The sequence below is a fragment of the Nocardiopsis synnemataformans genome (assembly GCF_965343085.1).
GTDB lineage: Bacteria > Actinomycetota > Actinomycetes > Streptosporangiales > Streptosporangiaceae > Nocardiopsis > Nocardiopsis alborubida.
Map to the genome: position 1 here is coordinate 1 of NZ_CBDRFA010000043.1, position 57,671 is coordinate 57,671.

The following is a 57,671-nucleotide window of genomic DNA, read 5'->3' on the forward strand; positions in this document are numbered from 1 at the left end:
ACGTCACCGCGGGCGTCGCCTCCTGGGCGCGTGCCGCCGCCGGGTGGGACGCCGCCCAGGGCCTGCGGCTCGCGCGCTTCGGCGACAACATGCGCTTCGTCGCCGTCACCGAGGGCGACAAGACCGAGGCCGAACTGCGCTTCGGGACGCAGGTCAACACCTGGGGCGTCAACGAACTCGCCGAGGCCGTGCACGCGGTCCCCTCATCGCAGGTCGACGCCCTGGTCGAGGAGTACGAGCAGACCTACGACGTGGTCCCCGAGCTCAGGTCCGGCGGCGAGCGCCACGACTCCCTGCGGTACGGGGCGGCGATCGAACTGGGCCTGAGGGGCTTCCTGGAGGCCGGGGGGTTCGGCGCCTTCACCACGAACTTCGAGGACCTGGGTGCGCTGCGCCAGCTGCCGGGGCTCGCCGTCCAGCGCCTGATGGCCGACGGCTACGGTTTCGGGGCCGAGGGGGACTGGAAGACCGCCCTGCTGGTGCGTGTGGCCAACGTGATGGGCGCGGGGCTGCCCGGCGGAGCCAGCCTGATGGAGGACTATACCTACCACCTGGTTCCGGGCCAGGAGAAGATTCTGGGCGCCCACATGCTGGAGGTGAGCCCCTCCCTCACCTCGCGCAGGGCGTCGCTGGAGATCCACCCGCTGGGGATCGGCGGCAGGGAGGACCCGGTGCGCCTGGTCTTCACCGCCGACCCGGGGCCCGCGGTCGTGGTCGCCCTGAGCGACATGCGCGACCGCTTCCGCATGGTCGCCAACAAGGTGACCAACGTGCCCTTGGACGAGCCCATGCCCCACCTGCCGGTGGGCCGGGCGCTCTGGGAACCCGCTCCCGACTTCGCCACCTCCGCCGCCGCATGGCTGACGGCCGGAGCCGCGCACCACACGGTCATGGCCACCACCGTCGGGATCGAGGTGTTCCGCGACTTCGCGGAGATGGCGGGCGTGGAGTTCCTGGCCATCGACGAGGGCACGACGCTGGAGGAGTTCCAGCGCCATGTCCGCTGGAACGCCGCCTACCACCGGCTGGCCCAGGGGATCTGACGACGGATCGGCCGTGCCCCGCCGTCCGGTTCCGGCAGGAAGGGAACCGGACGGCGGGGCACGTCGTGCTGCACACCTCGTCCGGGCGGTGCCGGGGACCGCGTCCACGGGGCAGCGGCGGTTCGAGCCCGCCGCCCCGTGCCGGGGAGGTCCGGAGCTACCCGCTCCATCTGGGGGTTCCGCGCGCGGGGCGCGTCACCGGGCGGTCAGCGTGACCGTCACCGGTTCGCAGTCCTCGCACCGGGCCGTGACCGTGATCGTTCCGGGGCCGGTCGGCCGGACCACGGCCAGGGCGCGTCCGCCGAACGTCAGGTGCTTGCCGTCGGTGAACCCCTCCTCGGTGACGGGGTTGGCGCTGCCCAGGGCCTGGAGCACACCCGGGCCGTCCACGGTGACCGAGACCGTGCGTTCGAGGTCGGCGCGGGTGACGCCGTCGGCGTCGGTGAGCTCAAGGGCGACGAAGGCCAGGTCCCTGGTGTCGGCGTCCACCCTGGTCCGCGGGGCACGGGCCCTCAGGTGGAGGTTCTCTCCGGCCGTGACCAGGTGGGAGCGTCCGCTCTCCCGGCCCTCGCGGTAGGAGACGGCGGTGAGCTCTCCCGGCTGGTAGGTCAGCTCGAAGTCGGCCCGGTACTTTCGCGTCTCGCCGACCCGGGCGCGGCCGACCACGGTGCCGTCCAGCAGGAGTTCGACCTCCTCGGCGTCGCTGTAGACCTCCACGTGCACGGGTCCGCCCTCGCTTCCCGGCCAGGTCCAGCTGTCGGTCACGTCGCTCCACGCCCACGGTGTGGTGACCCTGACGGCCTTGCCGTGGTTCTGGGGGTTCTGTACCGCGACGTAGGGGTCCGAGCGCAGACCGAAGACGATCTCCCGGTAGAAGGACACCGGGCGCCGCCGACCGGTGATGTCGATGTCACCGCACCACGCGGTCAGCGCGGGGTAGCCGGGGGAGAAGGAGCCACCGGAGGAGGTGTCGCCCTCCTCCTCATACCTGATCAGTCCGATCCCGGTCTCACCGAGGTAGTCCCACCCCGTCCAGGTGAAGTCGCCGAGCACGTGGCTGTGGGCCTCGACGAGCTCCCAGTTGGCGTCGATCCGAGGTGGCCACGTCTCGGTCCCGACGATGATGCGGTCGGGGAAGAGCTCGCGATCCATGGCGTAGCGGGCGTCCCCGTAGTTCATGCCCGCCACGTCCAGGACGGCGTAGGACTCCTCCGTGCGCTCCGTGGCCTGCTCGGAGGCCTGGATGTGTCCCATCATCTGCCCGAACCCGGCCATCATGGTGTTCACACCGCCTCCGGCTGCCTGGTCCTGCCCCTCGGCGCGGGCCTGGCGCTGCTGTTGCATTCCGGGCAGGACGACGTCCAGCAGGGAGACGAAGTTGTTGACGCCGTTGGTGACGAACCGGGTCGGGTCCAACGACCGGACCTTCTCCGCCAGGCGTCGGCCCCAGGCCGCGCCGACGCCGCTGCCGGTCTCGGGGATCTCGTTGCCGATGGAGTAGAAGACGACGCTGGGGTGGTTGAAGTCCTTGGCCACCAGGGCTTCGATGTCGCGCTCCCACCACTGGGCGAAGTCGGAGGCGTAGTCGAAGTCGGACTTGCCCGAGGTCCACATGTCGAACGTCTCGTCCATGACGAGCATCCCCAGCCGGTCGCAGGCGTCGAGCAGGGCGCTGCTGGCGGGGTTGTGGGAGCTGCGGACGGCGTTGAACCCGGCTTCCTTGAGCAGGGCGACCCGGCGCTCCTCGGCCGCCCCGATCGCGGCCGCCCCCAGGGGGCCGTTATCGGAGTGGATGCACGCCCCGCGGAGTTTGACCGGCTCCCCGTTGATCCGCAGGCCGTTGTCGGGGTCGAGTTGCAGGGTGCGGACGCCGAAGACCACGGTCTCCTCGTCGACGGTCTCCCCGTCCTGGTCCAGGCGGATCCGGACCGTGTACAGGTGCGGGGACTCCACCCTCCACCGCTCGGGGCGGGGAACGACCAGGCGGCGTCGGACCACCCCCTCCTCGGAGGGCAGCAGCGTGATCGGTGAGGTGGAGGTGGCCACGTCGCGGCCTTGGCCGTCGGAGACCACAGCGGTGAGCCGGGCCGTGGTCGTGGTCGGTCCGGTGTTGGCCACACGCGCGGCGACCTCGACCACGGCGCGCTCGTCATCGACGTCGGGGGTGCTCACCCGGACGCCGTCGTGGGCGATGTGGAGGGGGTTCTTCACCACCAGGCGCACGTCGCGGTGGATGCCGGCCCCCGAGTACCAGCGGCTGTCGAGGTGGGCGCGGCAGGCCACGCGCACCTCGTTGTCGGCGCCGAAGTCCAGGTAGGGGTCGATGCGCACGGTGAACCTGGAGTAGCCGAAGGCGTGCTGTCCGGCCAGGTGGCCGTTCACGTACACCATGGCGTCGCGGTAGACGCCGTCGAACTCCAGCAGGACCCTCCTGCCGCGGTCCCCTTCGGGGACGGTGAACGTCTTGCGGTACTCGAACGCCCCTCCCGGGTGGTAGGCGGTCGTGTCCCCGCGCGGGGTGTCGGGGCGCCGTGGCGCGGCGATAAGGGCGTCGTGGGGAAGGGTGACCTCCTGCCACTGGCTGCCGTCGGTACCTCCCAGCTCCTGGAACGCCGTGACCTTGGGGCGGAAGCTCCAGCCGCGGTTGAAGTCCTCGTTGGTCATCCCGTTCGTCCTTCCAGGGGAAGGCCCTCGCCGGTCGTGTGCGTCATCGCATTTCCTTCCTGGCCCGCTAGTAACGCGCGTTACTAAATGACATCATACTAAGTAACGCGCGTCAATGAGGAAGAAGGAGCGTCGGAATGCGCATGTCGGGCTTTCACGTGCCCAAGCGGTCAACCGTGTGCCGGGAGCGCCACACGAAAGTGCCGTCTCCGCCTGGGGCACCGCGCGCCCTGCTCACCGGCCCCGAGAACGCGTGCTTCGGACCGGCACACGCCGGTAGGGTCGCAGGGCACAGCGAACAGGTCCGGCACCGCTGTGTTCCCGGCCGTCGCCGCCTTGGGGGAACACGGTTCGTCGAGGAACACCGCGGACCGGACCGGGCCGCGCGTCCTGTGGGGGTGGACCGGTGAGAAGGGGTATGCGCGCGTCGGCGGTCGACGTGCTGACCCGCGGCCTGGACATCCGTGACGAAGCCGTGCCCGGCGAACACGGTCCCGTGCCCGTCCGCCGCTATGACAGGGCCGATGGCCCAACTGTGGCCGCGCTGGTGTGGGTCCACGGGGGCGCCTTCTCGCACGGGGGCCTCGACCAGCTCGAATCCCACGCGGTCGCCGCCGCGCTCGCCCAGCGCGGTGTAGGGGTCGTCGCGGTGGACTACCGGCGCGTTCCCGCGTGGAACTGGTTCCGGGACGCGCCCCCGGGGCCTCTGCCCGGGGTGCGCTACCCGCTGCCCCTGGACGACGTCGCCTCCGTCTACGAGACCGTGCGCCGTGCCCGCCCCGACGCCTGGCTCGGCGGAGCGAGCGCGGGCGCCTGCCTGAGCGCGGCCGCGGCCCTGCGCCTCGCCGCGCGGGACGCCACCGTGCCCGCCGGCCTGGTCCTGGCCTACGGCACCTTCCACGCCGCCCTGCCGCCGATCCCCGAGCACGTGCGCGCGCGGGTGCGGGGGCGGCACGGCCTCGCCCAGATCCGGGCGGCGACGGTGCGACGCATGAACCACAACTACGCGGGGTCGGCCGAGGCGATGGGCGAGCCGTTCGCCTTCCCCGGCGGCCACGACCTGCGCGGTCTGCCCGACACACTCGTGGTCGACGCCGACCGTGACACCCTGCGCGCCTCGGGGGAGGCCTTCGCGCGCGAGCTCGCCGCCGCGGGAGTGCCCGTGGATCACCACGTCGTGGCCGAATCGAGGCACGGTTTCCTCGACCGGCCGGAGGCCCCGTACTTCACCGAGGGCATCGCCCTCATCGCCGACAGGCTCACGGCCCCCCGGAAGGACGACAGCCCCTGATGCTTCCGGCCGTTGCCGCCGCGTCCTGCTGACCGCTGTGACCGGTGACTGGGGCGGAAATCGAGTGGCGTGTACTCGTCGTGCTCGGACGCTGGTGGCGGGAGGGCACGGTTGCTCTCACGGCTGGGGCGTACGATCCGGACGTCAGAACCAAGAAGGCTGGACCGAGGACCGAGCGGACCACGCGCAACCGGCATCAGCGACACCGTCAGTGCAACGTTGCTGACGGTCCGGAGCCCATTGGCCGCAGCAGCGCCGCGTACGGCGAGGCCCACTTTCCTTGCTGTGACCCGGCCTGGCAGGACGGGGCCGACTCGCGGGGACGTCTGAGCGCCTTCCGCTCGGGCATTCCGGGGTGACAGGTGTGCCAGGGCTGCTCGGTTGGTCTTGGCTGTTTTACCCGCCGCACGACGCAGCGCTCCATCAAGGCCTCTGCCCGCTAGGTGGAAGACAGGCGCGCCTTTGGTGGGGTGGAGGTGGGGTTGAAAGAGGGGCGCCCGTGGGCGTCCTCCGGTGACCGTTCCCGTTGTCTGGTGGCCGGGACTCGTGCCCTGGCCGCGTTTTTCGTGTTGTTGAGCGACCTTCCCTGACTCCCAGCGGCCTGGCGCGGCTTGACTGGTCGTCATTCGCGCTGATCGGTGCGTATGAGTTGTTGATGCGTGAGTTCCGTACGGCAGCGAGGAGCGTACGCGCTGCGTCCGCAGACGACGGACAGACAACGCAACCGATATTCGAAGCGAAGCCCGAGGAGGCTCAAGTCTCCGTCGCGTCGGACGCTTCGAAGCTCACCGATCTCCAGGTCGTGCACAACACGGAGGCTGGGCCTACCGCAGAGCCTGCCCTGTCACCGTTCCAGGCCAGGGCATGGCGGTGGGCTTCGGAACAGCAACAGGAAAAAGGTGAGTTGCCGAGCGGTCGTGAGATCGCGGCGCGCTTCTGCCGCAAGGAGCGTTGGGGCCGTCTGGTGAAGCAGCGAGGGCAACGCCAGGGCACCAACACCGACCTTTCAAAAAAGAGCCTGTGGGGCATGGGGTGAGGTCCTTGCCCGTGGATGCTTGACGTACTTCGGAGTAGGACAACCTGCACACACATCAACGTTTCCACCACATGCTGTACCAAGCTGTTTACCGCATGAAAATACCTTGCCGACTTGGACCATATGTGTTGGCGAGAAGAGTTTGCCTCGTCGACGGGCGCACTTCGGTGGCGAAGCAAACGGTGGCTGCTTGCTGGCGGCTGCCGTCGACCGGCACACGCATGGCGTTGAGGAAGCTGTGTTCTCAGTTGATGAGTGTGGGGGTTCGAGTCGGAGGCCGGACTCGTCAGGTACGTACATGCCGCTGACCTTGTCCGCGGACCTGGCGCTGGACGGGCGGTGACCTGGAATGGATTCTTCCCGCTGGTCCCGCTGGACAACCATCGCCGCCGTGCTGATGCTGGCCGTGATCGCGGCCGTGGTGAGCTACAGCCACATGTACGAACTCGCGTTGCGCCACGGCGAGCCGGAGTGGCGGGCGGCCCTGTTCCCATTGTCGGTGGACGGGATGATCGTCGCCTCCTCCATGACCCTGCTAAGCGACGCCCGCAACGGCCGCAAGGGCGGTCTGCTGCCCTGGGCACTGTTGATCATCGGATCGGGCGCCTCCCTGGCGGCCAACGTCGCGGTGGCCGACCCCACGATGTGGTCGAGGATCATCCACGCCTGGCCGTCGTTCGCACTGATCGGTGCCTATGAGTTGCTCATGCGCGAGTTCCGTACGGCTGCGAGGAGCGTACGCAGTGCGGACGCGGTGCGTACGCACACCGGGGACGGTACGGGAGAAGTAGACCGTGGAGTGGAGAGTGACCAGCGGCTCGGGCTGTACGTCGTCCCCGAACAGGAGGCGGGTCAGCATGAGGTGTTGGAGCCCACGGCTGGAGTGGACGGCAGGGTTCCGCCTCGGGTTCAGTCGCGGGCATGGCGGTGGGCTCTGGAACACCGTAAGGAGCACGGGTCCCTACCCACGGGTGAGGAGATCGCGGCGGCCTTCGACCGTAAACCTCGGTGGGGAAGGTTGGTCAGCCAGTGGGGCCGCGAGGGGAAGTTCGATTCGGTGATATCCGACAGAGCGGAGCCCGACCAGGTGCCTGCGGCACGTTGAGGTCTTATCGGCGGATTCTTTCCCTGCAGGCGGAAAGAAGCGAGGGGGCGGTTATGCCCTTCGGGCTTTGACGTCCTGCGGAACAGTGCTACAACGGCCTCGTCGTGCATGGTCACGAGTTTCCATGCCCTTCGGGCTTTGACGTCCTGCGGAACCCTTCCCGGATTTCACGGCCTCTGACCTGCGCCGACGCATCCCTTCTGCACGCGACTGGCTCCCACTATCCCCAAGAGTGCGTGACCCACGCAACATTCTGTCTCCGTGGGGCGGTGACCAGCATAAACGCCTTGCGCGCAAAGCGGGGTTTTCGGACCCGAACCAGATTCGGTGTACACGTCCCCGCTCACACGATCCAAAAGTCCTCCCGTTCCTCCAATCTACGATTGCCCAACACCATCACCTTGTCCAGATCCGGAACCCGCAGCGGGTACACCCGCACCTGGTCCTCATCGGGTTCGATCGCCTGCAGCAGCGCCTTGCGCAGCTCTTCAAACACGTGCGGCGAAGGCATCACGGCCTCGAACACGCTGTACTGCACCCGGGGCCCGTAGGCAGCCAACAACTCCGACACGCTCTGGCGGCGACCGTCGTCGGCCACGTCGTAGCACACCAGGTAGAACCGGCGCCGGTGCGGGTGCTCACCCATCACTCACCGCCAGACCAACGACGTGTAGGTGTCCTCACGTCCCGCGAGCACCCCCGCCAGAAGGCGTGCCTGCGCGGTCAACGCCATTCGGTAGGACACCCTGCGCCCCAACCCCGGATGGCGGACCAGCGTCAGCATCCGCTTCTCATACGCGGCCAGAAACACCTTCAACGTCTCCGGGGCCATCCGACACCCCTTCTCATCCTCCACCGGATGGTCGAACCCCTCCGGCGCCACCTTGCCTTTCAGTACCAGGGCGGTGACCACGCTGTCCACGACCACCGGCCGGAACTCCTCCATCAGATCCAACGCCAGACTGGCCCGCCCCTGGGCCAGGGAGTGCAGGAAACCGCCCTCGGGGTCGAGCCCGGCGATGTGGCAGGCCACCACGGCGTCGTTGAGCAACAACGTGTAGCCGAAGGAGAGCATCGCATTGACCGGATCCGGGGGCGGACGCCGCCGACGGTGGGCAAAACCCCACGCAGGACCGAGCATGCGCCCCCAACAGGCGAAGTAATCCCGGCTGGCCGCACCTTCGTAGCCCATCAACTCCGCGATTCCGCCCGCCTCGCCTGCCCGGACACGGGCCTGGGCCAAGCGCTCGGCCACCACGGACGCCTCTCCTCCCGCGTCCTGGGGAGCGGACGTCGAACGCGAGGCCCGCAGCAGGGCGGTGCGCTGGTTGGCGATCTTGCCCGCGACGAACACGCGCGCGAAGGCCAATGCCCGGGCGCCGTCCAAAGCGGTCTCGTACTGCGCCGCGCGCACGTGCACATCGGAGCCCAGCGCCCGGGACAGACGTCCCTGGAAGCGTCCGATGTCGTCCAGCAGCACCAGTTCCACCCCCTGGCGCAGCGCCCGGTGCAGGAACGGGGTGCTGAACCCCACCCGACCCACCCCCACGACCTGGCGGACCCGCTTGAGGTTGACCGACAGCAGCACCTCCTCACCGTGCTCGATCCGCACCCGGTCGCCCCGGCTGCGCACCAGCGCTCCGGGAGTGGTGACGTAGACGGTGGTCTCCAGCGGGCTGGCCCGCTCCTCAGCCGCCACCCCGTCGCGGGAGCCGACCGTGCGCTCGAGGAAGTCCACTCCCTCATCGAAGGAGACGACGTGGGACTTGTCGGTGTTCAGGTCCAGGCCCCACTCGGCCAGGGTCTCTGCCGCTGTGGCCAGAGCTTGTTCGGCTTCGGTGCGCGTGTGGGCGGGGATGGTGAAGTCGTCGGCGTAGCGCAGCACTTGGTGGCCGCGGCTGAGCATGGCCTTGTCGAAGGCGTCCAGGTACAGGTTGGTCAGCGCTGGTGACAGGGCGCTGCCCTGGTGCAGTCCCCGGCCCTGTCTGCGGCCTGAGCGTACCCGGGAGGCCGCAGGCCCGGTGGCCTCCCGGGAGATCAGGTGCTGCACCAGCAGGCACAGCTCGGCGTCGGGTACCAGCTCCTTGACGCGGGTGATGGCGGGCCAGCGGGGAATGCGCTCGAAGCAGTCGGTGATGTCAGCGCGCCACCCACCGGGCGCCCGCTTTACGGGCCTGGGTGAGGGCGCGTATCGCGTCGTTGACGCCGAGGCCGGAGCGGTAGGTGAAGCTCCACGGTGAGAGCACCGGGTCCAGGTACGGCTCGACGACTTCCAGCACGGCCCGTTCCACGATCCGGTCGCGCACGGCCGGGATCGCTAGCAGCCGGGTGCCGCCGGAGGACTTGGGTACCTCGATGGCCACCACAGGGCCGGGTGTGTACTCACCCGCCAGCAGTTGTTCGCTCAGCTCCACCAGGTTGCGCAGGGCGCCGCGTTCGAATTCCTGGACCTGGTCGGATTTGACGCCGTCCTCCAGGTCGTTGTCTCGGACCTCGTTCCATGCCGAGAAGAGGCGTTCGTTGTCCGCGACCTGGCGGAGCAGATTTCCCATCGCATTCACTCCCGAGAGCTTTGCAGAGTTTTCTTTCTACTCTGATGCCCTTCGGGCTTTGTTCCGCGTGGAAAGTCGCATTGGCGGTAACGGTGCGGACTGGCCGTGGTTTCCATGCCCTTCGGGCTTTGACGTCCTGCGGAACGCAAGACGCCACAGGACGTGCTACTCATGGCGCTGTTTCCATGCCCTTCGGGCTTTGACGTCCTTCGGAACAAAGATGGCCTGAGCTCGGCTGCGCAATGGGGGTTTCCATGCCCTTCGGGCTTTGGCGTCTTTCGGAACAGTAGTTGCTATGGGCATCTACGCCCTTTTAGGTGGTTTTCCATGCCCTTCGGGTTTTGACGTCCTGTGGAACCCTTCCCGATTTTCATGGCCCCTGAACTGCGGCGATATACCCCCTCTGCGCGCGACTGCCCTCCAAAGCAACGCAACCCACGTGGCCCAGGCAACAAAGCGCGCTCCCGAGCTCATGAACAGCGCAAACCCGCTGCGCGCAACCCGGGGTTTTCGCACCAGAACCGGATTCGGTGTACACGCGTCCCCCACCGGGCCCGGTGAGCGATCACACCAGCCCCATCCTTACCCTCCCCCGGCCCCGTCCGCCACCCCTATGCCGCAAGCGGCCACAGATCCCCGTTTTCCCTGACACGCCACCACCGGCGTTGCTACCGTGACCGCAATATCCACGCGACGGCCCCCGCAACCGGCGCCCCACCCCCCTGCCTCTTCGGGAGACCGTGTGCCCACCCAGTGGACACTCACCCCCACATCCCCCCTGCCTTCCGGCACCGATCCCGCCCACCTGCACGCTCTGGCCTGCCGTCTGCTGGAGACCCCCGGCAGTGAGCACACCGCCCAGACCAAGCCCTTCACCGCCGCTCTCGACGAGGGACGGCTCCTGCTGAGCTGGCTGGACGAGCCCACCGAGCCCGACCTGGCCGCCTACCTGGCCGCTCCGGTGCGCCTGGGAGAGCACACACTCCGCCTTGCCCTCACCGAACGCCGGGCCCAGCCCTACACCCGCATGGCCGCCACTCCGCCTACACCGCGGGCCAGGGTCGAGTTCACCAGTCCCGCCTACGTCAACCGCGCCGGACGCCAGATCCCCCTTCCGGACCCCGAACTCCTCCTCGCCGGGCTCGCCCGACGCTGGGCCGCTTTCAGTCCCCAACCGCTCCCACCCGACGCGGTCACCGAGGTCCTGGAGTCGGTCCACCTGGCTCGCCACGACATTCGCACCCAACCGGTCGGTACCGGCCGACACCAGCGCACCGGGTTCGTCGGCCACGCCGTGTTCGGCCTGCCCGCCCGCGCCTCACGCGCCGCCCAACGCGCCTTCGCCGCCCTGTGGTCCTTCGCGGCCTTCGCCGGGGTGGGCGCGCAGACCACCCACGGCCTCGGGCACGTCCGCGCGCACCTGCACGAGCAGCCCGCTCGACCGAGGCCAGAGCGTAGCCAGGGCGCTGTCCGAGAGAAGCCCACGAGCCCCACCAGCACCACGCCCACCGAACAGGTCCGCCACCTCTCACAGAACGAAGCCGTATGAGCGAACCCGAACCGCGCGACCTGGTCGTCATCGCCCTCTCCGGCGTCCAGCGCTTCATCACCGAGTCCCGCACCACCGCTGACGCGGCCAACGCCAGCGACATCATGGCCTGGCTGGCCACCGAAGCCGCCGTCCAACTGGCCAGGGACGGCGCCGAACTCGTCATTCCCGCCAAACCCGACCCGTCAGCAGCACCGAACCGGATCGTGGCGCTGACCGCCACTGGGGAAGGAACCGACCTGGCCCGAGCCGCGGCCGACCGGGTGCGCTCCGAGTGGCGGACCTGGACCTCCCGGTTGTTCGGTGAACCTCGAGACGTCCCCGGCTTCCCTGAGGTCATGTGGAGTGTGGCCCCCGCCGCGGTAGGCGATTACGCCGAGCAGTGGAAGACCGCGCAGACCGCTCTGGCCGCGCGCAAGCGGTTGCGCGCCTTCGACTACCCCGAGCGCACCGGAACCCGGCCGTGCGCGGTCTCACCGCGCTGGCCCTCGGAGAAGTCCCCGCCCTCGGGCGTGCCCCGGCACGAACGCGGCAGTGAGCTGTCCGCCGCGGTGTGGCTCAAGCGCCGCTGGCACGCCACGCCCGCGCTCCGCTCCACCCACAGCAGGGGTTTCCCCTCCACCGCCTCGATCGCCTCCACCCCCTTCCGCGAACGCGTACTGGACGCGTGGACCGCTCCCGGAGTGCGCGACCTGGTCGCCGAGCTGAGCACCGCCGCCCGGGAGGTGATGGGCGAGGACCGGTTCCAGGTCCTGGAGGGCGCCGTTCCGTGCCTGGACCGCGCGGGCCGGAACGAACTCCAGCAGTGGTTCGTGCGCGGCGCTGGGTGGTGGGTCACCCCCGAGACCTGGAACGCCGACACCCTCACCCACGAGTACGGAACACCCGGCAGCCCCGTCGACGCTGCCGCGGTACGGCGAGGTCGGCACGCCGCCGAGAAGCTGGCCGAGGTGATCGGCGCCGACGCCAACCCCTACTACGCGGTACTCGCCGCCGACCTCGACGGTCTGGGGACACACCTGTCCACCGCTCCCATCACGCACCAGGGCCACCGGCGCGTATCCCAGCGTCTGGGAAAGCTCTCCCAGACCCACCGCAGCCAGGTCCAGGAGGACCACTCCGGGGTGACGGTGTACTCGGGCGGGGACGACCTGATGGCCTTCCTGCCCGCCGTGACCGCCCTGGAGGCGGCTCAGGCCTGCCGGGCGGAGGTGGACGGGAACCCGACCACGCTCAGCTGCGCGGTGGTCTTCGCCCACCAGGGCTCCCCGCTGCACACCGCCATTGCCCGGTCCCGGGAGCTGCTGGTCGCAGCCAAGGAGGTCCCCAACAAGAACGCCGTCGCCGTCGGCTACATCACCGGCTCGGGGTCCCGTTCCCACACGGTGCGTCCCTGGACCTCGGACTGGGTGGAGGACGCCCTGGGCACGCTGCGCGCGTTCAAGCCGCACACGAGGGGGACGGCCCCGGCCACCGAGGACAGCGGGCTCTCACCTCGGCTGGTCAACGACCTGTACGCCGAGCGCGCGGCCCTCGCCGACCTGGCCGCGAGTCCCCACAGGAAGACCTACGAGGCGGAGGTGACCCGGTTGGTCCTACGGCACGGCGGCACCGCACAGCAGGCGCGGAACCTGGTGAACCTGGGCAGGTCCGAGCACGGCGAGGCCTCCCACGCCCCGGTGCCGCTGGCGGCGGCGCGGGTCGCGGTCTTCCTCAGGAGGCAGGCATGGTGACACCTGGGCCGACCGGGGCACGGGAAGAGGGCACCGACGACAGCGCGCCGACGCCGGTGTGGATGGCACTGCGCCCGCGCGACGCGATCCAGGTCCGGGACGGGCGTACCTTCGCCGCCGGGGCCGGAGGAGCGGCACACACCCAGCGCCCCTGGCCCAGCACCGTCGCCGGTGCCCTGGGCGCGGCCTTCAAAGCCGCAGCGGGACCGGACACGGACCCGGCCCCGGAGCCGCGTACGGTGCGGGGTCCCCTCCTCGGCCGGTGGGACACCGGAGCGGAGCGTTGGCACCTGGCCTTTCCCGTCCCCGCCGACGTGGTGCCCTCCGACACCTCTGACCGCGTCTGGCGGCGTCTGCGACCTCAGGACACACCCGCTCTGACCGACCTGGACCGGGACGGGCTGCGGTGGCTGCACGCCCCCGACGCCGGAACCCGGGACGAGGACCTGTGGTGGAGCGCTTCCGCGATGCGCGGCTACCTGCACGGAGAGGGGATCGACTCCGAACTCCTGTCGCGCCTGAGCCCTCCCCTGGATGTCGAGCACCGCACCGGCATCGCTAGGCAGGGCCGGGCCGCCCGCCACGCCCACCTGTACGCGTCGGACTACCTGCGGCTGCGCGAGAACGCCGACGAGGAGTGGGCGTTCCTGGCACTGTGCGAACTTGACCCCGCCCTGCCCCCGCCGCCTCCGGGGCCCGTCCGCCTGGGTGGTGAAGGACGCCTGGCCGACGTCCGCGTGTGCGAGCGGCAGAACCGCCTCGCCCTCCCCGAGCACCCCGAGCACTTCCCCGACGGGAGGGTTCTGGTGTATCTGGCCACCCCCGCGATCTGGCGGCGCCGTTCCCCCGACGGAACCTGGCGCAACACCTGGCTGCCTCCTCTGCCCGAGGGCGCGCACCTCGTCTCCGCCGCGGTCAACGGCCCCGAACACGTGGCCAGCGCGCGCCCCGACCGGAACGGCGGGGTCGAGTACGCCTGGCTGCGGTGGGCGGTGCCCGCTGGGTCGGTCTACCTGCTGCGCTTCACCGGCCCGGACCCCGAGCGCGCCGCGAGGGACTGGGCGGCCCGAGCGCACGGGCGCGCCTGGGGCGAGGGCGGCGACAACCCTGACCACACCGGCCGACGGCTGGCCACAGCCGGGTTCGGACTGATCCTGACGGGAACGTGGACGTGAAAGACCTGCTGGCGTTCTTCTACGCCGAATCCCCCCTGCACGCCGGTGCCTCCGACAGCGAGGGGATCATCGACCTGCCCATCCAGCGCGAGGCGCACACCCGCTACCCGACCGTGTACGGGCAGAGCCTCAAGGGTGCTCTGCGACAGGCGGCGGAAGAGCACCCCGAGTGGTCCGACCGGGACGTGACCGAGGTGTTCGGCTCGCCTGTTGGCCAGGGCGGTCCCACCACTCCCGGGCTGTTGTCGGTGGGCGACGCCCAGCTGGTGGCGCTGCCGGTTCCGACCCTGCGCCGGACCTTCGCATGGGTGACCTCCGTGATGGCGCTGGGACGGCTGGCACGCAAATACCGGGCCTCGGACGCCCCGTCCGGGCCCGCGCTGCCCGAGGAACCGGGGGAGGCCCTCTCCACCGGCCACGGCTGGACGGGGGAGCAGGCCTTCGGCCCCCTGGTCCTGGCGGTCGACGGCACCGGGGCCAACGAGCAGAACCAACTGCTCGGGGCGTGGGCCGAGAGGATCCGCTCCGACGCCTTCGCCAACGAGGACGCGTTCGCGCCTTTCTCGAACAAGTTCGCCAAGGACCTGGTGCTCGTGACCAGTGACGCGATGGCGGCTCTGGTGGAGGAGGGCACCGAGGTCAGCGTCCGCGTCCAGCTCGGCGCGGACAAGACCGTGGAGAACGGACCCTTCCACAGCGAGTACCTGCCCGCGGAGACCGTCCTGGCCTCCACCCTGACCCTGCGTGGCCCACGGGGAGCGACCGACCCCTCCCCGGAGCACGTGCGGCTGGTGACCCTGCTGCTGCACGGGACGGGCACGGCCCTGCACCGGATCGGCGGGGACGAGACCCTCGGCAAGGGGCTGGTGTGGACACGCCTGGCAGGCCAGGGCGCTGGTACGGAGGAGGCCTGATGCATCGGATCGACCAGGGCATGGCGCGCACCGCCGCCGGTCTCCTGCCCGAGGCGACGGGGGACAACGCCAGGGAACTGCGCTCCCGGTTCCGGCACCTGCCCATCCAACTGCACGGCAGCGGCCTGGCGGCCACCTACGCCTTCCTCGCCGCCCGATCGAACTCGGCGTCCTCGGAGCGGCTGACCCAGGCCTACCGCGCCGTCGCCCAGCAGATCCGCACCCACCTGGCCGACAAGGGCCTGGTTCCCGCTGCCCTCGCCACCGAGGCGGAGCCCGGAGTCCACCGGGCGGTGCTCTCGGCCCTGGGTGACATGGACTGGGCCACCTACGCACGGGCCAGCCGCGAGGTGGGTGTCCTGTTCTCCTGGCTGCGCAGACTGGCCGACGCCGTCTACCCCAACACGAAGGCCGAAGCGGCCCCGCCGGGAGGAGGAGAGAGCCGGTGAGCGAGGAGAACACCCAGTCCCCGCGCGAACCGGGCCGCCCCGGGTTCTCACCCGCCAACATGCCGAAGGCACGCGGCCCCCAGGGGCCCAGGCCGGGACCGCCGCCCGGGCGGGCAGCCGTTCCCCGTACGGCTCCGGGCCAGATGCCCGGCGCCCGGACACGGGCCGACGGAGACCCTCCGCGGAGGGCGGAGCGGGACCGGCCCGTTCCCGGGGCCGCTCCGCGCGTGAGCATGCCCGTACCCAGTGCCGGACCGCTCGGAGGCCTCCTCCAGGCCGAGTGGGGGACCGACGCACATCCGCACCCCGCTCTGGTCGGTTCGGGCGCCAGAGGGAGCACCAACGCGCTGATCGTCCTGCGCCGGACCGCGTTCGTCCCCGAAGGGTCCGGCGGGGTGGAGCTGTCCCGGCAGGCGGGCCAGTCGCTGGTGCGGTGGGCCCAGGACCACGACCTCGGCCAGGTGCGCGAGGACGTGCTCAACGCCGCACGGCGACGTGAGCGCGCACTCGACCAGCTCCGATCCCAGGGCAAGCACGTGGTCCGCGTCCTCCTCACTCCCGAGTGGCGGCTCGCCGTCGGACTCGGGGAGAAGGGCAACGCCCACGAGCTCGGACTCACCCTCCACGGCACGTACGGATGGCCGATCATCCCCGGATCCGGTCTCAAGGGTGTGACGGCGGCCCACGTGTGGGACAAGGCCGGAAAGACGACCAGAGGCAGAGAGATCTTCCGCACCGTCTTCGGCGCCCCCTTTCCCCCCTCCCGCCAGGACCCCGACCGGGAACGCGGCGAGGGCGACACCGGCACGGAGAGCCGCGCAGAGCCGAAGGACCGAGGAGAGGACCGTGACAGAGCGGCACGGGGCGCGGTGCGCTTCCTGGACGCCTTCGCGGTCGACGGCCCGGTGACGGTGTCGGCCGACGTCCTCACCCCGCACGTGAAGCCCTACTACGACACCACCCGGGCACGGAGGCAGGGGGAGGACCCCGAGCCCCCGGCGGAGCACCACCAGCCCGTGCCCGTGCACTTCCTCACCATCACGGGCGGCATCTTCGCCGCCGACCTCGTCGGGGACACCGAGCAGATCACCGAGTTCGCCGCGAACCGCCTCCAGGAAGCGGTCGAGGACCTGGGAGTGGGAGCCAAGACCGCGGCGGGCTACGGATACATGGACGCGAACAGGGGTGAGGTATGACGGTCCACATCGTCTCGGTCGGGATCAGCCTCAGGGAATTCTTCGAGAGAGGCCACCTGGAACGGGTAGGCCGGACCGTGCCCGGGGGCGAGGAAGCCCGTGAGTACTGGAAGCAGGACAAGCTGGGACTCGCCGAGGGGGTGTATGACGCCACCGCCCGTCTCAAGGACGCCTTCGGCCCGAAGTCCGGCGTTGACGTCCCCTCACGCAACGCACTCGCCGTCTTCAAGGAGCTGGCCCAGGACGTGCAGGCCAGGAAGTGGACATCCGTGCCGGGGCTGTCCGCGGAACTGGACACCGTACGCACCTACAACCCGGCGATGGTCGCGGACGAGGACCTGACTGTCCTGCTCTCCAGTGACACCGAGGACGGACGCGCCTGCGCGGTCTGGACGGCCATCGCCCTGGCCAAGGGGGACGTAGAGCGGATCCTGTACCTGGACGGAGTCGGCCCGGACACCCGGCTCGTCCGCCCCGAACGCGGACAGATCCTCGTGCTCTGCGTCAAGGGGCTGGACGCCCAGCGGGACACGGAGTTCGCCCAGGCGATGGAGGGTCTCGGCTACCTGGCCCGACTGCTCGTCGGCAACCGAACGCATGGCATCGACCCGCTCCTCGACCAGGAAGAGCGAGTCCTCTTCCATCTGTCCGGCGGTTACCGGGCCACCGTGCCCTACCTGATCGCGACAGCCGAATGGTTGCGCAGCCTGGACCGCGACGCGCAGGCCCACGTCCTGCCCGAGAAGGCCGAGCGCACCGTGCCCATCCCGCTGCGCCGCATGCCCCCGCGACTGGTCGGCCTGGAACTGGCGGGCTTCGGTGCGCACACCGCGCCCAGGGTCCCCGAGGGCGCGCTGCTGGAGGGCTACGCCTACGAAGAGCAGGGCCAGGGCGCCAGACTCACGGCGTTCGGCCGGGGCATGCGGATCCTGTTCGAGGAACACCTGGAACACGGGCGGTGACCCGGTGACCGCCTCAACCGCGCCCGGCGACTCCGAAGCCGTCGGTTTCGCCATCGCGCCCCGCCTGCGCTATCGGGTTCGCGCGGGGGTGGGCGTCGCGCTCAACCGGCACCGGCCGGGAAACAGCGAGGCGACCGACATCGCCGCGCTGTCCGCCCCCGCTGTACTTCGGGCGTACGCACTCATCCCGAAGGTGCTGAGCCCCCCGGTGGGCATCGTGGTCACCCCGCACGACGTCGACCAGGCTATCGACGCGATCACACGCGCACTGTGCGAGTACACGCCGAGACTCCTGGCCGCTCTGTACCGACCCCTGGCCATCATCCCTGCCCTGGCGAAGGAGGAGGCACAGGAGGCGGAGCTGAGCCTCAACCACCAGTGGTTCGCCTGGTGCTGGACCAGCGAGGCGGCCTGGCGGGCACTGCACTCCCGGTCCGGGGAGAATCCCCTTCCGCTGATGGACACCGAGGCCGAGGTGCTCGTGCCTGTGGCGGCCCGACACCGCTTCCTCGCCCTGTCCGAGCCCTACCGGGGCGCGCGGGGAGAGACCGGTTTCGTTCCCTCCGACGCTGCACACGCCCTCTTCGGCGGGCAGGGCGACCACCTGATCCTCGCCCACAGCCGCCACGCACGGTGGGAGTGGTCGGAGCTGCTCGGCCGCCACGAGTCCCTGCCCGCGCTGGACGGGGCTGAACCCGGTGAGATCGAGGCCGAGACCGACCTCCTGCTGTTCGAGTACCCGGGAGACCGGAACACCGGTTCCGGATACCGGGCGACCTTTGCCCGGCTGGGGCCGCCTCTGGCGGTCAACCACCAACGCCTGGCTGGTTTGAAACACGGTCCCCGGTACACCACCGAGGACGTCGGCTTTGCCTCCGGGATCGTCGAACGGCACCTGCTCCCGCGCTACCGCGTCCTCACAACCGCGCACGCCGCCCTGGCCCTGGCCGAATATCCCCGCCTGGGGAGGATCACAGCGGCGGCGACGCTGTTCCTGGGCGTTCTCGCCCTGGCCGGAGCCCTGTCCTCGCCCTGGTTGAGGTCCGTCCCCATCACCGGCTGGTCCCCCCTGAGCTTCGCCGCGGTCCTGGCTGGGTTTGCCTACGCCACCGGGCTCGTCGGGCTCATCGTGCACGGACGTGCGTGGGCGCTGCCCTGGCTCCTGCGCGTCCCGGCGGCTGCCGCGATCGGCCTGTTCGTCGTGACCACCATGCACCCGTCCTGGTGGGGAGCAGCCTTCGAGCCCACCGCCATGGAGATCCCCGGCAGGGAACCGGGCGCCGAACCGCCGTTGGGCCCTGTCTGGGTCGCCCTCCTCCTGTCCGCCGCGGCGTTCGCCTACCTGCTCGCCAACGCACGCAACACCGGTGTCGGCATCGGAGCGGCCCTCCTGCGGGCGTTCCTGGTGTGGTGCGCCGCCTCCGCGCACGCCCTCCTGATCGCGCTACTCGGCCTCGCCTGGGTCGTGCCCGTCTTCAGCGAGAACGGCCACATCTTCCGGGGAGCCTGGAACCTCTACCCCGACGCCGCTCTGGCCGCCCTGCTCCAGGCCGGAGCCTGGTGCCTCGTCGCCGGTGTCTTCTCCCAGATCCTGTGGGACGACCGGCCCCTGACCGCTCCCCTCACACACGCGCACTGGCGCACGGAACAGAGGTGACTTCCCATGTGGACCACACTCACGATCCAGGTGGCCACCCCGGTCTTCAACTCGGCCGCGACCCCCGCGGACGCGCACCTGGACGCGCCCCCCGAGGTCCGCGTCCCCTCCCTACGGGGCGGGATGCGGTTCTGGCTGCGGGCCATGGCGGCTCGATACGTCGGTGACAATCTGTACCGGCTCCGGGAGGTCGAGGACCGGGTCCTGGGCTCCACCGCCAGCTCCTCACCCGTCAAACTGCGCATCCCGCGCCAGCCCACGCCCTCCACGGTAGAGCTCCAGACTCTTCTCGACGACTGGGAGCAGGGCAAGTGGATCGCCTACCTCCTCGGCCCGGGGCTGACCACCAAGGGAAGGCCGCTGACGAGGAACTTCATCCCCCCACAGGAGTTCCAGCTCAAGGTCCGCCTGGAAGGACGGGACCGCGACGCCCACCAGTGCGCCCTGGCCGCGCTCTGGCTCAACTGTGCCTATGGCGGCGTCGGGTCGCGCATCCGCCGCGGATTCGGAAACCTGCGCATCGTGGGAGCACAGCAGGGGCTTCCCTTCGAGTCGGGGTCCTCGCTGATGCACACCCCAGGACTTTCGCACTACGCCAAGGCTCAGCACCTGCTGTTCACCGGTCCCGCGGCAGAGGCCCGCGAGGCGCTGAGCAGGGTGTGCGCTGCGACCGGGGACGGCAAGGCCGCCGCGGAAGCGGAGGAGTTCGACTGGGGTGAGGAGCCGATCGCCTCGTTCCCGGCGCTGGGCGAGGAACACACCACAGCGGGGATCGCAGGCGGCCGGAGCCAGGCGTCCTGGCAGGCGGTCCTGGCCAGGACGGGCAGGGAGTTGCGCTACTTTCGCGCCGAACTCGACTCGGACAAGGCAGAGGACTACAGCCCGGCGATCAAGACGAAGGGGTGGGTCGACGTCATCCACGATAAGGCGAGGCGGGAGAAGCGGATGCCCATGGCCGCTATGGGCCTGCCCCTGGTGTACAAGGGCGACTACGATGTAAGGGCCACCAGGACCAAGGCGGACGGCGGTGTGGAACAGCTGCGCCGGGCCTCGCCGCTGTGGCTTCGTGCGGTGGGAGACAAGAACGAGTGGAGACTGTTCTCCTTCGCCTTCTGGAACCGTTTTCTGCCCGAGGGCGACGCCGTCAGCGTGGACCTGTGGAAGCGGGGCAGCCATGTCCGGGAGCTGGAGGCCAGCACGGACAACGCCCACGGTCTCGTGGAGAACTGGATCGATGAGATTGGGCAGGGAAGGAGCTTCGTCCGCAGGGCGTGAGCCCAGGAAACCTCCAAGCGGTAGGGGAAGGGCGCGTACGGTAGTCGGCGCCCACAACTCAGGAAGCCGGTTCGTTTGCAGAGGCGGTATGGCACCGCAGGTCAGGGGCCATGAAAACGGGGGAGGGTTCCTAAGGACGTCAAAGCCCGAAGGGCATGGAAACAAGGTTGAAGTAAACGACGTAGGCCATGCAAGCCTGCAGTTCCGAAGGACGTCAAAGCCCGAAGGGCATGGAAAATCGTAGCGACCACCAGAGCACACGCTACCGACTTCAGGTCCCGAAGGACGTCAAAGCTTGAAGGGCATGGAAACTTGACGATCAGGCTGTCCTTGACCGGCTGCTTGTCGCCGGTCTCGCGGGACGTCAAAGCCCGAAGGGCATGAAGAAGGGAGAGCTTGTCAGCTCTCCCTTGCGCGCTTGCCTTATCTAGCAGATTGGTTCTTCGCCTGCACCGGAAATGACTTCCGGGCTCTCAGCCTCGGCATTGTGGGCACAGAACAGGTGGTCGACCGCGCTTGGTGTGGATGAACGTATTCCCGCAGTCGCGGCAGGTGCGCTCTCCGGGGGATGCGGCAGGGGCCACCCCGCTTCGGGACGCCTTTCCTGTAGTTGCCTCTGCTGTTCCGTCTCCTGGGGCGATGATGTTGTGCTGCGGAGGGTTGAAGCGGGGGAGTGGATGCAGGTGCGCTCGCCCGTCGGGAAGCACCCACTCCGCCAGACGCGCGAGGTGGTCGTGGTGGGTGAACACCACCACCTGGAACCGGTCGGCCATCCCGTCCAACACCTTCAGCGCGGCCTCACTGCGCTCGTCGTCGAAGGTCATGAACACGTCGTCCACCACGAACGGCATGGTCTGCCCCGCCTCCGCGTACCGCTCCAGTGAGGCCAGCCGCAACGCCAGGTACAGCTGGTCGGCGGTGCCCTCGCTCAGCGCGGAGACCTTCTCCTCACGCCCGTTGCGGCGCACGACCCACAGGACGTTGTTGCCCTTGTCGTCCAGGTCCGGGCGCAACCCGGTGAAACGACCCAGGGTGAGGAACGCGAACAGCTCCTCGGCCCGGCGCAGGATCGGGTCCTGGTTCTGCTGCCGGTAGGCCTCCACCCGCGACAGCAGGATCTGCTCGGCGAGCGTCAGGCGTACGTACTCCTCCGTCTGCTCGGCGGCCCGCGCCACCAGCTCAGCGCGCTCCTCGGCCAACCGGGCGGCTCTGGCCGTTCCGTCGACGCGGGCGAACGCGCTGTTCGCATCGGCCAGGGCGGTGTTGGCCGCGTCGCGCTGGCCGCTCACCTCGTCCCGGTGGCGGCCCGCCTGTTCCAGGCGTTCTCGCACCTCGGCGTCTCCGAGGCCCTCAGCCTGCTGCTCCAGGGCGGTGAGGTCGCCCAGCCGGGCGAGGTGCTCCTCGGCCTCAACGATCCGCTTCCGCTGCTCGGCTACCTTGGTCGCGCGGTCGACCGCGGCCCGCAGCCCGGCGCTGTCGGTGACCCCGTACTCCTTCCACAGTGCGGCCAGGTCCTCCGCGACCTTGCGTTCGGCGGCCTGCGCGGTACCGAGCGCGGACCCGGCCGAGGCGATGCTCTCGCGCAGCTTCTCCGCCCTCTCGTGGTCGCGGGCGTTCGCCGTCACACGCTGGTCGAGCTCCTCCAGCGCCCGGGCGCGCTCACCCGGACTGTCGGGCAGCTCCTGTGCGCACAGTGCGAAGGCCGCTGCCAGGCGTTCGTCGAACTCGTCCACTTCCCGGTGCGCCTGCTCGGCGTCCCGTTCGGCCTCCTCGGCGCGGCGCAGCAGATCGTTGGCCTCGCGCAGCAGATCCAGTTCTGCCTGGACCTCCTCCGGGGCTGTGCCGGGGGCGAACCCGGCGGGCACGACGGCTTCTTCCCACCGCTGGGTCCAGTCAGCGAGTGCCGTCTCAGCGGTCGCCGCCGCCAGAGAGGCCTGTTCCAGGTCCGCGTCGGCGGCCCTGGCCCTCAGCTGGGCTTCGGAGCGCTGTTCGGCGGCCTGGGCCCGCCGCTGGAGTTCGGTGTCGGCCAGGTCGAGCAGTGCGGGCACGAGCAGGGTGATCTGCCCGCTGTCCACAGCCTGCGACGCCAGGGCCTCCACGGGGGCGCCCGCTTCGGTCAGCATGCCAAGGAGTGAGTCGATGAGGGCTCGGGCGGTCTGCTCCCACTGCTCCAGGTCCTGTTGTTGCTCATCTTGTTGCCGGTACAGGCGGCGCAGTGCGTCGACCCGCTCCAGCACGCTCTCCGCCGCGTCCAACGGCGGAGCGGGGACCGCCTCCCCAGGCCACAGGGACTCCCACTCCCGGTCCAGCTCGGAGCGCTCCCGGTCGAGCTCCTCCACCGCCTGGGCGCGGTGCTGCACGTCCTGCTCCAGCCCTCGTACCTGCTTTTCGAGGGTGAGGCGCTGGGCGATGGCGTCGGAGTGGTCCCTGAGACGGTCGGCGAGGCGGTCCGTGGCATCCAGCGCCGACTCGAACTCCCCGAACAGGTCCTCGGCAGACTCCTCCCGCCGGATCCGTGTCCACAGCGCGTCACGCCGCTCCCGTGCGTCGTGCAGGTCCTCGACGCTGGGCGGGTCCATCAGCGAGCGCAACGCCGCCAGCTCCTCCCGGGCCTTGGCGAGGCCGGTGCGGGTCTTGGCGTGTTCGGCGCGCTGGCTCTTGGTCTCGGCGGCGTGGGCGGTGACGCGGGTCCGGTACGCGCTGACCTCGGACCGGGTGGGAACGGCGGCGTCCAGGACGGCTGCGTGGTTCTCGGTGTCCCAACCGGCCTCGGAGGCCAGGCTGGCCAGTTCCGCCGTGGTGGCGGCCAGATTCTGCCGGGCCCGGGTGAACTCCTCCACCAGGCGCGGGGGCGCGTTCTTGACGACGGTGGCCAGTACGTCGTGGCCGTCGGCCTCGGGTAGTCCGTCGAGAAGGGCGCGGGTTCGGTCCGCCTCAGCGGTCTTGGTTTCGAGCTGGGCCCGGGTGTGGTCCACCCCGGTGACGAGGGCGGGGTGCTCCTTGGCCAGCGAGGTGATCCGCGTTTCCAGCGCGACGGGCACATGGAGGGCATCAGCCGCGTCGACCGCCGCTTCGGGACGGGCCCGGCGCAGCCGCTCCGCGGCGTCCGCGCGCAACCCCTGCGCGTCGCGTTCGAACCCCTGCAGGGAACGGGCGGTCTGGGCGTTCGCTTCCGCCGAACGTGTCAGCGCCGCCACCGCGTCACGGGCTGCCGTCAGACGTGCGTCGACGCTGAGCTGGCCCAGCTCCTCCCGGTGACTATCCAGGAGACGTTCGGCCTCCTCGCGTTGGAAACGACTGGAGGCGGCCTCCTCCTGCAGGGAGAGCATGCGCTCCTCTGCCTCCGGACTGGCCAGCGGCCCCTCCGCCTCCAGGGCTGCTTTCTCCCGCAGCGCCTGCTTCCTGGTGTGCAGGGGAGCAAGGGCCGAGCGCACGTCCTTCCACTGTTCGTGCTGCGAACGCGCCTTGCCCAACAGCGCGTCCAGCCTCGCGAACTCCTTCCCGGCGTCTTCGACCTGCTGGCGCAGGCGGACGAACCCGTCGGCCGCCGTCGCCTCCTGCTCGATTCTCTCGGTGAGCTCGTTGTACTGCGAGGAGGCCAGGTTCAGGGGGCGCTTTTGGCCCTTGGGCAGGTACAGCTCCTCCCTCCTGGCCCTCAGCTCCTCCAGGACCACGGCCAGGTCCAGGCTGGATTGCGCCGAGTACAGGGCCTGGCCGATGTCACCCTCACCCCGGACCAGGCTCTGCCCGCCGCTCTTCAACTCGGCGAGGGTGAGCGCGAAGGTCGTGGTGAAGACGTGCTCGGAGACCCCGTTGAGGAACCCGAGCAGGTGGCCCTCAGGAACCGGCTCGCCCGCCGGGGTGGTCAGCGTGTTCTCACGCCGCTTGTGCCGTACCACGTCGAGGGTGTCGTCGCCGTCGCTCAGCACCGCGCCCAGCCGCAGCTCCCGCTTGGCGTGCACGAAGTCGAAGGGGGTTTGCACCGGGATGCCGTACAGCAGAGCGCGCAATGCCGCCAGAGCTGAGCTCTTGCCCGCCTCGTTGGGGCCGTGGATCACGTGCACCCCGGGCCTGCTCAGGTCCAGGCTCTCTTCGCTGAAAGGGCCGAAAGCGGCCAGGTCCAGGCGTTCGATCCTCATCGCTTCTCCTCCAGCAGCGCCGTCAGCAGCTCCACGGCCTCCCCGGACATCCGCCCGGTCCATCCGTCCTCGGTGAACAGGCCCCGAAGGTCGGCGTGCAGCTTGGTCCGGATCCGCGTGGCGTCAACGATGCCGCGCACCTGCTCGGGGTCGGCGAGCAGACGGTCTCCCTCCTGGCGCACCCCTGCCACGATGTCCGCCACCTGCTCGGGGTCGACCCACTCCCGGAGATGGGTCGTTTCGACGCGGACTTTCTCGATCCACACCGACGGGTGCTCCTGGCCGATCCGGCGCACTGCGTTGGTGAACTCCTCCCGGCCTCGGACCAGAGGGGTGTGGGCCTCGCTGGGGCCGAAGGCGACCACGCGCACGGCGTTGGCCCGCCCTGGCTGGGCCCGGTCCACGACCTGGGAGGTCAACTGCTCCTCGACCCGCACGCAGGCGTCCGCCAGGTCCTCGGCGTCGGCCATGTCCACCCGGACCTCGTGCCAGCGGGCGGAACTGTCCAGGTCGTGGTGCTCGGGTGAGCCGACCACCTGGAGATCCTCGACGGTGACCAGCGTGCAACCCTTGGGACCGGTCTCCCCGGCGTCGCGCCCCTGGGTGTTGCCGGGAAAGACCACATACGGGCCGTCGCTGTGCTCGACGGCCCGGTGGTGAACGTGGCCCAGAGCCCAGTACTGGTAGCCGTGGTTGGCGAGCTGTTCCACGCTGCAGGGCGCGTAGCGGTCGTGGCCGGGGCGGCCGTTGAGCGAGGTGTGCAGCAGCCCGACGTTGAACAGGCCGGACCGCGCCGCTGGGTATCCCTCCGCGAGGTTGTGAGGAACCGCGCCCCGGGCGAAGCTCTGTCCGTGCACGGCCAAGCCCAGGCCCTCCCGGACCTCGGTGCCGGGGGAGCCGCTGTCGAAGCGGTGCACGTTCCCGGGCAGGGGGAGTTCCATCGTCATCTTGTTCTCGGCGTCGTGGTTGCCCGAGATCATGAAGACAGGGATGTCCGCCTCCTGGAGGCGGGCCATCTGACCGGTGAAGAACAGTCCCGTGTTGACGTCCCGCCAGGTGCCGTCGTAGACGTCCCCGGCCAGAAGAACTGCTGTGACCTGCTCTTTGAGCGCGAGATCCACGAGGTTCTCCACGGCCGCGCGGGTGGCTCCGCGCATCTGTTCGACGGGGGCGCGCTCGTATCTGACCAGGCCGCGCATGGGGCTGTCGATGTGCAGGTCCGCTGCATGGAGGAGTTTCACGGGGGACACCGTTCTCTGGGGAAGCAAAGCCTTCCAGGATGCCACGGGAGAGCCGGTTTCGCTCTGGTTTTCCGCCAGAAACTTCGCTCGCCTTGGTGAGCCCGTCTCCCAGCGGTCACACCCCTGCGGCTGGTCGCGGGACGGGGTGGCGGCCGTAGGTGGCGGTGAGGGAGGATGGGGTGGCTCAGGTCCTCACGGAGGTTGCGTGTACACCGAATCTGGCTCGGGTGTAAAAAGACCGGTTTGCGTGCACGGCGTTTTTGCTGATCAAAGACTTGGGAACGCCGTTTGTGGCTTGGGCCACTCGCGCTTGGGAGTGTTCGGGGGTGGTTGCGTGCAGAGGGGGTGTATCACTGCAGACTGGAGGCCATGAAAATCGGGAAGGGTTCCGAAGGACGCCAAAGCCCGAAGGGCTGAGGGGCCCTGCTGTTTCCGGACAGGGTTTGAACTGCCTGTCTCATGCGGCCAGTCGCATCTCCTGATGCGCCGCGTATATCTCCGCGGGCGTGTTGTATCCCAGCGCGGAGTGAAGACGCCTGTAATTATACCAGTGTTCGATGTAGCGGGTGATATCGCGGCGAGCACGCTCCCGAGTGGGGTATACCACTCGGCTCACCCGTTCATTCTTCAGTGCCCCGAAGAAAGACTCGGCCATGGCGTTATCGTAACAGATGCCGGTACGTCCGACTGATCGTTGAAACCCTTGTTCTTCCAGGAAGTCACCGAAGTCCCGCGAGGTGTAGTTGCTTCCCCGGTCGGAGTGGAAGATCGCACCCTTGGATACCTTCCCGTTCCGCTGGGCGTTCTTCAGCGCCTGGATGATAAGCGGAGTTCGGTAGTGGTCGTCCATTGCGTATCCGATGACTTCTTTGGTGCAACAGTCGATCACAGTCGCCAGATACAGCCACCCTTCCCATGTGGGAATGTAGGTGATATCGCCGACGAGTTTGACCCCGGGGTGTGGAGCGGTGAAGTCGCGCATAACCAGGTCGGGGATCTCGGCGGCTTCGTCTCGGTCGGTCAGGCACACCCGCGTCGGTCGCGGTTGGCAGGCTTCCAGGCCCATCTGGCGCATGAGCAGCCGCACCAGCTCCGGGCCGGCCTGGACGTCCCAGCGTTGGAGTTGGGCGTGGATGCGCCGGTACCCGTAGGTTTCATCGGAGTCGTCGAACGCTTTTTGGATGAGGAGCTTGAGGTGATCTCGGCGTTCGGCGGTCGCCGAGGTCGGTCGTGATCTCCATTCGTAGTATCCGGATCGGGAGACCTGGAGGCGGGGGCACATGAAATCGACGGTGAAGGCGTACTTCGCGGTGTCATCGAATCGCATGGTTTCGATGAACTCGTACTTGTCGCTTACGGGCGATCCTTCGCGAAGTACGCTGCACATTTTTTTAGGAACTCGATTTCCATGTCCTTCTCGCGGTTGAGGCGTTCGAGTTCCCGCAGGCGCGCACGCTCGCTCAGGTCGAGGGCGGGCTCGTTCGTGGCGTTTTGTTCTTTGTGGCGTTTGACCCAGGAGCGCAGGGTCTCGGAGTTCACGCCGATCTCTGCGGCGATATGGGTGATCGGGCGTTGTGTCTCGATCACCATCTGGACCGCTTCCTCGCGGAACTCCGGCGTGTACTTACTTGCCCTGCCCAATTCTTCCCCTCGTTTCCTTGCGGGACCAGCTTATTGGATCCCTGTCCGGAAACCTCGGGGCACCCCAGGGCATGGAAACCGTGGACGCGACGTCGGCAGACCCTTGCGGTGTTCCGAAGGACGCCAAAGCCCGAAGGGCATGGAAACCACCGGGGTCGTTGGTGGGATCGTAGTCGTCATCGTTCCGAAGGACGTCAAAGCCCGAAGGGCATGGAAACTCGCAATCCTCGACGTCGTGCGCGCCGCAGTGCTCACGTTCCGAAGGACCTCAAAGCCTGAAAGGCATGGCCATCTCGGTGGCCTGCTGGCACTGATTGTGTGCGGCTCGGTGTGCGACTTGCTTCCCCGCGCAATATCTTCCTGGTGCCGAACACCCTTCCGTAAGCGCCCGTGAGGCTGTATCCTGCAAGGCTTTGCTCACCCCCGAGCGTGGTTTGGAGCCGGACCAGTGTCCTCCCTGCCCCCCGATGACGAGCGGCGCATCAGACAGATCGCCGAGCGCACCCCCAACTTCGGCTTCCTGCTGGAGCACGACCACGAGCTGGTGCTCCTGGGAGCCCAGGCCGAGTCCTACGTCTACACCGACCCCAACGCCGCCATGTACAAGGCGCGCCTGTTCGGCGAGCTCCTCGCCCGCCTGCTGGTGCGCCTGACCAGCTGCCGGGTGGACGGCACCCGCCAGGTCGACCGGATCAACGCCCTGCGCCGCACGGGTGTGCTCGTCCCCCAGGTCAAGTCCTGGTTCGAGGACGTGCGCGACCTCGGCAACAAGGCCGTCCACGACCACTACCGCGGTGTTCGCGCCGCCCTGTCCGCCGTCGAGTCCTGCTTCCAGCTCGCCGACTGGCTCCACCGCTCCATCGCCCGTGACACCGCGCACCGGGTCTTCCTCGCCCCCCAGCCCGGCATCAGCGGGCCCGCGCCGACCACCAACGCCGAAGAGCACGAGCTCGCCCAGCTGCGCGCCACCCTGACCGAGTACGAGCAGCGCCTCGCCCAGGCCCGCGAGCGCTACGACGGCGACGCCGACCGGCTGGAGCGCGAGCGCCTGGCCCGGGAGCAGGCCGAGCGTGAACTCGACCAGGCCCGCCGCGACTCCGAGGCTCTGCGGGAGTACATCACCGCCCAGGCCGACGAGCTGGAGCAGCTGCGCACTGGACTCACCCACCCCGGCTTCGCCAAGGCAAGCCCCGCCCAGCGCGATGCGTTCATCGAGCGTGCCCAGCGTGCGGCCCGCCCGCCCATGAACGAGGCCCAGGTGCGGGCCGAGATCGACCTCCTGCTGGAGCGGGCCGGATGGCGGGTGCAGGACTTCAACATGATGAACCTGACCGCCGCCCAGGGCGTGGCGGTGCGTGAGGTCTCCACCGCGGTCGGACGAGCTGACTACCTGCTCTACGTCGACCACCGCCTGGTCGGCGTCATCGAGGCCAAGCGCGAGGGCGCCGACCTGACCGCCGCCCAGGACCAGGCCGCCCGTTACGCCAGCGGGCTGACCAACAGCCAGATGCTTTCGGCCTGGCGGGCTACCCTGCCCTTCCAGTACGTGTGCGACGGCAACGAGACCCGCTTCCTCAACGATCTGGACCCCGACGCGCGCTCACGCCGCCTGTTCGCCATCCACCAGCCCGCCACCCTGGCGCGGTGGATCACCGAGGCCGAGGAGGACCGCCAGGCGCCCACGTTGCGCGCCCGCCTGCGCCGCCTGCCCCGCACCTTCCTGGACAACGGTCCCCTGCGCCCGGCCCAGGAACGCGCCATCAAGGGCCTGGAGGCCTCCCTGGCCAAGGACGACCCGCGCGCCCTGATCCAGATGGCCACCGGTGCGGGCAAGACCTACACGGTTGTCGCCGAGAGCTACCGGCTCATCAAGCACGCCCGGGCCAAGCGGGTCCTGTTCCTGGTGGACCGCAACAACCTCGGCAGACAGGCGCGCACCGAGTTCTCCAACTACCGGCCGCCGGACGACGGCCGCAAGTTCACCGAGCTCTACGGGGTGGATCGCCTCACCGGAACGCAGATGTTCGACTCCTCCAAGGTCGTCGTCTCCACCATCCAGCGGCTGTGGCTTGCCCTGACCGGACGTGATGTTCCCGACCCCGACACCGACGACTCCGCCCTGGACCGCTACGACCTCATCGACGGCCCGGCCGAGGTCGCCTACAACCCCGACCTGCCCCCGGAGGCCTTCGACTTCATCGTGGTGGACGAGTGCCACCGCTCCATCTACGGCAAGTGGCGCGCCGTCCTGGAGTACTTCGACGCGCACCTGATCGGCCTGACCGCGACCCCGGTCGCCCAGACCTTCGGGTTCTTCCACCAGAACCTGGTCAGCGAGTACACCTACGAGCAGGCCGTCGCCGACGGCGTCAACGTCGACTTCGACGTGTTCCGCATCCGCACCGAACTGGGCGAGCGCGGCGGCTCCATCCCCGCCGAGACCGTCGTGCCGGTCAAGGACCGCAAGACCCGCCGCCAGCGCTACCAGGAGCTGGAGGACGACTACGACTACAAGTCCACCGACCTGGGCAAGTCAGTCATTGCCGAGGACCAGATCCGCACCGTGTTGACCACCTTCCGGGACAACCTGTTCACGCAGGTGTTCCCGCCCGGGGGCGACGAGGCGCAGGGCAAGCCTCGCACCGAGGTGCCCAAGACGCTGATCTTCGCCCGGGACGACAACCACGCCGAGGACATCGTGCGCATCGCCCGCCTGGTGTTCGGGCGCGGCGACGACTTCTGCGTCAAGATCACCCACGCCGCCAAGAACCCCGACCAGCTCATCCAGGCCTTCCGCAACAGCCCCGAACTGCGCATCGCCGTGACCGTGGACATGATCGCCACCGGCACCGACGTGCGCCCACTGGAGTGCGTGTTCTTCATGCGCGACGTCAAGAGCTGGGCCTACTTCGAGCAGATGAAGGGCCGCGGCGCGCGCACCGTCGACCCCACCGAGTTCCAGGCCGTCACCCCCGACGCGGTGGCCAAGACCCGATTCGTGATCGTGGACGCGGTCGGGGTCACCGACTCCCCGCGCGTGGACGCCAAGCCGCTGGTGCGGGCGAGCGAGAAACAGATCAGCCTCAAGCGATTGCTGGACAAGACCGCGGCCATGTCGTTGACCGAGGACGAGACCGCCACGCTGGCCGGACGCCTGTCCCGGCTCAACGCCCAGATCGGCGACGGCGAGCGCGCTCAGATCGAGCAGGCCGCGGGTCAGCCGCTGAGAGAGATCGTCGGCGGGCTGGTACGGGCAGTGGACTCCGATGAGCAGGAGAAGGCGCGGCGGCTGCACGGCGACGACGGCCCGCGCGAGCTGCTGATGGAGGCGTGGAAGCCTCTGGCGGCCAACCCCGAGCTGCGCAACCTGCTCATGGACATCCGCCGGGCCCACGACATCGTCTACGACGAGGGCAGCCGCGACCAGGTGATCGAGGCCACCGGGATCTCCTCGGAGGAGCTGGCCACGCGCCGGGTGGGCTCCTTCCGGGAGTGGATGGAGGCCAACCAGGACAAGATCGCCCCCTTCGAGCTGGCCTTCCGCGAGGGCGGGGAACCGCGTGAGGTGTACCGCAACCTCAAGGATCTGGCGGCGACCATCTCCCGGCCGCAGTACAACTGGACTCCGGAGGGGCTGTACAACGCCTACGTGCAGATGGGCAAGGCGGCCAGGCTGCCGGGAACCACGCGCGGAGTGGTGGACCTGATCGGTATCCTCCGATTCGAGCTGGGGATCGACGGTGAGGTCAAGCCGTACCGCAGTCTGGTCGAGGAGCGCTTCGCGGCGTGGATTGCCCGCCAGGAGCAGGCCGGAGCCGCGTTCACCGAGGAGCAGGGCTGGTGGCTGCGCAGGATCGTCGACGTGGTCTCCACCAGCATCGCGTTCGAGCCCGAGCACTTGGACGAACCTCCCTTCCTGGATCGTGGAGGCGTGGACGGGTTCGTCGTCACCTTCGGCGATGATCGGGCGGAAGCCTTGTTGGATGAACTGGGACGGGAGCTGGGCGCGTGATGGAGGAGTTGCCCGAGGGGTGGGTCTGGGTGACCGTTGAGGATCTGCTCATGGAAAAGATCATCAACGGTCGTTCAGTGCCGACCAGGGAGGGAGGTTTCCCAGTTCTCAAGCTGAATGCTATCCGCGACGGTCATATCGATCCTTCTGTCACCAAGGAAGGAGACTGGTCAGCGAGCGATGCAGAACCGTATGTTCTCCGATCTGGTGACTTCTTGCTCAGTCGTGGAAACGGAACGCTGTCTCTAGTTGGTCGTGGTGGCCTGGTGGAGGAGACGTGTCAAGCCGCGTTCCCCGATACCATGATGCGTATTCGTGTAAATCAGGACTTGGTCGTTCCGAAGTACTTCTGCCTCGTGTGGAATGGGCCACTGGTAAGACAGGAGATCGAATCTTCTGCGAGAACCACGGCAGGCATCTACAAGATTAATCAGGGTATTTTGCGGGAGATTCCTGTCCCCCTGCCTCCGCTAACTGAACAGTTTCGAATTGTCGAGTTTCTGGAGTCTAATCTATCTCGACTTGAGCTTTCTAAAGATATTCTTAAATCGGCTTCCATGGGGTGTGAAATGATGCAAGAGGCATCACTTCAGGAAGAATTGAGGAGGGTTTCAGTACGAACCCTTCCCTTGTTCGATTTGCTGCATGAAAAGATTATTAATGGGCGCTCTGTTCAAACTAGAAAAGGGGGCTTTCCTGTACTTAGGCTGAATTCTATTCATGATTATGGAATTGACTTCTCTATTAGCAAGGAGGGGGCCTGGAGTGAAGAAGAAGCGCGACCTTTTTTGGTTCGATCGGGAGATTTTCTACTGAGTCGAGGAAGTGGGACTCTATCTCTTGTTGGGCGCGGAGCTCTCGTCTGCGGGGATCCAGGTTTGGTGGCTTTCCCTGACACCATGATGCGGATTCGTGTGAGCTCTGAGGTGGTCGATCCGAGTTACTTCAGTCTGGTATGGAATAGTCGATATGTGCGTCGCCAGATTGAATCCTATGCGAGGACTACCGCTGGTATATATAAGGTCAATCAGGCCCTCTTGAAGAAGGTAGAGGTACCAGTCCCATCGCTTGAGGATCAGCGGAATATTGTTAAGCGTGTTCACGATGTATCCAATGGAACGTCTCATCTCAAGGAATCTTTGGCAGTTCTGCGTAGGCGTGCTGAACACCTCCTCAGGGCATTGCTGAATACTGCGTTCACGGGCAAGCTCGTGCCGCAGGATCCTTCCGACGAACCTGCCGACTCCCTCTTGGAACAGACCCGGGCCGAGCGAACCTCTGTTTCCACTCCGAAGCGCGCGCGACGAGTCACTACCAAAACCCCTGTGTGCTTGCCTCCCGCCACTGACGTGCGCGCCCCCGAAGACCCTCAGCCAGTGCATGCTGGCGAACAGACAGCCCTGGAGTTCTGAGCAGTGACCGACCCCGCCCGCACCGCCGAGACACAGCGGCTCGTCCGCAAGCTCATCAACTTCCGCAACGTGATGCGTGACGACGGCGTCTCCACCATTGACTACGTCGAACAGCTCACCTTCCTGCTCTTCCTGAAGATGGCGCACGAGCGGGAGAAGCGCGCTCTCAACCCCGAGCGGATCCTCCCTGACGGACCCGTCTGGAAGAATCGCGGCTGGCAGGAATTGATCAACAACGACGGCGACGACCTGGAGCTCTCCTACCGGCACCTGCTCGAAGACCTCGGCAACCAGCCCGGTACCCTCGGCCTCATTTTCCGCAAGGCGCAGAACAAGATCCAGGACCCGGCCAAGCTCAAGCGCCTGATCCAGGACTACATCGACAAGGAGAACTGGTCCCTCCAGGGCGTCGACGTCAACGGCGACGCCTACGAGGCCCTCCTCGAAGCTGGAGCGGAGGACACCAAGACCGGTGCAGGGCAGTACTTCACTCCCCGACCGCTCATCGACGCCATGGTGGACTGCGTCCAGCCATCTCCGGACGACACCATCACCGACCCGTCCGTCGGCACCGGCGGGTTCCTGCTCGCCGCACACGCCTACATCCAGAAGCAGGCTGAGACGACCCCCCTCACCCCGGAACAGCGCAAGCACATTCAGCGCGGCGGTATCTGGGGCAACGAGCTCGTCGACGGCACCGCGCGCCTGGCCGCGATGAACCTGCTCCTGCACGGCATCGGCAAGCACAGTGGTCCCCAGCTCATCACGGTGGGGGACTCCCTCGCACAGCCTCCCGCCAAACGCGCCTCCCTGGTCCTGGCCAACCCCCCGTTCGGCCGCAAGTCCTCCATCACCGTCTTCGGTGACGACGGCAAGGCGAATCGGGAGGAGATCTCCTACAACCGCCAGGACTTCTGGGTCACCACCACCAACAAGCAGCTCAACTTCCTCCAGCACATCGCTTCGCTGCTGGAGATCCACGGCCGGGCCGCGGTGGTCGTTCCCGACAACGTGCTCTTCGAAGGCGGTGCAGGCGAGACCATCCGCCGCAGGCTGCTTCAACAGTTCGACCTGCACACGATGCTTCGCCTGCCCACCGGGATCTTCTACGCAGGCGGCGTGAAGGCGAACGTGCTCTTCTTCGACAAGAAGCCAGCGCGACCCAACCAGCCGTGGACCGAGCAGCTGTGGGTCTACGACTTCCGTACCGGGCAGCGCTTCACCCTCAAGCAGAACCCGTTGACCCGCGCCCACCTGGACGACTTCGTTCAGTGCTACAAGCCGGGGGAGGACCGAGCCAACCGAGTGGAGACTGAGCGGTTCAAGGCGTTCACCCTCGAAGAGCTCCTGGCTCGGGACAAGGTCAACCTCGACATCAGCTGGATGCGGGACTCCGGGCTCGATGACGCCGCCTCCCTGGCCCCGCCCGAGGTCCTTGCCGCGGAGATCGTGGAGGACCTCCAGGCCGCCCTCGCTGAGTTCGCGGCTATCGCCGAGTCCCTTGGCGGGGTCAAGAACCAGGAGCTTCCCGCCGAGTAACACGGGAACCCGATGCCGTATGACGACAGCGGGCTGTTGGGCATCACCGTTGACTACCAGCAGCCCGCCGTCAGCTCTGCCTGCCTCGGCCGCGCTGTGCTCAGGCCACGTGGCCGGTGGAGTCCAGGTCCTGATAGGCGCTGGCTTGCAGCTCCCACAGCTCCCGGTACTGCCCCGCGGCCTCCATCAGCTCCTCATGGCTGCCCTGTTCAATCACCCGCCCCTGATCGAGCACCACGATGTGGTCGGCCATGCGCACCGAGGCCAGGCGGTGCGTGATGAGCACGACCGTCGCCCCGGTCCGGGCGGCATGGGAGTGCACGGAGGCGAAGAAGGCGTGCTCGGCCCGGGCGTCCAACGCGGCGGTGGGCTCGTCGGCGATCAACAGCGGCACGTGCTCGCCGTCCCCGCACCGGTAGAACCCCCGGGCGGCGGCCAAACGCTGCCACTGGCCACCGGAGGGCTCATACCCCTGGGCGAAGCGTTTGTCGAGCAGGGTGTCCCACCCCTGGCTCAGACCGCTGACCACGGTGTCGGCCTGGGAGGCGCGGGCCGCGTCCTCCAACCTTTCGGGGTCGTTGCCGGGACTGCTCATGACGACGTTTCCCCGCGCTGTCAGGGGCCAGTGGGTGTGGTCCTGGGCGATCACGGCGATGCGCTCGCGCAGGCTGTCACCGTCCACCTCGGCCACATCGATCCCGTCCCAGCGCACCCGCCCCTGCTGTGGGGTGTACAGGCCCGACAGCAGTTTGGCCAGGGTGGTCTTGCCTGAGCCGTTCTCCCCGACCAGCGCGATGGTCTGTCCCCGCCCCAGAGTCAGCGACACCCCCGACAGGGCCGGGGCGCGTTCCTCACCGGTCTCCTCCTGGCCCCTGGGATAGGCGAAGGTGATGTCGTCGACGACGATCTCCTCGAACGAGGTGGGCGCCGCGGGCAGGCCGGGGCGGGGCAGACGCCGCTGAGCGGACTCGGTGAACGCCAGGAAGTCGGAGAAGTACAGCCCTGACTCATACACATGGGCCACCGAGGACAGGGCGGCGCTCAGCGCGCCCTGGGCGACACGGATGGCCACGACAGCGGCCCCCGCGGTCGCGATCGGTACCACTCCCTGGACCAAGAGCACACCCAGGAGCACGAACACCAGCGCGGTGACCAGACCGCTGAGGGTGTCACCGCTCAGACGGATCGCCGCCATACGGGTGGCCAACCGCAGATGGATGTCCAGCTCATAGCGGGCAACCTTGGCGAACTCGTGCATCAGACGCGGCGCCATCGTGTAGGAACGCACCTCGGCTGCGGTACCCCGGCCGATCATCAGCTGCTCGATCATGAACTTGCGGCGGCGCCCCTCGGTGGACGCCAGCATCATCCGGTACCGCAGCCGCGCGGCGGAGGCTGCTCCCCACCACTGGGGGACCATCGCCAACAACAGCACTGGCACCAACACCGGGTGCAACGCTCCCAGGACGCCAGCTGCCGCGACGACACCGACCAGACCGGTCAGTACGTCGGTGGTGTGGCGCACCAGCGCACCGGCCTCGTTGCACCCGCGCAGGTAGCAGCGGAACAGGTGGTCGTGGAAGTCGCTGTCGTCGAAGGCCGCCAGCTCCACGCGTGTGGCGTCCTCCATGAAGCGCCCTTCCGCGGTGACCACCACCTGGGGCTCCAAGCGGGCCTGGGCACGTCCGGCCAGCGCTGAGCACACCCCGCGGCTGACCAGCGCGGCGGCCAACCACACCAGGGCGGGCAGGGCAGCGACGACGCGCTCCGGGGTGGGAACGGCGGCGAACAGTTGGTCGAGCACGGTGGTGGTGGACACCAGCGCCCACGCGGTGGCCGCTCCGACCCCGATGTTGAAACCGGTGGTCGCCACCACGTCCCGAGGGCTGCTCTTCCAGGCCAGGGCGATGGCGTGGCGCATCAGGGTGGGCATGCGGCGGGCTATCGTCGCCCAGGAGGCCTGGGCAGCTTTCTCCTCGAAGTGGTAGTACTTCGACGCGGTCAGCTCGGGCAGGGACAGGCCCTCAGCGTCGTCGGTGTGCTCGGCGGGCTCGCTGGTTGATGCGGGTGTGCGCACGCAGGCGTCCTTTCACGGTGGGGGTGGCCGGGTGGTCTGGGGTGTGGCGATGTCGGCGCATGCGTGCTCCCGGGGTTGGAAGAAGACGGGTCGCAGCGATCATGGCTGGCGGCCCCGACCGTTCATCAGCGCGTCGGGTGTTGCGGGCCGACCGGATTGAGGACGGATCAGCACAGCGTTCCGCCCAACCGCGCTCAGGTACCGCTCTGGCCGGTGGCGGGGCCAGAAGAAATCGCCGGGATAGTCACCCACCGAAACGGGCGGTGATAACGCCACGCCCTCTGACGTGTTCCGGCCAGGGACACTGACCTGCCCTCCACCGGAGCGGAGCAGGAGAAGGCTTCGCGGTGAGCGGAGTGCGCGACACGGCCCCCGCCCACGCGCGTTCTACACGAGACCTGGGTTCGTCTTTGGGAGCACGCCGACGCGTGAAAGAGCGGGGGAGTTCACTGGCCACCACCGAGGAACAGGGTGGTGGCCAGGTAGTTCAGGCCCACAGCGATGAGGACGGCGGGTACCTCGGCGAGCAGCAGAGGGCTCAGGCGCCTGGTGCGCCGGTACAGCCACACCAGGCAGAGCGCGGGTACGGCGGCGGCCACAGCCGCCACACCGAAGGGCACGGCGAAGACTGCCGTGGTCACCAGGGCCGAGGTGGTGTACACCTCCCAGGCGGGACGTCCGGCCGCGGAGAGCAGGACGACGGTCGCGCCGACGGTGACCGCGTGCAGGAACGGCTCGCGCACGGTGAACTCGTAGACCGAGTGGCCGGTGAGGTGGGCGGGCAACAACAGGTACAGGACCGTGTAGAGCGCGATTCCGGCCAGAAGCGCCGCGGTGGCGTAGGCGAACGTGGACCACCACTGGCCGCGCCACCGGCCCTTGTTCTCGTCGATCTCGGGCCAGTCGGGAAAGATCCCCACCAGGTCGTAGCCGTTACGCCCGTTGCGGTGGGCCAGCAGGCCCAGACCGAACATGGCGGCGAGGATGCCCACATAGGACGTAGTGGAGATGTGCCCGGAGGCGTCCGCCCATGCCAGGACGAGGGTGTAGCCGCCACTGATCGCCCAGCACACCATCAGCCCGGTGTAGGCCTCCCCCGTCCTCAACCACGGCTGCGTGTTCCGGACTGCGGAGGGTGAAGCAGGCGGCAGCCACCGACGGCCGGGTGCGCTGTGGTCGGAGCGGGGGGCAGAAGTGGAGGGGGCCATGGGCTCGTTTCGTATGAGGGTGACGGCTGGTGTCGGAGCACGGTGGCTGCTCAAACGCGGATGATGGTGTGCGAACGCGTGGCCAAAGTGGGGTTGGTGCCCTGGTGGCGGGTGTTCGCGGCCGGGGAGCCGACCCGGTCACCGGCCTTGCTGAGCAGGCGCATCATCTCCGCAAGCCCGCCCTCGACGTCCACTTCGGTCTCGCCCTCGAAGAACGCCAACTCCTGCCACCAGCGACGCCCCTTCCGTATGAGGTGCGCCTGGATGCGGCGGTCGTGCTTGGCGGAGGAGATGGTGACGCGGTACCCGTGCGAACACGCGGTGATGATGGTGTCCACGGTGGCGCGGCGCCCGTGGGCGGCCAGGTGGCGAATGATGGCGGGAGCGCTCGACAACTCCTGCGCACTCAACGGCTCGGTCATCTTCTTCCTGTCACGGTGGGGGCCGGGGTGGTGATCACCTGGTTCCCATCGGTCGGGTGCTGGTGGAGGAGCTGGCGGCGCTGGCGTGCGGTCATGCCGCCCCACACCCCGTGCTCCTCCTGATTCCTCAAGGCTTCGCGCAGGCACGGCAGGCGTATCGCGCAGCCGCGGCAGATACGGGTGACCTCGCGCTGGGCACGGCCCGTGACGAACAGAGCATCGGGGTCGATGTCAGTGCGGCGGCAGGCCGCGCGGGTGTCGGACAAGAGGGACATGGTGTGGTCCTGAAGAGTTCATGAGGGGTGCGGGGGTGCCCCCGCCCGCTTCCACCTGAGCGAGGACACCCCTGGGACGCCGCTCCGGGATCAGGGGAGAACGGACGGGCGCCCCGCGGAAAGGGTCGAATGAGCCGGAAGCAGGGCTTGGAGGTCCTCCACGACCCGGGACAGAGGGCGGTTGGGCAGAAACATCTGGATGTCCACGTGTCGCCAGGCCGGAACGCGGCGCAGCCGGGAGGTGAGCTGGAGGAGCTGATGGCTCTCCAAACCCAGGTCGGTCCAGGACGCCGCCATGTCCAGCCCCTCGGGCAGGTGGAGCAACCGGTGAACCTCGGCGGTCAGGTGCTCCGCCACACCGTCGATTGTGGGCGCGTGGACCTGCTCGGGCGCGGTCCCCGTCGCGGAAGTGGCGGTGTGGTCCCAACCAGGAGCGATGACCAGGTCCGGATGGGCGCGGTGTGTCGGTCCAGTGGGAGTGACGCCGCAGGTGTAGAGCTCTCCGATCGCGCGGGCCAGCCCGATGGGATCGGCGGTGGCGGCGACGCTGCGGTGCTGGGATTCCACGGTCTGGGCGATGTGCTCGACCAACAGCGCCCTTGGACCGATCTCCACGAACACCACCGGCTCACTTCCGCTGCCCCGGGTGGCCGTTTGGAGGGCGTCGGTGAACCGCACCGGTCGCCGGGCCTGGGAGGCCCAGTACGCCGGGCCCCACAGCCCCGAATCGTCCGCGTCAGTGTCTGGACGAGCGGTGGAAATGATCGGTAGCCGGGGCATGTGGGCGCCCAACCCGACCAGGTTCCGCTCCAGTTCGAGAACAAGCGGATCCACGGCGGGGGAGTGGGCGGGGATGGCGTCCGCCACTGGCCGCGACCACACCCCCTCCTGGTCAAGGACGGTGTGCAGGTGCAGCAGATCCCCGTGCGGCCCGGCCACGGCCTGTACTCGCGGAGCACTGTAGGAGGCGATGGACAGCCGTCCTCCATAGGCGGCCAGGAGCTCCGTAGTCTCCTCCACCCCGGCGCGGATGGCCAACAGCCCGCCGACCTCGGACAGCCCACCAAGCAGACGACTGCGGTGAGCCAGGACCCGCGCTGCCGCGCCCAGGGACAGGACTCCGGCGGTGTGGGCGGCCGCGATCTCACCGACCGAATGACCAAGGACCGCATTGGGGACGATGCCGCGTTCGGCCAGCAGGCGGGTGAGTCCCACCTGGACGAGGAACGTGCAGTGCTGAGCGTCGGCGAAGGACGTGATTTCCTGGCCCGGTTCCCACACGCGGTAGCCGGTGAACTTGGACAAGGCCTCGGACACTTCGCGGACAGCGTGGGCGAAGGCGGGCAGGCGCAAAAATTCGGCCCCGGCACCGGGGTGGTGGCCGCCGTGCCCGTTGTAGACGAACACCACCCAAGGCCGCAGCGAGGGAGCAGATCCGGGGCCGATCACGTCGGTGTTGGGCGCGCTATCCTGGAGACTGCGTAGCCCTTGGACCAGGGTGCCCAGGTCGGAGGCGACGACGGTGGCCCGGTGCGTGTGGTGGGGTCCGCGGGCCAAGGCGGTGTCGGCCACGGTCCCCACCGAGCGCCCGCGCGGGGCGCGCTCGGCCAGATGGCCCGCGGTCGAGGCCAGCGCCGCTGGGCTGTGCGCGGAGACCAGCACAGTCTCGGGCAACGGCATCGGGTCCTGCGCTGACGGCGGTTTCACCGAGGGTGCCTGGGTGATGATGGCGTGGGCGTTGGCGCCACCGAACCCGAACGAGGACACCCCGGCCACACGCGTTTCCTCGCGTTCGGAAGCCTCATCCACGGGCCAGTCCTCCACGGTGGTGGGCACCCGCACCAGCCCTTCCAACTGATGGCGCAGCGTGCGGTGGTGCAGGGTCGGCGGGATCTGCCCGTGGTGGACGGCCAGCGCGGCGACCATCACCCCCAGCGCCCCAGCACCGCCTTCAAGGTGGCCCAGCGCGGCCTTGGCCGATCCCACCGGCACAGGCGTGTCCCGGCCCAAGGCCTGCGCGATGGCGGTGCCCTCGATCCGGTCACCGGCACGGGTGCCGGTGCCGTGCGCCTGCACCCACCCCGCCCGTGCGGGATGCACGGCAGCGTCGGCCAAGGCCTGGCGGATCACCGCTGTTTGGCGTTCGGCGCGCGGACGAAGCAGGTGCCGAGATGCGCCGCCATGGCCGATCGCGGTTCCGGCCACGTGGGCCCACACTCGACGCCCCTGCTCTTGCGCGACTGCCGCACGGGTGAGCACGAGCACCACCGTGCCCTCCGAGCGCACGTACCCGTTGGCCTGGGTGTCGAAGGGGCGGCACCGTCCGTCCGGCGCCAACACCCCGGCTTCCACGAACGACGCGGTGATGACCGGGCTGGTGAGGATGTTGGTCCCGGCGACGATCGCGGTCTCCACCGCCCCGGCACGCAGGTCGCGCACCGCGTAGTGCAGCGCGGTCAGCGACGAGGAGCAGGCGGTGTCGAAGGTCAGCGACGGCCCCGACAGATCCAGCAGGTAGGAGACGCGGTTGGCCAGGATCGCCATCCCGGCCCCGGAACCGGTGTGGACCCCGGCTCGGTGCCCGGCACCGAAGTTCACGCTGGCCTGGTCGGTGCTGGCCGCCCCCACGTACACGCCCGTTGCCGAATCGGCCAGCGAGATGGGGGGCAGGGAGGCGTCGGCGAGCGCTTCATAGACGGTTTCCAGCAGGAGCTTTTGCTGGGGGTCCATCTCTTCGGCCTCGTCCGGGCCGATGCCGAAGAACTCCCGGTCGAAGGCGTCGATGTCCACCACCCCCGCGGGGAACGGCTGGTCGGGGACCTGTTCGGGGTGCAGGTGCTCGACCATGGCCTTCCACCGCGCCTCGGGGATGCGGGTGATGCAGTCCTGGCTCTGGACCAGGGTCTCCCACAGGCCAGCTGGTGTGGTGATGCCGCCGGGGAGGCGGCACCCCATACCGACGATCGCGACCGGCTCGCGTCCGGTGAAGGCAGTAGTAGTCATCGGCGCGGCCCCCGGGCGACCCATACCGCGGCGCACCCCATCACCCACAGGCGCACCTCGGTGAAGCGCGCGTCCAGCTCACGGCTCAGGTCGCTCAGGCGGTCGCCTGTGTTGTGGAAGACGTTGTTCGCGCGGTTGTAGCGGTGCATCAGGTAGCGGGCGAGCAGGTTCGGGGAGATCGCCGGATCCCGGGCTCCCAGCAGCGTGTATCCCCACGCCGTTCCGTCGTCGGTCAGTACGCGGACCATCTCGCCGATGGCGGTCGCCTTGGCGGCGAAGTCCTTCCCGGGCACGCAGTGCAGGACGTTGCCGCAGGCCAGCGAGTCCACCGACTGATCCGGCAAGGGCCAGGGAGCGGCAAGGACGTCATGCTTGTGCAGGGACGTCTGTGCCCGGCCGAGGAGCTGTTCCCGAGCCGTGTTCAGTGGGGCGTCGTTGATGTCGAGCACGTCCACGCGCCACAGGTGCGCCAGGGTCGGCGCGGGGGTGTGGCTGAGGAAGTGCAGGTCCGCAGGACCGACCTCCAGGTGCCGCTCTCTGACGTGGCGCAGATACACATCCAGCAGCTCGGTGTTGTCGAGCTTCCACGCGAACCGGTGGGACAGCCCAACGACCAGACGGCGGTATCGCAGAAGGTTGCGGTGGCTGTACAGCTTCGGGTTGGGGGCCGATCTCGGAGGGGAGGCGTTTGCGGGCATGGTGAAACAGGTCCTTCGTGCTGGGGGCGGGGAAGGGGTCAGGGCGTCAGGAAGCGGGCCATGTGGGCGGGGTCGTCCAGTCCGGCGGCCCAGGTGTTGGCGCCTTCAGGGGTGGCCACGGTTTCGGCGAAGGCCGTCAGTAGGGTTTCGGGCAGGGCGCCGTTCCAGTAGCCGGTGACGAACTCGCCGAAGCCGCTGGTGTACTGGCCGTGGCGGGCCCAGTACGCCTCCCAGGCGCCGGTGAGGAAGTCTCCGTCCAAGGGGCCGTTGAGGTGGCGCTGCTGGCGGATCTGGTCGCGGACCGTGGTGGCGACCAGGGTTGAGGCTCCCGCTCCCTGGCCGGAGGCGTGTTCGACCGTCACGGTGGTGTCTCCGATGCCCAGCACCGGTGCTCCGCCCATGGTGGTGACGGGGTGGCGCACCTGCGGACGGATGTGGCGCACAAGCTCCGAGTGGGGGACCACGCTGGCCTTGGCGCACTGCTTGGCCACCTCGGGTGCGAGTGCGGGGAGGCGGGACAGGACGTGGCTCCACGCGGCTTGGGCGTGGTGGCCGTGCCGGGAGGGCAACCCTGATCTCGTCGTGACGGCAGAGGTGCCGTCCGGAGTGGTGGAAGGATCCAGCACACTGCCTGGGCGTGCCAGCACCTGCACACACATCGCCCAAAACGGCGCGACGTCGATCTGTGAGCCGTCCTTGCCGGACAGCTCGCGCACCTGCGCCGGGCTGAGGACATCATGGGCGAGGACTGGGTAAACCAGTACCTCCCCGTGCGGGCTGGTGATCACCTGGATGTCGGTGTCCTCGGGGGCGCGGTCGAACCCGTCCAGGTGTACCTGCACCGCCACCCGGTCCGTGGCGCCGCCGACACGGCGCCCATCCGAGGCGAAGAGCTGGCCCAGGTCGCTGTCCACACCGGGGGCGACCACGACCAGGTCATACATCCCGGAGGCGGCGAAGGAGGCCACGTCCGCGACGGTGCAGGTCTTGACGTAGACCCCACCGCCCAGCGCTTCGAAACGCTGCAACCAGTACGCGGTCTTCAACCGGTGGTCGATGGCGGTGGCCGCGGCGGGCAGTTCGGCCCTGAACTCCCACGGTCGTTCCCCGGAGGCCATTGCCATGCGAACGCTCTGCGCCTTCGGCGCGGTGGTAGCCCACAGGTCCAGCCCCAGGGAGCGCTCGGCCGCGCGAACCGACGGCAGGGTGATCTGGGTGAGCCCGGCCGGGCCGCCCAGGAGCTCGGGAGTGGAGTGGCGGGTGAACACGTCCACGCGCCAGCCGTCCGCCAGCAGCCCGGTGCCCAACGTCAGGGCGGAGTGCCCGGACCCGAAGATCACCGCACGGGGCTGGTTCATCGCTGGCCTCCGTTCTCCAGGTAGGTGCACAGGTCCATGAGCCCTCCGGCGCTGGCGGTGGATGTGTTCAGGTCGGCAGCCACCACTGGAACGTCATCGGCCAAGCCCACGGTTTGGCGGATCTGCTCAGGAGTGGGTTCCGCACCGTCGTGTACGGGCACCAGAGCCACGATCGGAACTCCCAGAGCGCGCAGGATCGCGATCCTGTCCGAGGCGCGAGCGAGTTCGGTGGGATCGGTGATCACCAGGGCTCCGAAGGCGTCCCGGCACAGGTCTGCCCATGACGGATGATGCGCCTCCACCGCTACGCCGAGCCCCAACAGGTGCAGGTCCTCAGCGACCCGGGTCACCGCCACGTCCACACCGCACCCCAGGTCCAGAGGAAAGGGCTCTCTCCTGATCAGATGGGCGAGACATCGGCGCACCTGCCCGGGCTGGCTTCCCACGACGAGCAGCTTGGCCACCCACGGAACGGGGCCCTCGGCCGGTTCACCGCAGGCCCACGAACGCAGACGTGCCGCCAGCGCGGGAAAACGCACGATCCGAAGCAGGTCCACCTGGGCCAGGTCGCAGACCAGCACACCGGCCAGCGCCGGAGAGAAACCCAATCGGGCCGCGAGCTCGGCGACCGTCACGGGGTACTCCGCATCGCGGCAGAGCCGCCATACCGAGACGGCCAGCTCGGGCAGGTCGGGCTGGTAGGAAGCCGGTATGGACGGGGTGGCCCGCACCAACGTGTCCATGAGCACCCGTGTACCGGGCCGCACCGTCAACGGTGCGGGTGCGATCGTGCTCATCCCCGCACCTCGTCCCCGCTGGTTCGGCGGGTGGACGGGCGCGGCCGGGGCGGGAGGAGGTGCTGGACGGATCCGGCGAACAGTGTCAGGGCACGGGCGGCTTCACGCAACGACGCCGCATCGTCCACCACGAGCGCCGCCGTGACCTCGTCGGTGAGCGGGGCGATCACGACCGCGCCACTCTGGTAGCGCGCCAGCACGGTCTCCACTTCTCCCCGCTTGTGCTGGCGTCCGGCTTCCCGGGAGAACAGGTGCAGGCCGTTGAGCGCGGCGGTAGCCCGCTCGGCTTGGACTTGGTCCATCCCGGCGCGGGCCAAGTGCAGCCCGTCACGGCCGAACACCACGCCGCCCAGCGCCCGGGTGTCCTCCAGGAGCTGAACGAGCGCCTGCACCAGGGCACGGTCGCGCGGCGCCTCGTCCGGGCACGTTGTGTCAGGGGCGGACCAGAGATGGGAACGCTCTGTCCCTGTTGCTGCTGCGGTCATACACGGCAGTGTGGTTTCGCGCGGAGGGAGAACCTATGCGCGCACGGTTAAGCGCGGCGTTCGAATTATGCGCACTGTTCGATTCACCGATCATGACGAGGGGAAGCCCTTTTGATTCACCTGACCGGTTTCAGAAGGGGCTGAACAGAAACCGGATTCGCCGCTACTGTGAGGGCGTCTCGTTACGCCCCCAGGTGACGAAGGAGGCTCTGATGTGCGGGAACTGCGGACGCCCGCGCCATGACGGGCGAGGAGCGTGTGGCTGCATTCCGGCCTGGGTGTGGCGGGATCCGGAGGTGGTCGACGCGGTTCGGGAACGCGATGCTCAGGCGGTGGTGCGGTTCCTTCGGCGCCGAGTGTCGTCGCTGACGCAGGAAGCGCTGGCGCGGATGTGTGGGGTCGCGCAGAGCACCATCACCCGGGCCGAGTCGGGGCGAGGTCTCACCGATCGGCGCAAGGCCATCGAAGCCCTGCGCGGCCTTGGAGCACCGTTTGACGGCTCTCCCGCCTCAGACTCGCAAGAACCGCTTCCACACCACTCCTTTTCACCGGTCGGTCCCATGCTGAACCTCGACGAGCTTGCCAGCGCTCTGGCACCACACGCGATGCCGCCCTCGGTGTCCACCCGATCCTTCTCCCTGGCTGAACTGGCCAGAGAGGCCCGGCAGGCCAAGGCCGACTACCAGGGGTGTCGGTACGCAGCCGCATCCGGACGGATTCCCCGCCTGCTGAACTTTCTGGAGCATGCGGATCTGAACCATGACGAAGCGGCCCGCCAGCACTTGGACCGAGTCAAGGCCGATGCCTACCACGTGGCCGCGAGTGTGCTGCTCAAATGCGACGAGCGGGGGTTGGCCTGGCTGGCCGCCGACCGTAGCTTCCGAGCGGCTGAAGCCACACACGATCCCGTTCTCATCGGCTCCAGCTCTCGGATCTACGTTCGCGCCCTCATGCGTGAGCGCCGCTACCGAGCGGCGGTCGACCTAGCGGTCTCGGGGGCTGAACGGGTGCACCGACAAGCCCGTCCCTCCACCTCCGCGTCACTGTCGGTGTACGGCTCCCTGCTGCTGAGTGGTGCTGTGGCGGCGGCCAAACGGGAGGACCGCGACAGCTCCCTGTCGCTGCTGGCCGAGGCAACGGACGCCGCTCGTCGGCTTGGCGGGGACCACAACCACCGCTGGACCGCCTTCGGCCCCAGCAACGTGCTCCTGCACCGGGTGAGCATGGCGGTTGAGCTCGGAGACGCAGGACAGGCCATCGAGCAGGCGAGAAGGGTACGACTCGAACACGTGCATCTGCCCGAACGCAGGGTCGTGCTGCACGTGGACACCGCCCGGGCGCTCACCCAGTGGGGAAAGCTGCGCGAGGCCTACACCGAGCTGGTGGCGGCTGAGAAACTGGCGCCCGAGGAGCTCAAGGAACGCCCGGTGGTGCATGGCCTCATCAAAGAGCTGTCCGCACGCTCCTCCGGGCACCTCAAGCGAGGGATCATCCGGTTGGCGGACCGGGCGGGGGTAGTCCGATGAGCTCCGTCAGAACCCTGTACGTCGTCGTGTGCGCGGCGGGCCCGGCTGAGCACGTGGAGAGGCTGATCTCCCCGGCGTTGGCCCAAGGATGGCGCGTCCAGGTGATCTCGACACCCGCCGCTCTGGCTTTCTTCGAGCCCCAGGTGGTGGAGAAGCTCACCGGTCACCCGGTGCGCAGCCAACACCGCGCTCCCGGCACTCCACGGTCCCCGAAGGCGGACGCGGTCATCGTCGCACCGGCGAGCTTCAACACGGTCAACAAGCTCGCAGGGGGCATCGCCGACAACTACGCGCTGGACGTGCTCAACGAAGGGATCGGGCTCAGACTGCCGGTGGTGGTCCTGCCCTTCGTCAACGAGGCCTACGCCCGGCGCCGACCTTTCCAGCGCAGTGTCACTGCGTTGCGAGAGGAGGGTGTGCGTGTGCTGTTGGGGGAGGGGGAGTTCGTGCCTCATCCGGCGGGGCAGGGAGGGGATGCCTTCGAGCGGTTCCCGTGGCAGCTGGCGCTTGCCGCGGTGGAGGAACGCCTCGCTGAGCGGACGGAGTAACCGCTGATGATCTGCGGGAACTGTGGGCGCCCTCGGGGCGAGGGCACCCGGGACTGTTCGTGCGTGCCGGAGTGGGTGTGGCGGGATCCGGAGGTGGTCGACGCGGTCCGGGAACGCGATGCTCAGGCGGTGGTGCGGTTCCTTCGACGCCGAGTCTCTTCGCTGACGCAGGAAGCGCTGGCGAGCATGTGCGGGGTCGCGCAGAGCACCATCACCCGGGCTGAGGCAGGACGCGGACTCACCGACCGACGCAAGGCCGTAGAGGCCCTACAGGGACTCGGAGCTCTTGACGCGGTACGGGAGCGGGCGATTCCGAGGCAGACTCCGAACGCGCCTTTGGCGCACGAACCACGCGGTAGCCAGGCGCAGGAAACCGCTGCTGACACCATCCGTCACTTGATCAGCAACTATGACCTGCCCGAAGACGGAGCGATCCGTCCGATCAGTGAACTTCAAAAAGACGTGGTCGGGATCGTCAGATGCCGACTCAACTCGCACTACAGCTGCCTCTTGGAGCGTCTGCCGAACCTACTGCCCGAGCTGACCCGCGCCTTGATGACTGCCCGGAGCGCCGAGCGCGACCACGCTGCTCGGCTTCTCGTCCAGGCTTACCGTGCTGCGGACGCCGTAGCCGACAAGCTCGGCCTTCACGACCTGTCGGCGCGCACCATCCAGGTGATGCTCTGGGCCGCGGAGCAGACCGAGGACGAAGTGACACGGGCAGCAGCGGCTTATGTGCGTGGAGAGGTGTTCTTCTGCCACCGGGACTTCCGTCCGGGGCGTCTCATGCTCGAACGAGCGGCCCAGAAGCTTTCACCGACCACACCGCGTGAGTGGGCCGCATATGGCGCCCTCCACATGCGCGCCGCCGTTCTCGCAGCTCGGGGCGGGGCGTTCGAGCGAGCCCAGGACCACCTGAAAGAGGCCCGAGCGTCGGCGCGGCTCACCAGGGAGGGCGTCTACACCGGTACGGCCTTCGGACCGGCCTCCGTGCGCGTCCACGAAGTCACCTTGGCGCTGGAAGCAGAGGACCCCGGACGAGCACTGGCGACAGCAGCCGCTTGGTCCCCACCCCGGCAACTGCCCGCCGAACGCGTTTCGCACTTCTACATCGACGTCGCCCATGCCCAGACACAGCTGCGGCGCCCGGACGGAGCCCTCAACGCTCTGACTTCCGCATGGACGGTGGCTCCCGAGCACACTCGACTCCACTCGCGGGTGGCCACGATGCTCACGCAGCTGAGCAGGGCCGGTGGGGCGCAGGAGTCCGCGGCGAGAGAGTTCGCGGCGGTCGCGGGGATCACCGTTCCTTGACGAGGAGGGCAGGAAGTTCCTCCAGAGAATCGACGACCCAGTCCACGTGACCGATGACCTGGGGGTCGTTCGCCCACAGGTGACCCCAAGGGCCGCGCCGGATCAGAACAGTCCGCAGACCGGCGGCATGGGCGGGAAGAACGTCGTTGTCGCGGTGGTCGCCCACGTACACGATCTCCTCGGGTGCGCCGGGAACCATAGCGATGACCTTGGCGAAGAACGCAGGATCGGGTTTGGCGACCCCCCATTCACCCGACGTGGCGATGCCGTCCACCGGCAGACGCAGTTCGTGGAGCAGTTCTCCGGCTCGTGCCGTCTGGTTACCGGCGATCCCCACCCAGACACCCGCGTCACGGAGCGCGCGAAGCCCCGGGCGTACGTCCGGGTACAGGTCCACCTCCTCGATGAGCTCTCCCTGCCCCGCCTTCTCGCGCAGCTGCCGTTCCCGTGCGAGGTCGAAGCCCGGCCGGAAGTAGTCGAAGGTCTCGGCGTTGTTGCGGCCCTCTGCGGTCACCGCGCCCAGGACGGCGGAGAACGTGTGCCGGGGGACGTTGATCCAGTCCGCCCACCGCGCCCACTCGCGAGTGTCGTCCAGCAGGGTCTCGCCGACGTCGAACACCACGGAACGGATCATGCCTTTGGTCTTCCTCACCCGAGTCGGCCGCCTTGTCCGTGCCTCATTGTGCCTGGGCGCGAACGCGCTCTGCCCGGCCGCGGCTGCCCTCCCGCCTCCGGCCTCAGGAAACAGCACTTTGCTGTCAGCGCATCGCACCTGTTCAAGAGCAGTGAATCGAACGCTGCGCATAATCCGAACGCGAAGGTTATGCGTGTGCGCATAGGCCCCCGTCGACAGACACGGGACACTTCTGCCGTCGAACAACGGACGGGGGAGAGGCCCAGTGACGACAGACGCGGTCGGCGAGGCGACCAAGTCGCCAGAGAACCTGCGCGCACAGATGGTGGAACAGCTCAGGCAGGACAGTGCCCACGAGGGCGAAACCCTCTCTCCACGGGTGGCGCGGGTGATGGAAGCGGTGCCGCGTGAGGCGTTCGTGCCCGGGCTGGACCTGGAGGAGGTCTACAACCCACACCGAGCCCTGGTCACCAAGCGATCCGAGGACGGCATCGCGCTCAGTTCGGTCTCAGCGCCGAGCATCATCGCCACCATGCTCGACCGGGCCGACATCCAGCCCGGCCACCGCGTTCTCGAAGTGGGCTCGGGAGGCTACAACGCCGCGCTGATCGCCGAACTCGTCGGTGCCGACGGTCAGGTCACCTCCATCGACATCGACCCGGACGTGGTCGAGCGCGCTGAACGGTGCCTGATTTCGGCCAGATACTCCGACCGGGTGACGGTCGCAGCCGCGGACGGCGAAGACGGGTTCGCCGACCGGGCGCCTTTCGATCGGATCGTGGTCACCGCAGGGGCGTGGGACGTGCCGCCCGCCTGGCAGGAGCAACTGGCCGAGGGCGGGCTCATGGTGGTGCCGCTGCGTATCCGCGGGCTGACCCGTTGCCTGACCCTTGAGGCCCGCGACGGTCACCTCCAGGCACGGAAGGTGGACATGTGCGGGTTCGTGCGCATGCAGGGAGCGGGCGAGCACTGGGAGTCCATGCCCTACCTCCACGAGGAACCGGAGCGCCGGGTCGGGCTGCGCCTGGAGGACGGTCCCGACGTCGACGTGCAGGCGCTGCGCAAGGCCCTGGCAGAACCGGCCACGACACGGTGGTCCGGAGTCACCGTGGGGGACGAGGACCCCACCCACTCCCAGGACCTGTGGGTGGCATCGGCTGTGGACGGATGGGCGGTCCTGACCGCAGACCCGGGTGCCGTCAAAGCGGGTGTGGTCACCCCCACCTGGACCTTGGGCACGCCCGCTCTCGTCTCTCCCGCCGGTGACAGCTTCGCCTACCGCACCCTGCGCCCCTTCCCCGAGGACGAGGAGCTCGGCGAGCTGGGCGCCATCGGTCACGGACCCTCCGGTCCGGCCTTGGTCGACCAGCTCAACGACCTGGTGCGTGTCTGGGACAGCAAGTACCGCCACGGCATCGAACCCGACATCATGCTCTTCCCCCGGTCCACCCAGGACGACCAGCTTCCCAGCGGTCGGGTCGTGGACAAGAAGCACACCCGGATGGTCATCACCTGGCCCTCCCACACCCCCAAGGAGCAGCTGTGAAAGTACCGACCCTCGACGTGGTCGAGACCGAGGACGGGTTCACCCCTGTCACCGACGTGTTCGACCTCGACCTCCAGGTCCACCAGGGGTCTGAACTGGACTCCGGCCTGTGGAGCATGACCAACGACGGCTGCGGCCAGACGTGCCAGTCGGCGTGCACGAACAGCTGCACCAGGCGCACGGTCGGCTGAGGCACTGAACCCGAGGGCGCTCCCACCCGTCTGCCGAGGGAACGGGGGCGCCCTCTTCCTGTGGGGAGGAGATCATGTTCGTCCTGGCCGAACCTGCGGTGACGCTGCGGGCAACCCTCACACCGACCTCGGTCGAGGAAGCCGCATGGCCGGACCCGGCGAGGGCGCCGGTGGCCGAACTGCGCCGGTGGTTGAGCCAGACCTGGCAGGACACGTCTTTCCCCTCCGATGCGGTCCGGATGGCCAGTCCGGCCCTGGCGGAGCTGACAGACCGCGTGTGCGGTGGAGAAGGTCTGCCGCCGGAACGGGTACGTCGGTGCGCTGCCTCCCTCATGCGCTACCTTCTGCGCGCCCGCTTCCGTCCGACCCCCTTCGGCCTGTTCGCGGGTGTCGCCCCCGCCACGGTCGGAACGGCCACCTGCGTGGTCTGGGGCCAGTACCACCAGGTGGTGGCCCGTCCCGACGCACGATGGCTCTCGGGCTACAGTAACCGCATCGACGCGCGAGCCCACCCGGACCTGAGAGTGGTGCGGGCCTCCACTCTCCACGTGAGCGGCAACCGCCTCATCCGATCCTGGTTGCCCGGGGCCACTCCGGACGAGGCGGCACCGGTCTCGGTACGCCACACGCCCGCCACCGAACTGGTCCTTCACCTGGCGCGTGTCCCGCGCCCGCTGGGTGAGTTGGAGAACGCTCTGTGCGAGGCGTTCACCTCCGCAGCTCGGGAGACGGTGTCGGCAACGCTCGCATTGCTGCTCCGGCACCGGATTCTGATCAGCGCCGCTCATCCACCCATGGCCGAGAGCGACCCCCTGGGCTGCCTTCTGGAACGAGTGCCCGACCAGGAGCAGGCAGCCACCAGGGTCCACCAGCTGCTGAGCCGCCACAACACCACTCACCATGCAGCCGAGCACACCGGACTGCGTGAACAGGCCCTGCGTCATCTTGCCGAAGCCGACCCAGAACACGCCCGTCTGGCGGTGGACACGCGCCTGGACGCACAGGTCACCCTCTCCTCCAGCGTGGTCGAAGAAGTCCAGAAGGCAGCGAACACCCTGCTCGCCTGGGCTCCCCACCGCACCGGTTCTTCCGCCTGGCTCGACTACCACCAGCGGTGCCTGGAACGCTACGGCCCCGGCGCGCTCATCGCCCTGACCGACCTGGTCGGATCCACCGGGATCGGCTGGCCCGCCGGATACCGGGGATCGTTCCTTCCCGCTCCCGAACAGCACGGCCCCACCGCACGCGACCACACGCTGACACAGGCCGCACACACTGCGGCCCTGGCGGGGGAGGTCGAGGTCGATCTCCTGGCGTTACCTCAACCAGGCCAGGAGCACGAGGCGCCCGCGCCGCCGCATCTGGAGGTACGCGCCCAGATCCAGGCCTCCACCCCGCAGGCCGTGGACGAGGGGAAGCTGACGCTGTGGATCACCGGTGTCTCCCGCGCGGTGGGAGTGCTCACCGGACGCTTCTTCCACCTGGACGGCATCGCCGCAGGAGGGTACGAGAACCTGCCCACGCTCACCGAGGGCGCCGTCCCGGTCCAGCTCAGCGCCCCACCGCTGGTGGACTCGGCCCACAACATCGCCCGCACCACCTCCGTCCTGCCGCGTCTACTTGTCATCGACGAACACCCACCGCCCGTCACCCTCGGCGGGCCGCAGGTGTTCGGCATCGACGACGTGTCCGTGCGCGTGGACCCCGACCACCTGCGCCTGCAACGCCGCTCCACCGGCCAGATCATCGAACCCCACCTGTTCTCCGCGCTGGAACCCCGCTGGCACACCCACCTCCTGGTGCGCCTGTGCTACGAACTGCCCCGCGCCCGGACCGCACCTCATCTGGCATTCGCCTGGCCCATCTCAACCGACACCTGGACCCACCTGCCCCGGGTACGGGCCGCGAACGCCGTGCTTTCCCCGGCCCTGTGGAGGGTGAGAGCTGACGACATCGCCGCCCCCGACACGGACGCCTCCGAGTGGTGCGCGGCACTACGCGGCCTTCAACGACAACGCCGGATTCCCGATCACGTCCAGGTGATGGAGGGCGAGACCTACCTGGCGTTGGACCTGAGCCAGGCCGCCCACCAGCATCTGTTGCGCACCCACCTGGAACGGCGGGCGCGCCAGACTTCCGCCATTCTCATCGAAGCCCCACTGCCGGGTGCCTTCGCCTGGTGCCAAGGGCGTGCCCATGAGGTCGTGGTGCCTTTGGCCTCCACTCAAGCCCCGGCGCGCGCACCGCGTCCTAGCCTCACTTTCACACCACCGTCGGTACACCTCCCGGGCGCTGGCACATGGACCTCAGCCCACCTGTACTGCGACGCCGACCTGCACTCACGCCTGCTCACTGACCACACACCGCAGCTGTGGAAACGGTGGGGGAGTGAACCCGCCTGGTGGGTGGTCCGGTACAGCGACCACGACGGCCCGCACCTGCGCCTGCGTATCCCCACCAGCGGAGCCCACCAGCTCTCCGCCCTGGCATGCTGGGCCCGGGAACTGGAGGAAAGCGGTCTGCTCCGCCACATGACGCTGGAGACCTACCGCCCCGAAACAGGCCGCTACGGCAGCGGCGAAGCCCTTCAAGCCGCCCACACCCTGTTCTCCGCCGACACCGCCGCCGCACTCACCCAACTCCGGCACGCGGCCTTCGAGGACACCACCCGGCTGCACGCACTCGGAGCGGCATCACTGGTCGATCTCGCCACCGCGGCCTGCCCAGAACGGGGCCTGGAGTGGCTGACCGAACACCTGCCACGGGCCCGCACACCGATAGACCGCACCGCACACACCCTGGCCGTGGACCACCTGGGCGCCGCTACCGAGTCCGTCCTCTCCGAACTACAGCGGGCATGGCGCAACCGTGCAGAGGCCCTGGCCGCCTACCGCGCGCACCTTCCCGGTCCGGACAGCATCCATGACGTGCTGCCCTCCCTCCTCCACATGCACCACAACCGGCTGATCGGCCCCGACCACACCGACGAGACACGGCTCCTCGAACTGACCCGCGCCGTGGCCCTGACCCTCTCCGCCCGTGCTCGCCAGGGGACCCGATGATCACCGAGACCGCCGAGGAATTCCTCACCCACCTGGCCGACCGGTTCGCGGATCCCGTGCCGTCCCTCATCACACGAGCCCAATGCCTGGACACCGGAGCGGCCGGGATCGCCCTGTTCCACGCCGTCCGAGCCCAGCATGACCCAGACAGCGCGGAGCGCGTACATGCCTGGGTCCGGGCAGCCACCGCCGAAGGCGTTGACGCCTCCGAGCGAGCGGGAGCGTTCTACGGGCTCCCCGCCCTGTCCCTGCTGCTGTCGCTGTTGCCGGACCAGTACACCCACGCACGGGCCACGCTCACGCGCCACCTGAACAGCCTGGTTCACCGGCGACTCGATGCCGCCCGCGTCCGCAGGGAACGCCAAGGCCCGCTGGCCTTCGCGGAGTACGACGCCATCAACGGCCTGACGGGCATCGGCGCCGTACTCCTGCGCACGGACCCCCGCGGGTCGGCGATGGTCGGGGTCCTGGACTACCTGGTTCGGCTCACCGAACCGGTACGGGTACACGGTGAGGAGCTGCCCGGCTGGTGGGTGCGGCACGACCCCTGGCACAACGCCGTTCCGGCCTGGGAAGGCGGCCACGTCAACCTGGGGACGGCACACGGCATCGGGGGAGTGCTCGCCCTGCTCGCGCTGGCCCACCGCCAAGGGGTCCGGGTGCCGCACCAGGATGAGGCGATCGACCGGGTGTGCTCCTACCTCGATGCCTGGAGACAGCAGGACGAGGAGGGTGCATGGTGGCCAGCGTGGACCACTCCCCGCCGCTCCGGTGGCAAGGGCATGGAGGCGGGGAAGCCGGGTGGGATGTCCTGGTGCTACGGCACGCCGGGACTGGCACGCGCCCAGCAGCTCGCTGGCCTGGCCCTGGGAGACACTGCCCGGTGTCACCTTGCCGAGCGGGCCATGGCAGGCTGCTTGGAACCGTCGTCTCTCGACCGGATGGTTGAGACGGGGTTGTGCCACGGCCTCGCGGGAGTGGTCCAGGTCGCCTACCGGATGGCGCAGGACCAGGACAGCTCAGCACATGCCGCAGATCTGAACGCCGGACTTGCCGAGGCCACACCGAGACTGTTCCGTCAGACGCTGAGCGGTGACACGGCTCTGACTGGACTTCTCGAAGGACCGCTCGGGGCGGTGATGACCTTGTCCACGGTCACCGTTGGTTCGAGCGGCCCGAGCTGGGACACCTGTGTGCTGCTGGAGGCGTGACCCGGGCCTTCTTCACTCGGCACGACAGCGCAGCAGAGCTACCGCTCGGCGGAACGAGCAGGTCTCCTACCGGGACTTCAGCTCATCCAGGAAGGCCGTCCACTCCATGCCCGGGAACGTGAGCGTGCCCTTTTCTGGGTGCACCGAGTCGCGGACGTCCGCACTGCTGGGCTGGTGCCTGACCTGGACGCACTGACCGTTGCCACTGCTGTAGCTGCTCGTGAACCATTCGCCGAGCCCTGTGCTGTTCTCTCTCATCCTTGTCCTCCCTAGCTCTCTTCCATCATGCCCGCAGCCGTCGCCGTGACGAGTTCGCGCGACTGCTCCGGGCTGAGGGCCATACCCACCAGGTGCTCAAGGATCAGCGAGTACCGGTCGACCTCGACCTCGCCTTCCAGGAAGAGGTCTCCCGCCATGCTGTCGATGTAGACCACCGCAGGGTCAGCCAGGTCGGGGAAGTCGACCAGCACGAACGACCCTGGCATGCCGGGGTGGGCGCCCGACTCGAACCTGATGACCTGCAACTCCACGTGGGGGAGCTTGGCCATGGTGTTCAGGTGGAGCAGCTGCTCACGCATGACGCGCTGCCCTCCCACGATCCGGCGGAGCACGGCCTCGTCCATGACAGCGCGCAACCGGAGCGGGTCAGGCCTGTGCAGCAACTCCTGCCGCTTGAGACGGGCACGGACGCGGTCCTCAACCTGCTCGTCGGTTGCCAGGGGAAGAGTTCCCCTGACGACGGCCCGTGCGTAGTCCTCGGTCTGGAGGAGCCCCGGCACGAACAGGGACTCGTAGTTGCGGATGGTGCGGGCCTCGGACTCGAAGAGGATGTAGTTGGTGTACTCCGTCGGCAGCTCCGACGGATAGGTCTCCAACCATCCCTGCTTACCCGAGTCCTTGGTCAGAGCCAGTAGTTGTTCCCGCTCGCCGACGTCGACCCGGTAGAGGTCGCACAGCGTGTGGAGGGTGCGCAGTTGCGGTCGGGCCTGGGCCGACTCGATGCGGTAGAGCGTCGACCCGTTGATCCTGGTCGCCTCGGTGACGTCCTCGCGGCTGAAGCCCGCTGACTCACGTAGTTTCCGCAGTTCGGAGGCCAGCCTTCGCATGCGCAGTGTGCGTGTGGGCTTCTTCGCTGGCACGGTCCCGCTCCCTCGCCGTCAGGCATGGCTGTGCGTGTCGATGGTGCTCCGGCTCAAGCTATCCCGATTTTTCGATTGATGCGAACGCATACCTTGCATTCTCAGCAGTGCGTAGTCATCATGGGCGTAAGCATGCCAGGTATCCAGTGCTGGCGCTGCGGTTTCCCTGAGAGAGGCTTGCCATGGCTGTGAATATGCCGGTCCGAGACGGACCTGTTGGCTCCGGACCGATCCGATTCCCGGGCTCACGTCAGTGCGTCTGCGACCTCAGGCTGGTGGAGGACTACCGTCCTGCCAGGCTCGCGCGCAAAACGGCCCGCGTTCTTCTGGACGGGTTCGGCCTGCTCGCCGACCAGGTGTTCCAGATCGAAGAGGCCGTCTCCGAGCTCGCTGCGAACGCCGAGCTGTACGGGCGCGCGCCCTGGCGGTTGCGGATCTACCTCGACGGCTGCTCTCTGTGGGTGGGCGTCTTCGACAGCGACTTCCGCACGGCGGAGTTGGTCGACCGCTTCCTGAGGGAAGCACCCGGTCCCCTCGACCTGATGAAGGAGCACGGTCGCGGGCTGCGTCTGGCCTACGAGGCCTGCCACGGCGAGTGCGGCGTGAGGTCCACGCACGAGACCGGGGGCAAGGAGGTTCTGCTGCGCTTCACCGTCTCAGGCGCTCTGACCTCCGCACCCTCCGGCCCGTAGGAGCCATCAGTAGTTTCCAGAAGTCCGGCCCGACGAGCGCGCCGCGCGGCGCGACGGCGTGGTGCGGACCCTCCCGATGGTCGAGGCCCGCAAGGGCGAGCAGTTTCTCCCACCGGGAACGCCCTGGTCCACCCTCAACGCAAGAGCCCCCGGCAGCCGTGTCACCGGCCCCGGGGAACGGACAACGCTGTATGGAGCGCTGCCACATGAACCCTATCTTCCCCCTGCTGTCCTGGTTGGGAAGGACGTTCTCCTCGCCGCCAGGCCGCCACCGCCGAAGGACTGTCCGCCCTGCTCCCGCCGCGAAACACCGCCCGGTCAGGCCCGTGCCCGACGCCTGCCCGATCCGCATGGACGACCCGTCCGACCCGCGCCGGTATTCCATGCCCCGTCAGCCCTTTCTGGTCTGGGAGAGGGTGCTTGCTCTGCATGGATGAGCATCGGGTGAAACGGGTGTTGTCCAGGCCTTCGTAAGGCTGACACTCGGGAACGGACACACATACCTGAACAGGTGCCCTGCTCTTCGCCGGTGGAGCGGGGCACCTTTATGTGACCAGCTCGTCTTCTCTGGAGAGGATGACCAGAACATGAATGACGGTGCCCTATCTTCGAACCAGAGCCTTACCTTTTGGTGAGGAACGCCTATCGGTTCAGAGTTCCAAGGTGTCTACATATTGGAATCAGGACGGCCCGGTACTAGCCTCGTCACTCCAAGTGAGGAGCTGCTGAGGACCGGGAGGTGTGATGAGGCTCCACACAATCGGAGTGATTCTGCTCGGGGTGCTCATCGCCGGATGCGCCCCGCAGGAAGGCGAGCCTGATCTCCAGCCCAGCGGGCCCTCCGACTCCTCCCCTTCGCCTGAGCCAACGGCGGAAGAGGCGGCACTACAGGCCTACGAG

Annotated in this window: 44 protein-coding genes (1 of these 44 running past the window's edge); 25 read left to right on the forward strand and 19 right to left on the reverse strand. The window is 68.5% G+C overall.

Annotated features, from left to right (window positions below):
• The coding region (locus tag ACSIH6_RS23320) for an L-arabinose isomerase family protein (RefSeq protein ID WP_435110436.1) at positions 1-1,043 on the forward strand (1,043 nt) is incomplete at its 5' end.
• Between the two features lie 195 nt (positions 1,044-1,238).
• On the opposite strand, the gene ACSIH6_RS23325 is transcribed toward ACSIH6_RS23320, so the two are convergent.
• On the reverse strand, positions 1,239-3,707 hold the full coding sequence (locus tag ACSIH6_RS23325; RefSeq protein WP_435110437.1) for a glycoside hydrolase family 2 TIM barrel-domain containing protein: 2,469 nt from the start codon (positions 3,705-3,707) through the stop codon (positions 1,239-1,241).
• A 418-nt stretch (positions 3,708-4,125) separates the two neighbouring features.
• Here ACSIH6_RS23325 and ACSIH6_RS23330 point away from each other — a divergent pair, with 418 nt between their 5' ends.
• From ACSIH6_RS23330 to ACSIH6_RS23340, 3 genes are all read left to right on the forward strand, one after another.
• Complete coding sequence (locus ACSIH6_RS23330) at positions 4,126-4,998, forward strand: alpha/beta hydrolase (protein WP_435110438.1); 873 nt, start codon at positions 4,126-4,128, stop codon at positions 4,996-4,998.
• Between the two features lie 655 nt (positions 4,999-5,653).
• Positions 5,654-6,034: a hypothetical protein gene (locus ACSIH6_RS23335; protein WP_435110439.1), complete on the forward strand. Its 381-nt coding sequence runs from the start codon at positions 5,654-5,656 to the stop codon at positions 6,032-6,034.
• A 349-nt stretch (positions 6,035-6,383) separates the two neighbouring features.
• Entirely contained in the window at positions 6,384-7,139 is a 756-nt protein-coding gene (locus ACSIH6_RS23340; protein ID WP_435110440.1) for a DUF2637 domain-containing protein, read from the forward strand.
• Positions 7,140-7,482: 343 nt separating this feature from the next.
• Here the strand turns inward: ACSIH6_RS23340 and cas2 are convergent, their stop codons facing one another.
• Genes cas2 through ACSIH6_RS23355 form a run of 3 tightly spaced genes read right to left on the reverse strand, consistent with a single transcriptional unit; the run spans position 7,483 to position 9,691 of the window.
• On the reverse strand, positions 7,483-7,785 hold the full coding sequence (gene cas2 / locus ACSIH6_RS23345) for a CRISPR-associated endonuclease Cas2 (RefSeq protein WP_435110441.1): 303 nt from the start codon (positions 7,783-7,785) through the stop codon (positions 7,483-7,485).
• A gap of 3 nt (positions 7,786-7,788) precedes the next feature.
• Positions 7,789-9,276, reverse strand: coding sequence for a CRISPR-associated endonuclease Cas1 (gene cas1 / locus ACSIH6_RS23350; RefSeq protein ID WP_435110491.1), 1,488 nt, complete (start codon positions 9,274-9,276; stop codon positions 7,789-7,791).
• Position 9,277: 1 nt separating this feature from the next.
• Entirely contained in the window at positions 9,278-9,691 is a 414-nt protein-coding gene (locus tag ACSIH6_RS23355) for a hypothetical protein (protein ID WP_435110442.1), read from the reverse strand.
• Between the two features lie 742 nt (positions 9,692-10,433).
• Here ACSIH6_RS23355 and cas6 point away from each other — a divergent pair.
• The 9 genes from cas6 (at position 10,434) to cmr1 (ending at position 20,601) form a co-directional block, all read left to right on the forward strand.
• Positions 10,434-11,240 carry a CRISPR system precrRNA processing endoribonuclease RAMP protein Cas6 gene (gene cas6, locus ACSIH6_RS23360; protein ID WP_435110443.1) on the forward strand — a complete coding sequence of 269 codons (807 nt, stop codon included), beginning with the start codon at positions 10,434-10,436 and terminating at the stop codon, positions 11,238-11,240.
• Positions 11,237-12,973 (forward strand): type III-B CRISPR-associated protein Cas10/Cmr2, encoded by a 1,737-nt coding sequence (gene cas10, locus ACSIH6_RS23365; RefSeq protein WP_435110444.1) that lies wholly within the window; start codon positions 11,237-11,239, stop codon positions 12,971-12,973. The genes cas6 and cas10 overlap by 4 nt, the downstream gene beginning before the upstream one ends.
• Complete coding sequence (locus ACSIH6_RS23370; RefSeq protein WP_435110445.1) at positions 12,967-14,148, forward strand: type III-B CRISPR module-associated Cmr3 family protein; 1,182 nt, start codon at positions 12,967-12,969, stop codon at positions 14,146-14,148. The genes cas10 and ACSIH6_RS23370 overlap by 7 nt, the downstream gene beginning before the upstream one ends.
• Positions 14,139-15,062 carry a type III-B CRISPR module RAMP protein Cmr4 gene (gene cmr4 / locus ACSIH6_RS23375; RefSeq protein ID WP_435110446.1) on the forward strand — a complete coding sequence of 308 codons (924 nt, stop codon included), beginning with the start codon at positions 14,139-14,141 and terminating at the stop codon, positions 15,060-15,062. Before ACSIH6_RS23370 ends, cmr4 begins: the two co-directional genes overlap by 10 nt.
• A complete protein-coding gene (locus ACSIH6_RS23380) occupies positions 15,062-15,511 on the forward strand; it encodes a type III-B CRISPR module-associated protein Cmr5 (protein ID WP_435110447.1) in 450 nt (149 codons plus the stop codon). Before cmr4 ends, ACSIH6_RS23380 begins: the two co-directional genes overlap by 1 nt.
• Positions 15,512-15,744: 233 nt before the next feature.
• The gene (gene cmr6, locus ACSIH6_RS23385) at positions 15,745-16,707 is read left to right on the forward strand and encodes a type III-B CRISPR module RAMP protein Cmr6 (RefSeq protein WP_435110448.1); all 963 of its coding nucleotides are present in this window, start codon (positions 15,745-15,747) and stop codon (positions 16,705-16,707) included.
• On the forward strand, positions 16,704-17,669 hold the full coding sequence (locus ACSIH6_RS23390; RefSeq protein ID WP_435110449.1) for a hypothetical protein: 966 nt from the start codon (positions 16,704-16,706) through the stop codon (positions 17,667-17,669). The genes cmr6 and ACSIH6_RS23390 overlap by 4 nt, the downstream gene beginning before the upstream one ends.
• Before the next feature lie 4 nt (positions 17,670-17,673).
• On the forward strand, positions 17,674-19,326 hold the full coding sequence (locus tag ACSIH6_RS23395) for a hypothetical protein (RefSeq protein WP_435110450.1): 1,653 nt from the start codon (positions 17,674-17,676) through the stop codon (positions 19,324-19,326).
• Positions 19,327-19,332: 6 nt separating this feature from the next.
• The gene (gene cmr1 / locus ACSIH6_RS23400; protein ID WP_435110451.1) at positions 19,333-20,601 is read left to right on the forward strand and encodes a type III-B CRISPR module RAMP protein Cmr1; all 1,269 of its coding nucleotides are present in this window, start codon (positions 19,333-19,335) and stop codon (positions 20,599-20,601) included.
• A gap of 473 nt (positions 20,602-21,074) precedes the next feature.
• On the opposite strand, the gene ACSIH6_RS23405 is transcribed toward cmr1, so the two are convergent.
• The 3 genes from ACSIH6_RS23405 to ACSIH6_RS23415 form a co-directional block, all read right to left on the reverse strand.
• Positions 21,075-24,740: an AAA family ATPase gene (locus tag ACSIH6_RS23405; RefSeq protein WP_435110452.1), complete on the reverse strand. Its 3,666-nt coding sequence runs from the start codon at positions 24,738-24,740 to the stop codon at positions 21,075-21,077.
• On the reverse strand, positions 24,737-25,981 hold the full coding sequence (locus ACSIH6_RS23410) for a metallophosphoesterase family protein (protein ID WP_435110453.1): 1,245 nt from the start codon (positions 25,979-25,981) through the stop codon (positions 24,737-24,739). The genes ACSIH6_RS23405 and ACSIH6_RS23410 overlap by 4 nt, the downstream gene beginning before the upstream one ends.
• Positions 25,982-26,438: 457 nt before the next feature.
• Positions 26,439-27,571, reverse strand: a protein-coding gene (locus tag ACSIH6_RS23415) for an IS3 family transposase (protein WP_435110454.1) whose coding sequence is annotated in 2 segments (ribosomal slippage) — positions 26,439-27,361 and positions 27,361-27,571 — 1,134 coding nt in all. Because the reading frame shifts where the segments join, the coding sequence is not laid out codon by codon here.
• 499 nt (positions 27,572-28,070) lie between these two features.
• On the opposite strand from ACSIH6_RS23415, the gene ACSIH6_RS23420 reads away from it, so the two are divergent.
• Genes ACSIH6_RS23420 through ACSIH6_RS23430 form a run of 3 tightly spaced genes read left to right on the forward strand, consistent with a single transcriptional unit; the run spans position 28,071 to position 34,585 of the window.
• A complete protein-coding gene (locus ACSIH6_RS23420; protein WP_435110455.1) occupies positions 28,071-31,634 on the forward strand; it encodes a DEAD/DEAH box helicase family protein in 3,564 nt (1,187 codons plus the stop codon).
• Positions 31,634-33,046, forward strand: a complete 1,413-nt coding sequence (locus ACSIH6_RS23425) for a restriction endonuclease subunit S (RefSeq protein WP_435110492.1) — start codon at positions 31,634-31,636, stop codon at positions 33,044-33,046. The genes ACSIH6_RS23420 and ACSIH6_RS23425 overlap by 1 nt, the downstream gene beginning before the upstream one ends.
• 3 nt (positions 33,047-33,049) lie before the next feature.
• The gene (locus tag ACSIH6_RS23430) at positions 33,050-34,585 is read left to right on the forward strand and encodes a class I SAM-dependent DNA methyltransferase (protein WP_435110456.1); all 1,536 of its coding nucleotides are present in this window, start codon (positions 33,050-33,052) and stop codon (positions 34,583-34,585) included.
• 100 nt (positions 34,586-34,685) lie between these two features.
• On the opposite strand, the gene ACSIH6_RS23435 is transcribed toward ACSIH6_RS23430, so the two are convergent.
• From ACSIH6_RS23435 to ACSIH6_RS23475, 9 genes are all read right to left on the reverse strand, one after another.
• The gene (locus tag ACSIH6_RS23435; protein ID WP_435110457.1) at positions 34,686-36,662 is read right to left on the reverse strand and encodes an ABC transporter ATP-binding protein; all 1,977 of its coding nucleotides are present in this window, start codon (positions 36,660-36,662) and stop codon (positions 34,686-34,688) included.
• A 446-nt stretch (positions 36,663-37,108) separates the two neighbouring features.
• Positions 37,109-37,768 (reverse strand): hypothetical protein, encoded by a 660-nt coding sequence (locus ACSIH6_RS23440; RefSeq protein WP_435110458.1) that lies wholly within the window; start codon positions 37,766-37,768, stop codon positions 37,109-37,111.
• 152 nt (positions 37,769-37,920) lie between these two features.
• Positions 37,921-38,292, reverse strand: coding sequence for a hypothetical protein (locus tag ACSIH6_RS23445; RefSeq protein WP_435110459.1), 372 nt, complete (start codon positions 38,290-38,292; stop codon positions 37,921-37,923).
• On the reverse strand, positions 38,289-38,558 hold the full coding sequence (locus ACSIH6_RS23450; RefSeq protein WP_435110460.1) for a WhiB family transcriptional regulator: 270 nt from the start codon (positions 38,556-38,558) through the stop codon (positions 38,289-38,291). The genes ACSIH6_RS23445 and ACSIH6_RS23450 overlap by 4 nt, the downstream gene beginning before the upstream one ends.
• Before the next feature lie 99 nt (positions 38,559-38,657).
• Positions 38,658-41,570, reverse strand: coding sequence for a type I polyketide synthase (locus ACSIH6_RS23455; RefSeq protein WP_435110461.1), 2,913 nt, complete (start codon positions 41,568-41,570; stop codon positions 38,658-38,660).
• Positions 41,567-42,268, reverse strand: a complete 702-nt coding sequence (locus ACSIH6_RS23460) for a class I SAM-dependent methyltransferase (RefSeq protein WP_435110462.1) — start codon at positions 42,266-42,268, stop codon at positions 41,567-41,569. The genes ACSIH6_RS23455 and ACSIH6_RS23460 overlap by 4 nt, the downstream gene beginning before the upstream one ends.
• A gap of 38 nt (positions 42,269-42,306) precedes the next feature.
• Complete coding sequence (locus ACSIH6_RS23465) at positions 42,307-43,626, reverse strand: hypothetical protein (protein ID WP_435110463.1); 1,320 nt, start codon at positions 43,624-43,626, stop codon at positions 42,307-42,309.
• Positions 43,623-44,423: a DUF742 domain-containing protein gene (locus tag ACSIH6_RS23470; RefSeq protein ID WP_435110464.1), complete on the reverse strand. Its 801-nt coding sequence runs from the start codon at positions 44,421-44,423 to the stop codon at positions 43,623-43,625. The genes ACSIH6_RS23465 and ACSIH6_RS23470 overlap by 4 nt, the downstream gene beginning before the upstream one ends.
• Complete coding sequence (locus tag ACSIH6_RS23475; RefSeq protein ID WP_435110465.1) at positions 44,420-44,815, reverse strand: roadblock/LC7 domain-containing protein; 396 nt, start codon at positions 44,813-44,815, stop codon at positions 44,420-44,422. Before ACSIH6_RS23475 ends, ACSIH6_RS23470 begins: the two co-directional genes overlap by 4 nt.
• 389 nt (positions 44,816-45,204) lie before the next feature.
• On the opposite strand from ACSIH6_RS23475, the gene ACSIH6_RS23480 reads away from it, so the two are divergent.
• The 3 genes from ACSIH6_RS23480 (at position 45,205) to ACSIH6_RS23490 (ending at position 48,296) form a co-directional block, all read left to right on the forward strand.
• Positions 45,205-46,434, forward strand: a complete 1,230-nt coding sequence (locus ACSIH6_RS23480) for a helix-turn-helix domain-containing protein (RefSeq protein ID WP_435110466.1) — start codon at positions 45,205-45,207, stop codon at positions 46,432-46,434.
• The gene (locus tag ACSIH6_RS23485) at positions 46,431-46,982 is read left to right on the forward strand and encodes a flavoprotein (RefSeq protein WP_435110467.1); all 552 of its coding nucleotides are present in this window, start codon (positions 46,431-46,433) and stop codon (positions 46,980-46,982) included. Before ACSIH6_RS23480 ends, ACSIH6_RS23485 begins: the two co-directional genes overlap by 4 nt.
• A 396-nt stretch (positions 46,983-47,378) precedes the next feature.
• Positions 47,379-48,296 carry a hypothetical protein gene (locus ACSIH6_RS23490; RefSeq protein WP_435110468.1) on the forward strand — a complete coding sequence of 306 codons (918 nt, stop codon included), beginning with the start codon at positions 47,379-47,381 and terminating at the stop codon, positions 48,294-48,296.
• Here ACSIH6_RS23490 and ACSIH6_RS23495 read toward each other — a convergent pair.
• Complete coding sequence (locus tag ACSIH6_RS23495; RefSeq protein ID WP_435110469.1) at positions 48,283-48,930, reverse strand: HAD family hydrolase; 648 nt, start codon at positions 48,928-48,930, stop codon at positions 48,283-48,285. The genes ACSIH6_RS23490 and ACSIH6_RS23495 overlap by 14 nt on opposite strands.
• A gap of 265 nt (positions 48,931-49,195) precedes the next feature.
• On the opposite strand from ACSIH6_RS23495, the gene fxlM reads away from it, so the two are divergent.
• The 4 genes from fxlM (at position 49,196) to ACSIH6_RS23515 (ending at position 54,940) form a co-directional block, all read left to right on the forward strand.
• Positions 49,196-50,476 (forward strand): methyltransferase, FxLD system, encoded by a 1,281-nt coding sequence (fxlM, locus tag ACSIH6_RS23500; protein ID WP_435110470.1) that lies wholly within the window; start codon positions 49,196-49,198, stop codon positions 50,474-50,476.
• A complete protein-coding gene (locus ACSIH6_RS23505; protein ID WP_435110471.1) occupies positions 50,473-50,667 on the forward strand; it encodes an FxLD family lanthipeptide in 195 nt (64 codons plus the stop codon). The genes fxlM and ACSIH6_RS23505 overlap by 4 nt, the downstream gene beginning before the upstream one ends.
• A gap of 74 nt (positions 50,668-50,741) precedes the next feature.
• A complete protein-coding gene (locus tag ACSIH6_RS23510) occupies positions 50,742-53,729 on the forward strand; it encodes a lantibiotic dehydratase (protein ID WP_435110472.1) in 2,988 nt (995 codons plus the stop codon).
• On the forward strand, positions 53,726-54,940 hold the full coding sequence (locus tag ACSIH6_RS23515; protein ID WP_435110473.1) for a lanthionine synthetase C family protein: 1,215 nt from the start codon (positions 53,726-53,728) through the stop codon (positions 54,938-54,940). The genes ACSIH6_RS23510 and ACSIH6_RS23515 overlap by 4 nt, the downstream gene beginning before the upstream one ends.
• 66 nt (positions 54,941-55,006) lie before the next feature.
• On the opposite strand, the gene ACSIH6_RS23520 is transcribed toward ACSIH6_RS23515, so the two are convergent.
• Together ACSIH6_RS23520 and ACSIH6_RS23525 are read right to left on the reverse strand one after the other, a co-directional pair.
• Positions 55,007-55,198: a DUF397 domain-containing protein gene (locus ACSIH6_RS23520; RefSeq protein ID WP_435110474.1), complete on the reverse strand. Its 192-nt coding sequence runs from the start codon at positions 55,196-55,198 to the stop codon at positions 55,007-55,009.
• A gap of 11 nt (positions 55,199-55,209) precedes the next feature.
• Positions 55,210-56,079 (reverse strand): helix-turn-helix domain-containing protein, encoded by an 870-nt coding sequence (locus tag ACSIH6_RS23525; protein ID WP_435110475.1) that lies wholly within the window; start codon positions 56,077-56,079, stop codon positions 55,210-55,212.
• 275 nt (positions 56,080-56,354) lie between these two features.
• On the opposite strand from ACSIH6_RS23525, the gene ACSIH6_RS23530 reads away from it, so the two are divergent.
• The gene (locus tag ACSIH6_RS23530) at positions 56,355-56,771 is read left to right on the forward strand and encodes an ATP-binding protein (RefSeq protein ID WP_435110476.1); all 417 of its coding nucleotides are present in this window, start codon (positions 56,355-56,357) and stop codon (positions 56,769-56,771) included.
• 744 nt (positions 56,772-57,515) lie between these two features.
• A protein-coding gene (locus ACSIH6_RS23535) for a hypothetical protein (protein WP_435110477.1) crosses the window boundary here: on the forward strand, positions 57,516-57,671 show its 5' end (the start). 372 nt of this gene lie beyond the right edge of the window; the window shows 156 of its 528 coding nt (coding positions 1-156); it begins with the start codon at positions 57,516-57,518; the stop codon falls past the right edge of the window.

Excerpts from the sequence above, each read along its gene's own strand:
- ACSIH6_RS23325 (WP_435110437.1), bottom strand. The coding sequence starts at position 3,707 with ATGACCAACGAGGACTTCAACCGCGGCTGGAGCTTCCGCCCCAAGGTC.
- ACSIH6_RS23335 (WP_435110439.1), top strand. The coding sequence starts at position 5,654 with ATGCGTGAGTTCCGTACGGCAGCGAGGAGCGTACGCGCTGCGTCCGCA.
- ACSIH6_RS23455 (WP_435110461.1), bottom strand. The coding sequence starts at position 41,570 with ATGACTACTACTGCCTTCACCGGACGCGAGCCGGTCGCGATCGTCGGT.
- ACSIH6_RS23485 (WP_435110467.1), top strand. The coding sequence starts at position 46,431 with ATGAGCTCCGTCAGAACCCTGTACGTCGTCGTGTGCGCGGCGGGCCCG.
- ACSIH6_RS23465 (WP_435110463.1), bottom strand. The coding sequence starts at position 43,626 with ATGAACCAGCCCCGTGCGGTGATCTTCGGGTCCGGGCACTCCGCCCTG.
- ACSIH6_RS23355 (WP_435110442.1), bottom strand. The coding sequence starts at position 9,691 with ATGGGAAATCTGCTCCGCCAGGTCGCGGACAACGAACGCCTCTTCTCG.
- ACSIH6_RS23520 (WP_435110474.1), bottom strand. The coding sequence starts at position 55,198 with ATGAGAGAGAACAGCACAGGGCTCGGCGAATGGTTCACGAGCAGCTAC.
- ACSIH6_RS23390 (WP_435110449.1), top strand. The coding sequence starts at position 16,704 with ATGACGGTCCACATCGTCTCGGTCGGGATCAGCCTCAGGGAATTCTTC.
- ACSIH6_RS23460 (WP_435110462.1), bottom strand. The coding sequence starts at position 42,268 with ATGCCCGCAAACGCCTCCCCTCCGAGATCGGCCCCCAACCCGAAGCTG.
- cmr1 (WP_435110451.1), top strand. The coding sequence starts at position 19,333 with ATGTGGACCACACTCACGATCCAGGTGGCCACCCCGGTCTTCAACTCG.
- ACSIH6_RS23425 (WP_435110492.1), top strand. The coding sequence starts at position 31,634 with ATGGAGGAGTTGCCCGAGGGGTGGGTCTGGGTGACCGTTGAGGATCTG.
- cas2 (WP_435110441.1), bottom strand. The coding sequence starts at position 7,785 with ATGGGTGAGCACCCGCACCGGCGCCGGTTCTACCTGGTGTGCTACGAC.
- ACSIH6_RS23405 (WP_435110452.1), bottom strand. The coding sequence starts at position 24,740 with ATGAGGATCGAACGCCTGGACCTGGCCGCTTTCGGCCCTTTCAGCGAA.
- cmr6 (WP_435110448.1), top strand. The coding sequence starts at position 15,745 with ATGCCCGTACCCAGTGCCGGACCGCTCGGAGGCCTCCTCCAGGCCGAG.
- ACSIH6_RS23470 (WP_435110464.1), bottom strand. The coding sequence starts at position 44,423 with ATGAGCACGATCGCACCCGCACCGTTGACGGTGCGGCCCGGTACACGG.
- ACSIH6_RS23515 (WP_435110473.1), top strand. The coding sequence starts at position 53,726 with ATGATCACCGAGACCGCCGAGGAATTCCTCACCCACCTGGCCGACCGG.
- ACSIH6_RS23495 (WP_435110469.1), bottom strand. The coding sequence starts at position 48,930 with ATGATCCGTTCCGTGGTGTTCGACGTCGGCGAGACCCTGCTGGACGAC.
- ACSIH6_RS23510 (WP_435110472.1), top strand. The coding sequence starts at position 50,742 with ATGTTCGTCCTGGCCGAACCTGCGGTGACGCTGCGGGCAACCCTCACA.
- ACSIH6_RS23330 (WP_435110438.1), top strand. The coding sequence starts at position 4,126 with ATGCGCGCGTCGGCGGTCGACGTGCTGACCCGCGGCCTGGACATCCGT.
- ACSIH6_RS23370 (WP_435110445.1), top strand. The coding sequence starts at position 12,967 with ATGGTGACACCTGGGCCGACCGGGGCACGGGAAGAGGGCACCGACGAC.
- cas10 (WP_435110444.1), top strand. The coding sequence starts at position 11,237 with ATGAGCGAACCCGAACCGCGCGACCTGGTCGTCATCGCCCTCTCCGGC.
- ACSIH6_RS23445 (WP_435110459.1), bottom strand. The coding sequence starts at position 38,292 with ATGACCGAGCCGTTGAGTGCGCAGGAGTTGTCGAGCGCTCCCGCCATC.
- ACSIH6_RS23380 (WP_435110447.1), top strand. The coding sequence starts at position 15,062 with ATGCATCGGATCGACCAGGGCATGGCGCGCACCGCCGCCGGTCTCCTG.
- ACSIH6_RS23340 (WP_435110440.1), top strand. The coding sequence starts at position 6,384 with ATGGATTCTTCCCGCTGGTCCCGCTGGACAACCATCGCCGCCGTGCTG.